The sequence below is a fragment of the Flavobacterium sp. genome, from assembly GCF_004295795.1.
Classification (GTDB): domain Bacteria; phylum Bacteroidota; class Bacteroidia; order Flavobacteriales; family Flavobacteriaceae; genus Flavobacterium.
The window spans coordinates 115,343-171,905 of sequence record NZ_SEBR01000007.1 but is presented as its reverse complement, the minus strand read 5'-3'; the positions used below and the strand labels follow the sequence as shown (position 1 = coordinate 171,905).

The following is a 56,563-nucleotide window of genomic DNA, read 5'->3' as shown; positions in this document are numbered from 1 at the left end:
GCAAAAGCCCAATCGAGTTCGCGCTGTTGGAAATAGATTTTCGCATTTGGAAAGTTGCCAATGAAATTGCCGCTTTCGAAACGTCCCAAACCGTTCACGTGATCTTTGTGGAAGTGCGAAATCAGGATTTTGGTCACTTGTTCGGCAGCGAAATCGTGGTTCTCGAGCAAGCTCAGGATTTTGGGTTTTCCATCTTCTGAAGAAAGTCCGAAACCTGCGTCGAGCAAGATCACGTCTTGAGTCGTGACGACCAAAAAAGCTTGTACGGCCATTCGCAATCCGCCCGGAAAATCGTCGATTCCGTAGAACTCCTTGTTCTTGCTGACCGAAAAATCGCCTTCTTTTAGCACAAAAATCTGCATTCCGGAAACTTATTTGGCGTGAGTCAAAATGTAGGCTTCAAGCGCTTTGAGTTCTTCGCCTGACATGCGTTTGGTGATCGCGAAATTGACTTTCATCGCCGTGTAATTCGCCGGATCGACAATCGGTTCGGCTTCTTCCTTGAGGAATTTCACGATATCGCCGTTCTTTTTCTTGTAGACCGATGCGATTTCCTCGAGCGAAGGCCCGATTATTTTTTGGTCCGGACGATGGCACGAATAGCAATTGCCTTTGGATTCGAAGATCTTCTGTCCGAGCGCTTCCGGCTTGAGGTTTTCTTCGTATTCGAAAGTTTCTTCGGCCGGCGCTTCTTTTATTCCGCAGGAGATGAAGGCCAAAAGTCCGAAAAGGAAAAGATGTTTTTTCATTTGAACGAGAAGTTCTTTGGGATTATTTGTTGAGTAAAATCGCGGCTTCTTTAGCAAAATAGGTCGAAATGATGTCTGCTCCGGCGCGTTTGATCGACGTCAATTGCTCGATCATCACCTTGTCGTGGTCGATCCAGCCTTTCTCGGCCGCGGCTTTCACCATCGCATATTCGCCCGAAACGTTGTAAACCGCAACCGGAACGTGGACCGCATTGCGAACTTCGCGCACGATGTCGAGATACGCGATTCCGGGTTTTACCATGACGATGTCCGCGCCTTCTTCTACGTCCTGAAGCGCTTCTTTTATGGCTTCGGTGCGATTGCAGAAATCCATTTGATACGTCTTTTTGTCTCCAAAACCTGGAGCCGAATCGAGTGCGTCGCGAAACGGTCCGTAATGAGCCGAAGCGTATTTGGCCGCGTAACTCATTATGCCAACGTTGTGGAAATTGTTTTCTTCGAGACCTTTGCGAATCGCCGCGACGCGTCCGTCCATCATATCGCTTGGCGCTACGAAATCAGCTCCGGCTTCGGCGTGGGAAATGCTCATTTTTACCAAGGCTTCTACTGTTGCGTCGTTGAGGATTTGTCCGTTTTCGACGATTCCATCGTGTCCGTAAATTGAGTAAGGATCGAGCGCGACATCCGGCATCACGATCATATCGGGAACCGCGCCTTTTATTGCGCGAATCGCTTCCTGCATAAGTCCGTCCTTGTTCCAGGCTTCTTTTCCTGTGTTGTCTTTTAGATTGTCCGAAACTTTCACGTACAAATTTACGGCCTTGATTCCGAGTTGCCACAATTCCTGGACTTCTTTCACGGTCAAATCGAGCGAACGTCGAAAAATTCCGGGCATTGACGGGATTTCGATTTGCGTGTTCGTGCCTTCGCAGATGAACATCGGAAACATGAAATCATTCGTCGTCAAAATCGTCTCGCGAACTAAAGACCGAATGGAATCGTTGGTGCGAAGTCGTCTGTTTCTGTGAATCGGATACATATCTTATTGCTTTACTTTTTGGAATTTACTTTTGATTTGTTTGGTCCTTTCGACCAGAATTTCGGGAGCGTCGAATCGATATCCGACAAAAACCGTGGCATAAACCATCGAATCGCCAACGGTCACGCCGCTGTTGACTTGCCTGTCAGAATAACTTGCACGAAGGTTCGCCCCGAAAAACCAATTTTCGGAATTGTAACCCGGCGCAAGCAGCAAACTCGAGGTATAAAGCGCCGAGGTCGTCTCGTCGCCTTCGTCGTTGGTGAAATTGATTCCCGCGCCTATCGAGAGCCCGCCGACGAGATTGATGTGTTTTCCGATTACCCAATTGTAATGGTAAGCGGGCGTGAAAGCGATGTCGTAAAACTTGATTCCGCCTTCGATTCCGGGTTCGTTGTTGCCGTCGAGCGAAGAATAATGGTAATTCAGTCCGGCCGAAAAACTGCCCGCGCTTCGCAGTTGTTGCACGTTTTGCAACGCGATGGCGCGATAGGAGAATTTTCGGTTGAAGAAAAAATCAGTGCTTCCGCCAATTCGCGTCGACTCGAGATTTTTGTAATACAGTTTTACCGATGTGCCTTCGGGCTCCAAACTCATGCCTTTTTGGTTGTGGTATTCGAGGCGTTGCATCCATCGGCCAGGAAAGAATTCCAGTCCGAAAGAGGTCATTCTCGAACCTTTGTTGTCGCGGTTGTCGGCAAAAAACTTCGGCGCAAAACCGAAGCTGAACGCCACGATATCGTATTGAAAACCAACGTTCAAAGTCGTTTTGTTGTTTGGGACGATATTCACCTCAACATCTTCATTTTCAGACGAAATGACAAAATCGTTCGACTTGTTCAACACAAAAAGTTGCGTGGAAATCTTGTCCTCGAATTCCCGAAAATAAGGCGCGATCGAATCCTGTTGCGCAAAGCAAGGAGCCGAAAAAATCGCCACGATCGGGAACCAGCTTTTCATATCCAGTCTTTTGGATTTTGGAGAACATTCACGAGTTTTTCCTCTTGGCTTCCGGCATTTGGATGATGGTCGTAAACCCATTGCACGTGAGGCGGCAAACTCATCAGGATCGATTCGATGCGACCGTTGGTTTTGAGGCCGAAAAGCGTGCCTTTGTCGTGGACGAGATTGAACTCGACATAGCGTCCGCGGCGGATTTCCTGCCAATTCCGATGGTTTTCGTCATACGGCAAGTCCTTGCGCTTTTCAACAATCGGAACATAAGATTCAAGAAAACTGTTTCCAACGTCTGATACGAAATCAAACCAATCCTGCATCGAGCGGTTTTCGGTAGTTTTCAGATAGTCGAAAAACAGTCCGCCAATGCCGCGAGCCTCGTGTCTATGCGCGTTCCAGAAATAATCGTCGCACTGTTTCTTGTACTTCTGATAAAATTCGGGATCGTGTTTTTCACAGGCGTTTTTGCACGTTTGGTGAAAGTGGATCGCATCTTCGTCGAACAGATAATACGGCGTCAAATCCTGTCCGCCGCCAAACCACGAATCGATCACATTTCCATCGGAATCGTACATCTCAAAATAACGCCAATTCGCGTGAACGGTAGGAACCATCGGGCTTTTTGGATGCATCACGAGACTTAATCCGCAGGCGAAAAAATCGACTTCGCCCACGTTGAACATCTTTTGCATCGACTCCGGAAGTTTTCCGTGTACGGCCGAAATGTTCACACCGCCTTTTTCAAAAACCTGTCCGTTTTCAAGGATTCGCGTGCGTCCGCCGCCGCCTTCGGGACGTTTCCAATTGTCTTCCCGGAATTTGGCCACGCCGTCGATGTGCTCGAGTTTGGCCGTGATTTGATCCTGGAGATTTTGTATGTATCCGAAAAATTTGTCTTTCATGGCTTATAATCGTGTTTGAGCAGTCCGAAATATTTTATGTCTTCCAAAATGCCGTCGGCGCTTTTGAATTCCTGGCGCAAAATGCCTTCCTCGACGAATCCGTGTTTGGTCGCGATTCTTTGACTGCCAAGGTTCTCGAGTGATGTGCAGATGAAAATCTTGTTCATCCGAAGCTCTAAAAAACTGAATTTCATCACTTCGGAAACCGCTTTCGAAATCACGCCTTTTCCCTCGAAATCGCGATCGACAAAATACGCCAACTCGCATTTCATGATGTTTCGGTCGACATTTTTGATGCTGACGTAACCGATGAGTTTGCTCGTTTCAAGATTCCGGACGTAGAAATGATAACCGCCTCCGTTTTCTTCCTTGTCGATGTTTTCGCCCAAAAACTGTATCGTTTTGTCGAGGTCGAGACAATTGTAGAGCGTTTTGGGAAACGTTTTTCGAATGTGGTTGACGTTGCGTTCGATCAAAGCGAAAAATTCCTCGGGCAAAATGTTTTGCAACCTTTCGATTTTCCAGTTGTCGAACGTTAATTTCATGGCTATTTTTTGATGTAGATATTTTCGCGTCCGAAGCTGTACATGAGTTCGTTTTCGGGATGAACCGGGATGAACGAAAGTTTCTTGACAGTGGCGCTATCGGCTATTTTGATGCGGAAATATTGGTCGAAAACGCGATTGGATTTTGTATCCGACGTAATCGTGTGCAATATCTCGTCTTGTCCGTTTTTCACCAATTCGTACACGCCGACATATTTTTCTCCATCGGCCAAAAGCTCCAATTTGTTTTCGTCTTTGAACGTGTAAACTTTTCCGTTGGCGATCTTTTCCACCGAAAGTTTCTCGCCTTTGTTTCCGCCAAAGCGCTGTTCGGATTCTTTCCATTGCCCGATCAAGGCTTGTTCGCTGGAGTTGCATCCGACCAATAAAAGCAACGCGAAAAATAGGATTGCGGCTTTCATTTTATTGTCCGTATTCTTTCACGGCGTCGATGAACGCTTTGGCGTGATCTACCGGAATATGCGGCAAAATCCCATGTCCGAGATTTACGATATAGTTGTCTTTTCCGAATTCGTCGATCATTTGGTGCACCATTTTCTTGATTGTCGGAATTGGCGACATCAAACGCGACGGATCGAAATTTCCCTGCAAAGTGATTCTTCCACCAGACAGGTAACGAGCGTTTCTCGCCGAACAAGTCCAATCGACACCAAGTGCCGAAGCTTTCGATTTTGCCATGTCGTTCAACGCGAACCAACAGCCTTTCCCGAACACGATCACTTTTGTTTCCGAAGCCAAAGCCTCGACGATCTGGTTGATGTATTGCCACGAAAATTCCTGATAATCGACCGGTGAAAGCATTCCGCCCCACGAATCGAAAACTTGCACGGCGTTTACTCCGGACTTGACTTTTTGCTTGAGATAAGCGATCGTCGTATCGGTGATTTTTTGCAACAAGGCGTGAGCGGCTTCGGGTTGCGAGAAGCAGAAACCTTTGGCCGTGTCGAAACTTTTCGAGCCTTTTCCTTCGACCGCATAACAGAAAATCGTCCAAGGCGAGCCCGCGAATCCTATTAGCGGCACTTCGTCATTCAGCATTTCCTTGGTCAATTTGATCGCGTCGAAAACGTAACCCAAAGTTTCATTGACATCGGGAACGATCACTTGCTCGACATCTTTGGCAGAACGGATCGGATTCGGCAAAAATGGCCCGACGCTTTCCTTCATCAAAACCTCGATTCCCATGGCTTGCGGCACGACGAGAATGTCGCTGAACAAGATCGCGGCGTCAGGTTTCACGATTCTTATTGGTTGTACGGTGATTTCGGCGGCCAATTCCGGCGTCTGGCAACGCGTGAAGAAATCATATTTGTCGCGCAAGGCACGAAATTCGGGCAGGTAACGTCCGGCTTGACGCATCATCCAAACGGGCGGGCGTTGTACGGGTTCGTTGTTCAGGGCTTTTAGGAAAAGGTCGTTTTTGATCATAATAGAAGGTCAACCTGCAAGGTTTTCAAAACCTTGTAGGTTTGTAAATTAGTCTGTAAATTCTTTATACTCGTTGTTTTGTTGATGGACAAATTTGAAGTTATCTAGATTTTCAAATAACGCCAATCCGCCATTTATGTTGACTACATCGGACTTCAGTCTCAAGTATTCTGTATATGAGGCAAATAAAAAGTCACTAATCTCTATTCCCAAATGATTTGTAGGATTTCGATGAATGTAGACAATTAAATTTCTTAAATAATCTTCCGATGTAAGCTCTAATCGTTTGAAATGTTTTTCAAAAAGCGATCCCGAACGATTTGTGTATTTATTAAACGCTTTGGCATAAGCGTTAAAAAAATTCGAGAGCGCTTGCGTAACACGATCTGATTCGTCAATAATTTTTACCGCAAAATGAAAGTGAGTATTCATAAGACAGTATGCAAATACTTCACATTTGTATGAAAGATACTTCTTGAAAAGTTTTAAAAAATAGCTCTTGTTCTCATCATTAGCGAAGATATCCGTCCGGTTGATTCCTCGGTTAAATAAGTGGTAATACTTGTCTTTCTGTAAAACTTCTAAATTCATTTTACGGCTTCTTATCTAAACCCACAAGGTTTTGGAAACCTTGCAGGTTCGCGTAATAGTTAACACACTTCGCGATTGTACTTTCTATTGTGGGTTGATTTGCTATAATTGTAGTAACTGGATTCGAACCAGTGACCCTTTGTATTTCCGCAGCCGTCGTCTGTCCGATACAAAAACAGACCTGATTCGCAAGTTCGTGTTTCGACACAAAACTTTTCACGGCGCTAGGACTGAAAAACAGGATCCCGTTGATTTCAGACTTGATCTCGACCGGCGTCAATTCGGTTTCGTAGACTTCGATCTCGTTCATTTCGACATCGGCTTCCATTAGCGCCATCGGCAATTCGTTCCTGCGGATATTTCCCGAAAAGAACGTAAAACTTTCGGTCGGATATTCTTTGACGATGAGGTTTGCGAGTTCTTGCGCGTTGTCTGCCGATTCCTGAACCGTGAAACCCAATTCATCAAGCAAATCGGCGGTTTTCGAGCCCACGCAAAATACGGGATTTCGGCGAATGTCCTGAATTTCGGGATGCGCAGCCAACGCTTTCGCGGAATTCTGGCTCGTCACGATCAGGTTTTGGTTAATTTCCGTCAAGCGGAACGGCAACTCGGTCACGCGGATGAAATCGGCTTCGACCAATGAAAATTTGGCGTTGAGCAAAAACTGTTTCTGGTTCGATTTCAGTTTTTTGGTGGACAATATTCGTATCGAAGGACTCATTTTTTCATTTCCGATTTGATTCTTGCCATCAAATCTTCGCCTCCGTTCTTGAGGATCGTTTGCGCACAATCGCGTCCGAAAGTCTGGTAATGCGTCGTTTCGGATGTTTTCTCGATCGCGAGTTTTTCCTGTCCGTTCAAAGACAAAAGCGCGCCTTCGAAACGGATTTCGTTTTCGAAAATCTCAGCGAAAGCTCCAATTGGCGCGGTGCATCCGCCTTCGAGCGTTCTCAGGAAATCGCGTTCGATGTGCGTGCAGATTTCGGTTTCAAAATGGTTCAATTTCCCAACGGCTTCGCGGCAAAAATCGTCATTTGCCATTGCGACGATAACCATCGCGCCTTGAGCCGGAGCGGGCAACATCCAATCCAAATCGATGTGATTGTCTGGCTTGACGCCTATTCTGTCCAAACCTGCCGAGGCGAAAATCGCTCCGTTCCAGTCGTTATCGGCCAATTTCTGCAAACGCGTATTGACGTTCCCACGCAAATCGACGACCTGATGATGCGGATATCTGTGCAACCATTGTGCCTGGCGACGCAAACTTCCCGATGCGATCGTGGCGATTTCAGTATAAAAATCCTGATTTCCTTTGTAAACGAGAATGTCTTTTTCAGAAGCGCGCTCCAAAACCGCAGCTTGCACAATCCCGATCGGAAGCGCCGTCGGAACGTCTTTCATCGAGTGAACGGCAATGTCGACCTGCCCGTTTATCATCGCCATGTCTAGCGTTTTGGTGAAAATTCCCGTGATTCCGAGTTCGTATAAAGGTTTGTCGAGAATCAAATCGCCCGTAGCTTTTACCGCGACGATTTCTGTTTCAACACCTAGATCGTTGAGTTTTTTTTCGACCGTATGGGCTTGCCAAAGAGCGAGTTGGCTGTCGCGCGTGCCGATCCTAATGACTTTGTTCATTTTACCGAAGTTTCGATCTTGAAGACTTTTTCGATCCATTCGATGCTTTCGTCCATCGGCGTATTGGTGTCTTTCAAGTGGTTGGCAAAATGTGTCGTGATCTTCTGGATGATGCGGTTCGAGATGATTTCGGCTTGGTGTTCGTTGAATCCGGCGATTTTCCTGCTTTGGAAATCGAGCTCGGAATTCTTGATCTCGTTGAGTTTTTCCTTGAGCGCATTGATTGTCGGGGCGAACTTTCGCTCGTGCGTCCAAGCGGTGAATTCTGCACGGATTTCCTCGATGATCAATTCGGCCGCGGGAATGTGTTTCTTGCGGTTTTCCAAAGTGTCGTCGGTGATTTGCGACAAATGATCCATGTGAATCAACGTGACTTCGGGCAAATCCTGGACGTCGTCTGAAACGTTTTTCGGAATCGACAAATCGAGAATCAAAAGTGGTTTTTTCAGATTCAGAACCGCTTTGTCGATCGTTGGCCTTTGTGCGCCGGTCGCCACTACCAAAATGTCGGCTTTTTGCAATTCCAAATGCAATTCGGAGTAATCTTTTACTATCAAATGCAGTTTGGACGCGAGTTTTTCGGCTTTGTCCTTCGTGCGGTTGATCAGCGTGATATGTTCGTTTTTGGTATGTTTTACGAGATTTTCGCAGGTATTTCTTCCGATTTTTCCTGTTCCGAAAAGCAAAATGTTCTTGTTTTTGATATCAGACACATTTCGCATCATATATTGAACCGACGCAAAAGAAACCGAAGTCGCTCCCGACGAAATCTCGGTCTCGTTCTTGATTCGTTTACTGGCCTGAATCACGGCGTTGGTCAATCTTTCTAGGAAAGCGTTTGTGAGATTGTGCTTTCGCGCGTGAGAAAATCCTGTCTTGAGTTGGCTGATGATTTCGAAATCGCCCAAAATCTGGGAATCCAAACCTGTCCCGACGCGAAACATGTGGTTGATCGCCTCGGCATTTTTGTGTACGTAAGCCACGCGCTGGAATTCATCGACGCTGCCTTGGCTGTTGTCGACCAGTAATTTGATAAGCTGATAGGGATGTTCGGCAAAACCGTAAATCTCGGTACGGTTGCAGGTCGAAGCGACAATCATTCCCGTGACGCCTTCCATGGCTGCTTGGCTCAAGAGTTTGTCCTTCGAACTTTCGTCGAGGCTGAATTTTCCCCTGATCTCGGCATCGGCTTTTTTGTAGCTCAATCCTACGACATAGAAAGTCTGATGCTTCGACGAGTTAGTTGTATGCATGTTTGTCCTCAAAATCTGCAACAAAAGTATTTCAGTGATTCTGATAAAAATAACGCTCAAAGGACTATTTGTGTCGCTGTACGAGATTTTGGGTACAAAAGGTTCGTCCAACGTTATTTTGTGCTAAATTTGCAGCGTTGACGGGCTTTCGGAACGTTCTTATATAGAATCATTCTAAATAAATAACTGCCGATTTCCTAAAATTCTCACATCAAAAAATATCGCTATGGGTTCACAGGAAGTCATTAAGATAGAGGACGATTTTTACCTGATTCGTTTCCAGAACGATGCATCGGAAACATATCGCGCGGAACGTCAGGTTTCCCAAGGTTTGATCCAGTTCCACTACGGATTGAAAGGAAAAGCCAAGTTCATTTTCAACCAAGGCACTTATGCGCTTGATTTGAGGGAAGAAAAGTCGTTGCTGCTTTACAATCCGCAAAAGGAATTGCCGCTGAATCTCGAATTGGCGCCGAATTCCTGGGTAATTTCTGTCGTTATTTCGATCAAGAAATTTCACGCTTTGTTTTCTTCGGAAGCCGAACATATCCCGTTTTTGTCGGCCGGAAACCAAGACAAGAAATACTACAACGAAGCCGATATTTCGCCTTCGATGGCAATCGTGTTGAACCAATTGTTCCATTTCAACCTGCATCCGTCGATCAAGAATCTTTATTACCGAGGAAAAGCGTACGAACTTTTGAGTTTGTATTTCAACCGAACCGAAGATCCGGATGCCGAACAGTGTCCGTTTTTGATCGATGAGGAAAACGTGTTGAAAATCAGGAAAGCGAAAGATATTATCATCGCGAATATGGCCGAACCACCCGGATTGCAAGAGCTCGCAGACCAAATCGGACTCAATCTCAAGAAACTGAAAACGGGTTTCAAACAGATTTACGGAGATTCGGTTTACGCTTTTTTGTTCGATTACAAAATGGAATTCGCGCGAAAGTTGCTCGAGGATGGCACGCACAACGTGAACGAGGCCGGACTCAAAATCGGATATTCTACCGCGAGCCATTTCATTTCGGCTTTCCGCAAGAAATTCGGGACGACTCCGAAGAAATATTTGATGTCGATCAATGTTTCGGCGTGATTGGTCATTAACCTGCAAGGTTTCCAAAACCTTGTAGGTTTAAAATTCAACGTTCAAAATAGTAAGTAAACAAGACTCCAAGGTTTTGAAAATCTTGAAGGTTATAAAACAAATAATTAAATAAGACCTACAAGGTTTTGGAAACCTTGCAGGTCGAGATCCCGAAATATGAAAGGAGTTCTTCTCGTAAACCTCGGCTCGCCCGAATCCCCGACACCAAAAGACGTAAAACCGTATCTCGACGAATTCTTGATGGACAAATACGTGATCGACGTGCCCTTTTTGCTGCGTGCACTTTTGGTTCGCGGCATCATTTTGCGCAAACGTCCCGAAGCTTCGGCTCACGCGTATTCGCAAATTTGGACAGAAGACGGATCACCGCTTATCGTGATCTCGAAAAAATTCCACGAAAAGGTGAAGACCAAGACCGAACTTCCCGTTGCGCTTTCGATGCGTTACGGAAAACCGAATATCGAATCGGGCCTGCAGAAATTGGCAGATCAAGGCGTGACCGACGTTTTGTTGTTTCCGCTTTATCCGCAATATGCGATGGCTTCGACCAAGACGATCGAGGTTTTGGCCGAGGAAATCCGCAAGAAGAAATTCCCGGCGATGACGATTACCGAAGTTCCGGCGTTCTACAATCGTCCGGATTACATCAAAAATCTGTCTGACCTCATCAAGAAAAATCTCGAAAATTTCGAATACGACCATTTGTTGTTTTCGTATCACGGAATTCCCGAAAGACACATCCGCAAAACCGATATCACCAAATCGCATTGCAAGATCGATTCGAAGTGTTGCGTCACGCCTTCGCCTGCGCACAAATTCTGTTACCGCCACCAATGTTATGAAACGACGCGTTTGGTTGTCGAACAACTTGGAATTCCGGCAGATAAATATTCGCTTACGTTCCAATCGCGTTTGGCCGGAGACAAATGGCTCGAGCCTTACACCGATGTCGAAATCAACAAAATGCCGAACGCCGGAATCAAGAAGTTGGCAGTCGTCACGCCTGCATTCGTAGCCGATTGTCTCGAAACCTTGGAGGAAATCGCCATGCGCGCCAACGAGGATTTCAAGACGCACGGAGGCGAGGATTTCCTGGCGATTCCATGTTTGAACGACGGTGAGGAATGGTCGCAAACGGCCGCGAACTGGATAAACGACTGGTCAAAATCGGATAAAATTTTCGCCTGATGCAAGAAACCGCCGAAGATTTCGGGACGGGCGATTTGAAAAAATTGCTGATGCGACAAGCGGTTCCGGCTTCTGTGGGCATTTTGTTTTTGACGGTGAACATGCTCGCCGACACGATTCTCGTCGGGCGTTGGGTCGGATCGATCGCGATTGCCGCATTGACTGTCGTGACGCCGATCATTTTTTTGATGGCTTCCATCGGATTTGCGGTCGGCGCTGGCGGAAGCTCTGTTCTCTCACGGGCTTTGGGCGCGAAAAATCACGGGAAAGCAGAAAAAACGGTCGCTCACCAAATGCTTCTCACGACAATACTGACTTTGATTTTGATGTTCGCCGGCTACTTTTATGCCGATTGGATGCTGAAATTATTCGGAGCACAAGGTGAAATCCTGAAACCCGCGAAAGAATTTTTCTATCCACTTTTGTTCGCCGGTCCGCTTCAGGCTTTGAGCGCGATGGGAAATTCGGTGATGCGTGCCGAAGATCGGGCGCGTTACGCGATGGTTGGAATGATCGCGCCGTCGGTGATGAATCTGGTTTTCGACGTGCTTTTCATCAAGGTTATGGACATGGGCGTTTTCGGAGCCGCACTCGCCACTTCGCTTTCGTTCGCCGCCGGATTCATTTATCTGGTTTGGTATTTTGTCAAAAAGAGTAAAATCAGACTCAACTTTTCGCATTTCGTCCCTGATTTCAAACTTGCCGGAGAAATCGGCGGATTAAGTTTTACTCCATTGGCGCGACAAAGCGTGATCAGTGTTCTGTCGATTTTACTCAACCATCAATTGTTCTCGTTTGGAGGCGACACTTCGGTTGCGGTTTATGGGATCATCAGTCGGATGTTGATGTTCGCGCTTTTTCCGGTGAACGGCATTACCGAAGGTTTCCAGCCGATCGCTGGTTATAATTTCGGCGCCAAAAAGTTCGATCGCGTGCAGAAAATCGTCAAGATTTCATTGGTTTCGGCTTCGACATTGGCCGTGGTGATCTATGTTTTGATCTTGATCTTTGCCGAGGAAATCGTATCGGTTTTCATCGATGATCCGAAAGTCTTGAAACAAACTCCGAATGCTTTGCGCTGGGTTTTTGCCGCTTCGCCCGTGATTGCGATCCAGCTGATTGGTTCGGCTTACTTCCAATCGTCTGGAAAAGCCATCAAATCTTTGCTTCTGACGCTTACCAAACAAGGATTTTTCCTGATTCCGCTTATCCTGATTTTGCCCGATTATTTTGGTATTTTTGGAATATGGGTCGCGTTTCCCATCGCCGATGTCTTATCGGTTCTGGTCACCGGAAGTTTCCTTTTCGCGTCCCTGAAAAAATTGCCCGATGGAAAGTTATAACTACCTCAAATCGCTTCACTTAATCTTCGTGATCACTTGGTTCGCGGGACTTTTCTACATTGTGAGATTGTTCGTTTACCAGATTGAGGCCGCGTCGAAACCATCGCCCGAGAAAGAAATCCTGCAAAAACAGTACAAAATCATGACGTATCGGCTTTGGTATATCATCACTTGGCCGTCTTGCGTTCTGGCGATCCTGTTCGCGATTTCGCTTTTGTATTTGATGCCCGAATGGTTGAACCAACCTTGGATGCACGTCAAATTGGGATTCGTTTTCCTACTGATTCTGTACCAACTGAAATGTCAGCAAATCTTTGGTCAGCTGCAAAGAGACGAGGTGAACTATTCGTCGAATTTCATGCGCTTGTGGAACGAGGGCGCGACGATCATCTTGTTCGCTGTCGTGTTTTTGGTGATTCTCAAAAATGCTTTCAACTGGATTTACGGCGTTGTCGGAATCATGGCTTTTTCGATTCTGATCATGCTCGGATTCCGCTTTTACAAACGCATCCGACACAAAAACAACTCGTAAATGGCCGGACTTTTCAGCATATCGCTCCGAATCAGGATTTTTCTTTCGATGATCGTTTTGATCGTCGTCGCATCGGTTTTGCTGGCCACGATTTCTATTATCCAATTCAAGAACGAGGCCAAGGAATACCATCAGGAAAGACTTGTCAACAAGGAAAATGCGATTACCGAACACATCAATTACGTGCTTTCGACGACGACTTATCCGCTTACGACAAAAAATCTGCCGTTGATTTTCAAAGATCGGATTCACGAACTCAGCGACATCCACAACCTTGAAATCAACATTTACGGACTTAGCGGGAAACTGCTCATTTCGTCCAAATCGTCTTTTTCGATTGATAGCGTTCCGCCTCCGGTTCCGCCTTTGGTGATGAAACTCGTGCAATCTTCGATCGAGAAACGCTACGTGAATATTACCAATATCGACGGCGTAAAAAACCGTTCTTCCTATTCGATCATCAAGGACGACAAGTTCAAGCCGCTTGGAATCCTGAACATTCCGTATGTGGAAGACGACAGTTATTACGAGAACGAACTCCGCAATTTCCTGATCCGGTTGAGCCAGGTTTACGGCTTTACGCTTGTGATAGGATTCGGGCTCGCCTATTTTCTCTCAACTTACATCACCCAAACGCTAAAGACGATTTCCGACCGAATCAACGAGACGAGTTTCCTGCAAAAAAACCAGCGCATCTACCTCAAGGCGAACAGCGCCGAAATCGATTCCCTGATAAAAGCTTACAATTCGATGGTCGACGATCTCGAGAAATCGGCGGTGAAATTGGCGCAATCCGAACGAGAGGAAGCGTGGCGCGAAATGGCCAAACAGGTTGCTCACGAGATCAAGAATCCGCTTACGCCTATGCGTTTGACCGTTCAGAGTTTCCAGCGCAAGTTCGATCCGAACGATCCTGATCTAAAGCAGAAACTCAACGATTACAGCCAGACTTTGATCCAGCAGATCGATACGATGAGCGCTGTCGCGTCGGCCTTTTCGAATTTTGCCTCGATGCCTGCGCAACAGAACGAAACGCTCAATGTGGTTCAGGTCGTCGAATTGGCTTTGGATATTTTCAACGAGGATTTTATCCGATTCGAATCTTCCGAAGACGAGATCATTTCGGTGGTCGACCGGACGCAACTCATCCGGATTATCACCAATCTCGTCAAAAATGCGATCCAGGCGATCCCGGAACACCGCGATCCCAAGCACGTTATGGTCAAGGTGGAGCGAGTTGGCCAAGACGTGGTGATTTCGGTAGAAGACAACGGTTTCGGAATCGAACCATACAACGCGCCCCACATTTTCGAGCCAAAATTCACCACGAAAACCAGCGGAATGGGACTCGGTTTGGGCATCATCAAAAACATCATCGAGAATTATAAGGGAAGTATTACTTTTGAGACCGAACCTGGAAAAGGCACGATTTTCAAGGTGCGACTTCCCATCACGGACTAAAATCCGAAAGAAGCAACAGCAACGATAATCCACATTACTTATGGCATTTGAAAACATATTGGTCGAGAAAAATGACCGCATCGCAACGGTAACGATCAACCGACCGACCAAATTGAACGCACTCAACAAAGCGACGATCAAGGAACTCAACGAAGCATTTACCGATTTGCAGCAAGACGGCGAAATTCGCGCAGTAATCCTAACGGGAAGCGGCGAAAAAGCGTTCGTAGCCGGAGCTGACATATCCGAATTTGCCGATTTCGACGACGAACAAGGCGCGGCATTGGCAGCGACCGGGCACGACATCTTGTTCAACTTCATCGAGAATTTCTCGAAACCCGTGATCGCGGCCGTAAACGGATTCGCGCTTGGAGGCGGACTCGAGTTGGCCATGGCCTGTCATTTCAGGATTGCATCCGACAACGCCAAAATGGGCTTGCCAGAAGTGACTTTAGGCGTGATTCCGGGCTACGGCGGAACGCAGCGTTTGCCGCAACTCGTCGGTAAAGGAAAGGCTATGGAGATGATTTTGTCGGCGGCGATGTTGACTGCCGAAGAAGCGAAAACTTGGGGATTGGTGAACCATGTCGTTCCTCAAGCCGAATTGCTAGGTTTGGCGAACGATCTGGCGCAGAAAATCGTCAAGAACGCACCAATCGCGATCGCAAAGGCAATCGAGTCGGTAAACGCCGGATTCGACAAGGATTCAGACGGATTCACAACCGAGATTCGCGCTTTCGGCTATTGTTTCGGAACCGAGGATTTCAAGGAAGGAACAACTGCCTTTTTGGAAAAACGCAAGCCTGAATTTTTGGGGAAATAAGTTCGGAAAGAATAAAATCGATATAGAAAAGTCCTGTCAAATGGGCTTTTTTTATGCGATCAGGCGACTCTTATTCCGCTCAATTCATCTGCCAATTTGTGCAGGCCGTTTGATATCTGGATCAATCGATCGTCAGACAATGGCGTGAGTTTTTTGGTGTATTGCCTAAACAAGCTTTGATTGATTCCGGCGTATTTTTCTGCAAAAGCCGATTTGTTGATGACCGAAAAATAATCAAAGAATTGTTCCAGATCGACTACGTAATTAATTTCAAAATCATCGATCGAAACTTTGTCGCCCTTTTCGTTCAGATACTCTATTTGATAGAACAACACCTCGTTGATGTTGCTTTTCAATTCGGAAATCGTATCTGCAGCCGTCGCGATTCCAGCCATTTCTTTGGCGTAAGCAGAAAATCCCGTCCCGGTTTTCTCTACGATTATTGTGATCTTTTTCTTTTCCACTTTTTTTCGATTTGCCGATTAGCAGTGATTCGAAAATAATCAATCCTGAATCGAACAATGACAAATATATAACAAAATTGTTATATAACAGATTTGTTATATGTTTTAAAAATTTTAGGATAATCAGCACGAATCTTACACTCGTTCTGTTTCCAGATCGCGCCAGAAGCCGTAATTTTATGGTGACAACGACAACATTATGGACATTACCTACCAACCCAATCTCGGCTTCACGATCAACGAAGCTACTCTCGCTTTTGGTATGAGTCGCGAAGCTATCCGCAAGACGCTCAAGATTTCTTATGAGGAAGACAATTCGACGTTTGACGCCAGTGAATTTTTCGAGGACGAGGACGGCAATTTCGATTTTAGCCTCAATCGCGACATTTATTCCGATTTGACGCAGGAAGGCGACTCGATTTTTATCACTTACGACAAAAATCAGGCTTTTACCGAATTGGAAATCCACGAGGGAATTGCAGTGGCGATCCAGGATTTCAGATTGTTCCAAGACCAACCGATCGCGGAAATCCTGGCTTGGTTCCACCACCAAAATTTTACACTGACTGAAGTCGAGCCCGGAAATTACGCGGTCACCGAACTCAAAATTTCGGTCGCAACGCACGAGGCCATGGGCGGAGACGGAGACGGATTGTCGTATTTCTACGCTTCAAAAGATATTTCGCACCTGATCGATTAGGCTATTTTTCACCTTCCCATTCGGCGTAGAACTGTAACAAAAAACTTTCCATGTAAGCGTGCCTTTCTTGGGCCAATCGCTTTCCGGTTTCGGTGTTCATCTTATCCTTGAGCAGCAGTAATTTCTCGTAAAAATGGTTGATCGTGGGCGATACCGAATGTTTGTATTCTTCCTTCGACATGCCAAGATTGGGCTTGATCTCGGGATCGTAAAGCGGACGATTTTTGAATCCGCCGTAGTTGAAACAACGTGCGATCCCAATGGCGCCAAGTGCGTCCAAACGGTCGGCATCCTGAACGACGTCGAGTTCTTTTGAAGAAAAAGTCTTTTGGAAATTTCCGCCTTTGAACGAAATGTTCTCGATGATATGGATCACGTGGGTAATCGTTTCCTCGTCGGCGTTCTGGCTTTCGAGAAACGATCTTGCGGTTTTGGGTCCGATGGATTCGTCACCGCCGTGGAATTTGCTGTCGGCGATGTCGTGCAACAAAGCTCCGAGTTGAACAACCAAAAGATCGCATTTTTCGGCTTCGGCTATATGCAATGCCGATTTCCAGACGCGCTCGATGTGAAACCAATCGTGTCCGCCTTCCGCGCCTTGCAATTGTTGTTTTACGTAAGCTACCGTGTTGGCAATCAGGCTTTCCATCAGAATCCCAAGCGAGCCGGTTCTACCCACTTGAAAATCTGTGATTCTGCCGGTATGACCAATCTTTCGGAAATCCTGGTCATACGCGCCGGAAGTTTCATCAGGAAATCGCGCGCCTTTTCGGCCTCATCGGTAAGATTTGTGATAGTTCCGATTTCCCAGCGATCAATCAGTTTCTGCAAAATGTCCACGTAATCTGCCGCTGTGTAGACGCCGATCCTTTGTGCAGAATCTGAGAAATGTTCAAATGCCGAACTTATTTTCTCTCCGGATTCACGCAAGAAATGAGCGGGCATCACGATCTTGATTTTCATCATGTGCTGGAAAGCCAACATCATTTCGCTCGGGTCGACCTTGAAGATACGATCGACGAAATCACTGTAAGCATGGTGGTGACGCATTTCGTCTCCGGCAATCATCTTACACATTTTGGAAAGGTCTTTCGCTCCGTACTTTTTGGCGATTTGGGAAACGCGATTGTGGGAAATATAGGTTGCCAATTCCTGAAAACTGGTGTAGACAAAGTTTTTGTAAGGGTCGCGGTCCGTGCCGATGTCGAATCCGTCGCTGATAAGATGTTGCGTCGTCATCTCGATCTCGCGCATGTTGACGCGTCCGGAAAGGTAAAGGTATTTGTTGAGAAGATCACCGTGACGATTCTCCTCAGAAGTCCATTGACGCACCCATTTCGACCAGCCGTTTCTCTCGACCTGACCAACACCGTCAACGTCCATGAGCCATGATTCGTAGGTAGGAAGCGCTTCCTCGGTAATCATGTCGCCGATCAGCACGACCCAAAAATCGTATGGTAATTCTTTTGCCAATTCGCGAAGTTCCTTGATTTTTTCGAAGAAATCATCGTTTCCGGGCTCGGGTAGAAAATCAGACGGCTGCCAGATGGTTTCCACCGGAATCAGATATTGACTGACTAAACTGTCGATATCTTTTTCGAGGAATTGCATGACTTCCAGACGTACGTTTTTCGTTGACATATTCGGTGGTATTTAATATTTGATGGCCGACGTGACGGCTTTTTCGGTGTATTCTATAATTTCCTCGAAGCCGTGGTTCGCTACGGAAATCGGTTCGTGTACCGTGAATTTCAGATGATTTCCAAGTCCTAGCGGAAAGTAACCGAACTTGGCCATTTTCCACGAATTGTTGATCGTAAGCGGCAAAACGTAAGCCGATGGTGTCGCTTTTACCAGTATTTTCAGGCCCGTTTGCGCGAATTCTTTTGGCGCTCCGTTCTTGCTTCTCGTGCCTTCGGGAAAAATTACGGCCGAACGCTTGAACTTTTCGATGTAATCGCCAAGACCTTTGATTGCCGGAAGCGACTGTCTGGCGTCTTTCCTGTCTATCAGAATCGATCCGCCGTGTCTTAGATTGAAGGACACACTTGGGATTCCTTTTCCTAGTTCTTTTTTGGATACGAACTTCGGATGGACCTTTCTCAAAAACCAGACTATGGAAATGATATCGTAAAGGCTTTGATGATTGGCGACGATGATCAGCGGAACATCGGTTGGGATTTTTTCGCGTCCGGTGACCGTGTATCGCGTTCCTATGATCCTCGTGCATCCGATAAGAAACCAATTAAGAACGTCCACACTTTTCTTGTGCGCATTGTATCCGATTTTCAGGCAAATCCATTGAATCGGATGAAAAACCAGCAGACAAAGTCCGAAAAAGAAATAGTAGACGACCGAAATTGGGTACGAAATAATTTTCTCCATGCCATTGGGTAAATCTCGGCAAAAGTAAGTAGAAAATATGGTTTTGTCAGTTGTTGCCGCAAGGTTTTGGGAAAACTTTTGGCAATACCTCCTTTTAACATTTTTTACAGAAAATCTGTAATGGAAAGTGGAAGTTGGCGCTTAATTTCACACTTCCGCGGAACACCAAAAAACAACCCGATATTTTCGCCATCCAATTCATTACAAGCCATTTAAACCATTGGGTTGTTTTTGCTTTTTTGTTGTGGAAAAGTAACGTTTGGGTTGTCAATCACAAAAACGAAAAAAGAGTACATTTACGAAATTTTACTAACGATTTTAGAGCCAGGAAAAATGAGTTCAGAGAAAGATGCCAAACTAAAAGCACTACAATTAACACTAGATAAATTAGATAAAACATACGGCAAGGGAACGGTCATGAAAATGGGCGACAAGGCCGTCGAGGAAGTCGAAGTCATTCCATCGGGATCGCTTGGAATCGACCTTGCGCTTGGTGTAAACGGCTACCCAAGAGGTCGTATCATAGAAATCTACGGGCCGGAATCTTCGGGCAAGACGACACTCACGTTGCACGCGATCGCTGAGGCGCAAAAAGCAGGTGGAATCGCAGCCTTCATCGATGCGGAACACGCTTTCGACAGAAGTTATGCCGAAAAACTCCACGTTGATATAGAAGAACTAATCATCTCTCAACCAGACAACGGAGAACAAGCTTTGGAGATCGCCGAAAACCTGATCCGTTCGGGAGCGATCGACATCGTCGTCATCGACTCGGTTGCCGCACTTACGCCAAAGAGCGAAATTGAAGGCGAGATGGGCGACTCCAAAATGGGATTGCACGCGCGTTTGATGTCGCAGGCTTTGAGAAAACTTACCGCCACGATCAGCAAGACGAACTGCACGGTGTTTTTCATCAACCAGTTGCGTGAGAAAATTGGTGTGATGTTCGGAAATCCCGAGACGACTACGGGTGGAAATGCCTTGAAGTTCTACGCTTCGGTTCGTTTGGACATTCGCCGCTCGTCGCAAATCAAGGACGGAGACAACGTGATAGGAAACCGCACCAAGGTGAAGGTCGTGAAAAACAAAGTCGCTCCACCGTTCAAATTCGCCGAATTCGACATCATGTATGGAGAAGGTGTTTCGAAAGTGGGTGAAATCCTCGATTTGGCTGTTGAATATGAAATCGTAAAAAAATCAGGATCTTGGTTCAGCTACGGCGATACCAAATTAGGACAAGGACGTGACGCCGTGAAAGTGATGATAAAAGACAATCCGGAACTCGCGGACGAGCTTGAAAACAAGATCAAAGTCAAGATCAAGGAACAAAGCAACTGATAAAAGAGCCCAATTCGGGCTTTTTTTATTTTTTTTACTTTTTTGACGCAACCTTTTTAAAACTGCTGCATCTGATGAAAAGATTAGAAAATTTGAGAATGAAAAAGCTGTTCTTTTTCTTATTGGCGATTACCGTCGCGTCTTGTAGTATATCCGATGAGCCAAAATCTCAGGCGTATATGGTGCAAGTAGAAGACGCAACTGTACCGGAAACCATGATTTTGGGACAAATGGCTACGATTCAGGTAAAATATCGCAGACCGACCGACTGTCACATCTTTAACGGATTTTACACGGAGTCTGACAATTTTACACAAACCATTTCGGTCAGATGTATCAAGTTCAACGAAAGCAACTGCATAGATGATTCAAGTGTCGTCTATGATGTGCCGCTCAATTTCATGCCTACCGTTGCCGGAACTTATCATTTCAAGTTCTGGACCGGCGAGGATTCGAACGGATTGCCCACTTTTCTTGAAATTGACTCTGTTGTAGAATAATGTTAAATCTGCCCGATTTTGAGTTTAGAACAGCTCATTAATGATTGCAGGAATAACGACAGGAAAGCGCAAGAGCAACTTTATACACTATTTAAGTCGAAGTTGTTTGCCGTTTGCCTCAAGTATTCCAGAAATTACGCCGAAGCGGAAGACAACTTCCAAGACGGGTTCGTGATCATTTTCAATAAGATCGGACAGTACAATTTTAAAGGTTCTTTTGAAGGTTGGATGAAACGCGTGATGGTAAACAACGTGCTGCAGCAATACAGAAACGTGACTTATCTGGACATGGCCAACAAAGACATAGCCGATGAAGAAGTCGATGTAGAGATCGACGATGACGATATTCCGCTTGATTTTCTAATGAGGATCATCCAGGAACTGCCCGACCGCTACAGACTGGTTTTCAACCTTTACGTAGTCGACGGATATCCACACAAGGAAATAGCTGAAATGCTAGGAATTACCGTGGGAACATCGAAATCGAACCTGGCGCGAGCGAGAATGATTTTGAAAGAGAAAGTTGATAATTACCATACACATAAATTACCCTCTGCGAAATGAGCGAGAGAAAAAACCTCGACCGCCTATTCCAGGAAAAATTCAAGGATTTCGAGGCGGAGCCATCGGAATTGGCGTGGAAGAACATAGAAGCGAGACTTGAGGAGAAAAAACGCCGAAGAGTCATCCCGATCTGGTTTCAATTGACCGGAGTGGCTGCTATTTTCCTGATCGGAACGCTGGTCGTTTGGAACTGGAATGCAAGTCCAGGCAAGAATTTGAATGGAAATCAAGTGGTTACGGCTCCTGAAAACGGAGGCGCGAACAATAATAAATCGGGAGACGGAAATTCGGTTTCTCCTGTCGGAAGCGAAACGTTCGGCGAGCCCGGAAATGCGGTAACCGATAATGGAAATTCAGGCGGAAAGGCTTCGGGAACGACTTCTTCGGACGGAATTTCTTCAGATGGAGCCAATACCGATGCGAGTGCGTCAGACAAAAATCCATCGGAAACAAAATCAGCGAAACGTTCCAAAACAACACGTTCAACCGACTTTGCGATTCCAGACAACGCCGTCACGGAAACCAACGCGAAAACGGTCAAAAACAGAGCGAATGTCAAGTTGAAAAACAGCGCTCAAGACGGGAATACTTCGGGCAGCAATGCTTCTGGGATACGTCAGGAGAATTCGGGAATCGCTTTGTATCCGGAGAAAAACGCCAAAGGCAAAAAGAGAAATTCGGTCGGAAAAAACAAGATCGGCACTTCGGGAAGTGGTCTGAATCCGTCGGAATCGGAGAACATCAGATACGCGTCGGCGGGCGAAAAATCGGCGAAAGCCAAAAACGGAAAATCAAAATCGGCCAATGCTGAAAATTCGGAACAAATTGCCCAAAACGATTCAAAATCCAATAAATCCGACAAGTACAAAAACAACGTAAATATTATTGATAACGAGAAAATTGCTGTAAACGAGAACAACCAATCGGGACAAACCGAGCAACACAACCAAGAGGTAACTGCGAAAACAACGACTTCGACCCAAGCTATCGCCGCGAAAATCGACGATATCAAAAAGGATTCCACCGCTCTTGCTATGGCGGCTAAACCCAATGCACTGGAAGAATTGCTAAACATTGAAAAAGAAAAAAGCAAGTCAGTTACCCAAAACGAACCGAAAATGAATAGGTGGCAAGTCTCACCAAGGGTTGCCCCTATTTATTCGAGTTCAAATTCGAACGGTTCCCCGATTGATTCCCGTTTCGCCGGCAACGAGAAAGATTTCAAGACGCAAATTTCATACGGATTGGGCGTCGGTTATGCACTCAATAAAAGGCTCACGGTTAGAACCGGCGTGAATTCACTCGCTTTCGAATACAATACAAATAATGTCGTGGCCTCGCAATCTACAGTTGGAAGACAGCAATTGCAACACGTGAAACCTACCGTTCAAGGCGCGTTTTTGAGAATCCAGAACAAGAACGAAAGCGCTCCGATCGAGTTTACAAACAGCGGATTGGTCATGAAGGAATTCAGCAGCAGTTTGAGCCAAAAGACAGGTTATCTCGAAGTGCCGCTTGAATTGAGTTACAAATTGCTCGACAAGCGTTTCGGAATCGACGTGATTGGAGGTTTCAGTACTTTATTTTTGAACCAGAACGAGGTTGCGTTGGTTTCAGACGGCAATCAAATGCAGGTTGGCCAGGCGAACAACCTCAACGATATGAGTTTCAGTACGAACATCGGGATTGGAATGCGATACAACATTTTGAAATCGCTACAGTTCAATTTTGAGCCGATGTTCAAATACCAGTTGAACACTTACACGGAATCAGGGAATTTCAAGCCGTATTTTTTCGGTTTGTACACAGGACTGAACTACCGTTTTTGATATTAGTTAGTTGGTTACAATTAAGTTTCGTGTTGTTTCTTTCGGGAAATAACTTCAAAAGAGCGTCTTGGCCGAGATGCTCTTTTTTATTTTGATCGCACCCGAAGCAACTCGTGATAAATCACCTGGCGCGTTTTGTCGCGAAGTTCTTTTATGTCAGATTTGTTGTCGTCCGAAAGTCCAGTAGTAGGAATTTCGTGGTGAAGCGTCGCGCGCATCCTACCCGGACTTCCGCTGAAAAACGCGAACGAAAAACGCTTTTTGTTATCGTGGAAAGTGATCGGAAAAATGGGAATTTGGTGTTCGATCGCCAGCCGGAAAGCGCCGTCCTTGAACGCGTCAAGCAATACGGTTTCGTCATCGGAAACGCCGCCTTCGGGAAAAATACAGATGCTCAAACCTTGTTCCAGTCTCTTTTGTGCGCGTTCGAAAACTTCTTTTCGGCTTTTCGGACTTGTCCTGTCGACCAAAATGCAGGTTCTTTTGTATACGAATCCGAAGACGGGAATTTTTGCAAGTTCCTTTTTTCCGACAAAAACAAACGGATTGCGAACTACGGCCAACATCAGCATAATATCTGTCATGGATGTGTGATTGGCCACGAACATGTAGCTTTTCCCTGGTTCGGGTTCGTCCTCGCGGTTCACCTTGTACCAGAATCCCATTCCGAAAAGGATGAATTTGCCCCAAATGCGAGCCATCACGAAGAAATATGGATACCATTTTTCCTTGCTGATCGCCACCAGTAAAAACGGCGAAAGTGCAATAATCGGAATGGCCATCAGGAAATAAAACCAGACGCGCCACAAAATCCAGAAAGCGTATTTGAAGATTTTCATATTTCCAAAAATAGTCAAACGCGGTTACATTTGGCAAAAGGCGTAAATTTGCGCAAAATCACACGAAATGGCCAAAATTCTTACAGGAGTACAAAGCACCGGAACTCCGCATTTGGGCAACCTTTTGGGCGCGATTCTTCCGGCGATCGAATTGTCCAACAAACCTGAAAACGAGTCTTTTTTGTTTATTGCCGATCTGCATTCGGCCACGCAAATCAAAGACGGGGAAACCTTGAGAAACAATACTTACAGCACGGCCGCGGCTTGGCTTGCCTGCGGACTGAACATCGAGAAAGTGATTTTCTACAGACAAAGCGATGTTCCGCAAACCGCCGAGTTGTCTTGGTATTTGAGTTGTTTTTTCCCGTTTCAGCGTCTCACTTTGGCGCATTCGTTCAAGGATAAATCCGATAGATTGTCTGACGTGAATGCCGGACTTTTCACATATCCGATGTTGATGGCTGCGGACATTTTGCTTTATGACGCCGAATTCGTTCCCGTCGGAAAAGACCAATTGCAACACATCGAGATCACTCGCGACGTCGCTTCACGCTTCAACAGCCAAATGGGTGAGACTTTCGTGTTGCCCGAGCCATTCACGCACGAAGACACCAAGTTGGTTCCGGGCACGAACGGCGGGAAAATGAGCAAATCGGCCAACAACATCATCAATATTTTCCTTGACGACAAAGCCTTGCGCAAACAAGTCATGTCGATCGAAACCGACAGCACGCCTTTGGAAGCCCCCAAAAATCCCGAAACCTGCAAGATTTTCGCGATTTACCAGTTGATGGCTTCCGAAGCTCAAATCGCCGGATTGCGCGAGAAATACAAAAATCCGAATGGCGATTTCGGTTACGGCCACGCCAAGCAAATCCTGTTCGAACTGATCGTCGAAAAGTTTCAGGACATTCGCGAGAAATACAACCGCTATATTAATGATCGCGCGGAAGTCGACAGATTGCTCAAGATCGGTTCGGAACGCGCCTCTGTGATTGCCAATGGTGTTCTGACACGTGTGCGCCACAAACTCGGGTACGAATAATCACACAGCTTCAAAAAGCTTTCCGGGCAACGGTTTTATCACGCCTTTGAGTTCCATCGTAAGCAACATCGATGACAATCTCGAAATCGGGATGCTGTTTTCGATCGCGATCGTGTCGAGCAATTCGCGTCTGTCGCACAAATAGTCGTAAATGCGTTTTTCTTCGTCCGACAAGGAAACGAACAGCTGCTTTTGAACGGGTTTTGGCTTCGGCTGCAAATCCCAATTCATGATATAGACCAAATCTGCCGCGCTCGTCATTAGATGGGCGCGCTGCGTTTTGATAAGTTGGTTGCAACCTTGGCTGACGGAATCTGTCGTGCGACCCGGAACGGCAAAAACCTCGCGGTTGTAGTCGTTGGCGAGATTTGCCGTGATCAATGATCCGCCTTTTTCGGCCGATTCTACAATGATCGTGGCTTCGGACATTCCGGCGACGATGCGGTTTCTCTTGACAAAATTCTCCGGAGCAGGAAACGCATCCGACCAAAATTCTGACAAAAAACCGCCATTTTCATTTATAGGTTTGAGAAACTTTTTGTGGGCTTTCGGATACGTCTGATTGAGCCCATTGCCCAAAACCGCGATTGTCTGCAAACCGTTCTCGATTGCCGCCTGATGCGCGATGATGTCGATTCCGTAGGCGAATCCGCTTACGATTATCGGATTCAGAGGCGAGAGTTCAGACAGCAATCTGTGCGTGAAATCATTGCCGTAAGCCGTGGCTTTGCGCGTTCCGACAATGCTGATGATCTTCCTGTTTTTGAGGTCGATGTTTCCCGTCGAGAAAAGCAGTAACGGCGCATCGTAACAATGTTTGAGGCGATCCGGATAATCGTCTTCGAGAAACGTCGTTACCTTGATATTCGATTTTTGGATAAAATCGGCTTCGGCTTTAGCTTTCTCGAAAATCGACTTATCTTTGAAGCCCGCAAGCAACTTTGGACTCAGGCCGATTTCTCTGAATTTTTTGGCATCGGCACAAAAGATTTCTTCGACCGAATTGAAGTTGGAAAACAGTTTTTTGGCGATAACGTCGCCCACGCCTTCTACTCTTTGCAAGGCTAAAATGGATACTAATTCTTCGTGGCGCATAGTAAATGATTGAAGCTGAAATGTATAAATTTTCGGTTGGATTGTTAATAAAAATTGTGGATAAAATTTTGACAGCGGCTCGCATTGCATAATTTTGTTTCTATGAAGATTGAACACTACATTTCCCAGCTTTTGTACCGATATCAATGCGTTACGGTTCCGGGATTCGGCGCTTTTTTGACCGAATACCAGTCTGCGCAACTGCATGAGTCGTCCAGTGCGTTCTATCCGCCGAAAAAGTTGGTTGTGTTCAATTCGCACTTGAAAAACAACGACGGTCTTTTGGCCAACCATATCGCTTTCGCGGAGAAATATTCCTATGAAATGGCCGTGGCCGCGATTCACAACGAAGTTTCCATCTGGAAAAATATTCTGGAGGTAAACGGACGCTTCACGTTGAAGAACATCGGAGAGTTGTCTTTGAACAGCGAGAAAAACATTGTTTTTTATCCGTCGGACAATTTGAATTACCTGACCGAAGCTTTCGGACTAAGCTCTTTCGTGTCTCCTGCCGTAAAGCGCGAAACCTACAAAAAAGAGGTCGAGATTCTCGAGGAAAAAGCACCAATCGCGTTCACGCCCGAAGCCAAACAGCGCCGACCATATTTGCGTTATGCAGCGGTTTTTGTCTTGGCCATGGGACTTGCAGGATTCGGAGGTTCGAAACTTTACGACGCACAAATCGAGCGCCAAACGCAACTTGTGGAAACCGAAGTACAAAAGCAAGTCCAGGACAAAATTCAGGAAGCCACTTTCTTTATAGACGTTCCTTTGCCGGCGGTGACTTTGGCCGTAAAAGAAGAGAAAATGCGCTATCATGTCGTGGCCGGAGTTTTCAGAAGTCCGGAGAATGCTGACAAAGCTTGCGCGCAATTGAAAGGATTGGGTTATAAGTCGAAGCGCATTCCGCAAAACCGCCACGGACTTTATCCGGTTTTATATGGAAGTTTTTCCTCAAAAGCCGAAGCCGTGAGCGAAATGAATTCGATAAGACAGAAAACCGACCCTCAGGCTTGGTTGATGATCAAAGACTTTTAACATTTATCCCGACGCGTTCGGGATTTTTTGTGGCCTTGCTTTACCTTTGCCAAAAAAAGACATGTTACCAAAACATCCATCTGAATCACTTACGACCTTAACCGACTTGGTTTTGCCGAGCGAGACCAATCCATTGAACAACCTATTCGGAGGCGAATTGCTCGCCCGAATGGACAGAGCTGCGAGTATTACCGCTCGCCGTCACTCGCGTCGGGTTTGCGTTACGGCTTCGGTGAACCACGTGGCTTTCAATCGCTCGATTCCTTTAGGAAGCGTTGTCACGATTGAGTCGAAGGTTTCGAGAAGTTTCAAGAGTTCGATGGAAATCTTTATCGATGTTTGGATCGAGGATCGCGAATCTGGCGTCCGGACAAAGGCGAACGAGGCGATTTATACATTTGTAGCCGTCGACGATACAGGTCGTCCGGTTGAAGTGGCACCCATTTTACCCGAAACAGAATTGGAAAAAGAGCGATATGACGCAGCTTTGAGACGCAAACAACTCAGTTTGGTCCTGGCTGGAAAAATGAAACCGCACGAAGCTACCGAGTTGAAAGCTTTGTTTGAAGGTTAATTTTCGTCGGATACAAATTCGAATCTGGCTGCATCTGAAAGTATTCCTGTCAAATTCTCGAAACCTTCATTTAACGATTTTTACAGAAAATCTGTAATCAAGTCGTTTCAAAATTTTGTAGGGATAAACATTGGCCCCTTCCCTGAAGGTAATTTCGGGATTTTTGGAATACGCCGTTTACAGAAAATCTGTAGTTTTTGTTAAATGTAGGTCCTGTAGGAAATAGGATTTCTAAAAACGAAAAACCTCAGAGGTTTTGAAGCCTTGAGGTTTGTGGTCGGATACAAATTCGAATCTGGCCGCATCTGAAAATATTCCTGTCAAATTCACGAAACCTTCATTTAACGATTTTTACAGAAAATCTGTAATCAAGTCGTTTCAAAATTTTGTAGGGATAAACATTGGCCCCTTCCCTGAAGGTAATTTCGGGATTTTTGGAATCGGCCGTTTACAGAAAATCTGTAGTTTTTGTTAAATGTAGGTAACTGTAAGAAATCATATTCCATCTAAAAACAACAAACCTCAGAGGCCTAAAAACCTTTGAGGTTTGTTATCAAAGACAAATCTGTCCAATCAAAAATTTATTGATTTCAAGACCTTAGATTTCCTGTGAAAACTACATTCCCGACAACCAAGTCTGCGGATTGTTGTAAACCGTATTCTGTTTTATCAGGAATTTCAGCGTAGTTTTGCCTGTGTCGCCGTTGGTTCTGATTTTGCCCAATGTCTGTTTGATCTTGACCTTGTCGCCTTTATCGACATTTACTGAACTCAGGTTCTGATAGATCGTAAAATAATCTCCGTGCTGGATGATTACGGCCTTGTTCACTGGCGAAATCACGATTACGCTTATCACTTCTCCTCCAAAAACCGCTCTCGCGCTTGCACCATCGTCGGTGGTGATTTCGACTCCGCTGTTGTGAACCGTCAGTGAGCGGTAAAGTGGGTGCTGTTGATCGCCATATCCGAGGCTGACAACGCCGCGTTCTACCGGCCATGGCAAACTTCCTTTGTTTGATCTGAAATTGTCGGCGACGACTTTTGCTTCTGGTGTCAGGACGATTTTACTTGGCGCCTCGGCCACTTTCGCTTTTACTGCAGACGCTTTCGACGGACTGGATTTCGCAGCCGCCAATGCCGCTTTCCGGTTGGCTTCCTCGATCGCTTTTTGGATCAGGCGGTCAATTTTGCGGTCTATGTTTCGGCTTTCTTGTTGGTATTTCTTGATTTCGGCGACAATCTTTTTCTTGTCTTTTTGGATGGAACCCATAAGAACTTCCTGCTCCTGTTTCTCTTTGACCAACTCTTTTCGCTCGTTCTCGTTTTCCCGCAGCAACTTTTGCTTTTCGGCTTTTTGGGCTTCGATGTGCGTGTTGTAAGTGACCAATTCAGTCGTCTTTTCGCTGATTTCCTCGCCTTGTGCCTTGCGATAACTCGCATATTGCTTCATGTATTGGGCGCGTTTGTAGGCTTGAAGAAAGTTTGCGGACGACAGAATGAACATCGCACGACTTCGCACCGAACGACTCTTGTACGATTTTATGATCATCGCCGCATAATCTTCCTTGATCACGACGAGTTCCTTCTTGAGTTTGTTGATCTTGAGTTGCGTCAAATACAGATCGTCGTTCAAAAGACGGGTTTGTTTTTCGGTCGTGTGGATGAGTTTTTCCTTGAGCTTGATTTTCTCTTTTTGGATGTCGATCTGGCTGTTGATGGACTTTTCCTGAGAACGCATCGCATCGAGTTTTTCCTGTTTCTCGGCAATCTCGCGTTGGATCTGCGCCTTGCGTTTCTCCAGTTTCTGTTGTTCCGATTGGGAAAATGCCGTCACCGAAAACAGTAAAAAGAAAAGAATGGCTAATTGTTTGGTCATGGTGTCTTTTTGTGCGATTAGTCGAGGTTGACGCGCTCGTAACCTTCGGGAACGCTGTATGGAAATTGGAGATTTTCGTTGAAAGTCGCTCCGTTGTATTCGATGCTGATGTTTGTTTTTCCTTTTGGCTGAATGGCTTCAAGCAAGATTTTTGCCGGAAGATTCGCTTGGGCAAATTTGTTGAAACCCGGATAATTCACCTCGAGGCTGCGATTTTGCTGTGGTTGGTTCACGTTCTCTTTCTTTATCAAATACGATCCGGGCTCGAAGTAATACGCTTTTTGTGTTTTCGGATTAGAATTGTCGGTCAGTTTCACGAGATTTCCTTCGACCGAACTTTTGTATTTTCCCTTGTTCAGATCGTCCAAAACACGTCCGATGAGCAAATTCTGCACTTTGTCATAGTCGAGAGAAGTTCCGAGCCAACGACTTAAAGCTTCGTAATTTCCTTCGAAGAAAGTACCGTTGATTTTCTCGTAATACTTGACTTCGTTTGGCGTAATCAACGCTTTTGCCATCGTGATTCCCAAGAATCTTATGCTCACGAAAATCTGTTTGTCTTTTTCGATCCTGATGTCGGCGCTCACGTTTTGCGTCTGATCGTCGTCTTTGTATCGGGCCGAAGCCTTGATGGCCAAGGTCTTGAAGTCCTTCGCATCGGAATAATGTCCGGAAATCACTTTTGCAAGTTCTGTATCTTCGGGCGTTGCCGGCGTTTTCGTTGGTGTGACGGCTGTCGTGGGTTGCGCGGTTTTGCATCCGACAACTAAAACGGCGCTCAAAATCAGGGCGTAAATTCTCATTTCTTCTTCTCTATCAGTTTTTCGGCCTTAATGAAATGCTCTTCTTTTTTCTTTTGGTCGCCCAGGCCGTTGAAGGCTTCCCCAAGCTGGATGTGGAAATTGGCTTCCAGCTGCTTGTCGTCCACTACATAATCCAGGCCAGTTTCGAGTAAATCCTTGGCTTTCTTGAATTTTTTCTGCTGATTGTAGGCCAATCCGGCATAAAAATAAAATTGTGGCTGAAGCGGATACGATTCCACCAAACCTTCGGCTCTTTCACCAAGCGAGACATAATCAGGCTTGTTGAGGTAAGCGTCGAGCACCAACATGATCGCTTCCATGTCGCCTGGTTCTGATTTCAGATGTTGCTCGTAATATTTGATGGCTTGCTCCCATTGCTTTTTCGAATGATAGAACTTCCCGATTTCTTTGGCAACCTTGACTTCCTTATCGTTCTCGAAGTAGGCGATCGCCTTTTGCAGATCGGCATCGAATTCAGGTTTGTCTTTGGCGAACAACAGAAATTCGTTCATGACGCGATGGCGGATCTTGTTGTCGATTTTTTTGCTGGCCAAAATCTGGTTCATCGATTTTACGGCTTTTGTTCCGTCGGCTTTCGTCAGATGATATTTGAACAGACTGATTTGCGCCCAATCGGAACCTGGAACAGCTTTCTCGAGTTTTTGTGCGATCTCGAGCGCTTTTGCATCCTGATTCGAATCCCAATACAAGAACATCAAAGTCACGTAATTCGATTCGTCTTTTGGATTGCCTTTGATCTTGTCAAGCAGATTCGAGATTTCCGAACCCTGAAACTTTGGATCTTTCATGATCGCCGACTTGTAATTGTCGCGCAAATCGTTCGTTCCGACGGTTTCGTTGAGTTCGTTTATCAAGACCAAAGCCTTGTCGAACTGTTGCGTGTTCATGTATAGCGAAGTCAGATCTTCCTTGTATTCGCTCTTGAATTCGATGAGTTTCCTGACGATGACGATCGCTTGGTTGTAGTCTTTTGTTTCGTAACAGACATCGTACATTCCGACCCAAGCCCATTTGTTCTTCGGATCGATCTTAGTGACTTGTTCGAAACTGTCGTACGCTTTCTTGTAGTCTTTTTGAGCTAGATAATTCTTGCCGAGCTCAAAGAAAACCACGGGATTGTTAGGCTCGAGTTTTTGGCATTTCTGCAAAGCGCTGATTGCCTTGTCGTAATTCTCGATGCCTTTTTGCTTGAGCGATTCGTAGAAGTTATTGCGGAATTCATTCGCCTCCATAGCCACGTCTTCCGGCTCTTGGATTTGGGCCGAAAGTTGGGTCTGGAGGCAAAGTCCGAGTAAGATTATGTAGGCGAATCGCTTCATGTTTTATTCCAAAACGGAGTAATCTCCGATGCTTATGCTTGTGAAATTCCCGTCAAAACTCGCGTGGTTGCCAATCATGGCGTTGTCGAGGTTAGCGTTCTTGATGTGCGCGTGCGTTTGGACAAGACTGTTTTTGATCGTGCTGTCTGTCACGTGAGTCGATTTTCCCAACGAAACGTTCGGGCCGACGGTCGAGTTGATCAGGATCACGTCTTTGTCGATGAAACACGGCGGAATGATTGTCGAGTTCTCGATTTTTGCTTCGTCGCTTACCAAATTCTCTCCGTCTTTGTGCAAAAATCCCAACAGACGTGAATTGGTTTCGACCGTTACGTTCTTGTTTCCACAGTCCATCCATTCGTCGACTTTTCCCGGCACGAAGCGCAAACCTTTCAGTTTCATGTTTTCGAGGCCGTCGGTGAGTTGGTATTCGCCTCCTTTTGTGATGTCGTTGTCAAGCAGATATTGCAATTCCGAACGCAGTGTTTCTCCCGACTTGAAATAGTAGATTCCGATGATGGCCAAGTCTGACACAAAGTCTTTTGGCTTTTCGACGAAATCTGTGATGCTGTCTCCGTCGAGCTTTACGACTCCGAACGCGCTTGGATCCTCGACTTGCTTTACCCAGATTACGCTGTCGGCGGTTGTATCTAACGTGAAATCGGCACGGAATAGTGTATCGGCGTAAGCCACGACGATCGGTCCGCTCATTGATTCTTTGGCCGACATGATCGCGTGAGCCGTTCCCAGCGGTTGTTCCTGGTAATAGATCGTGCCTTTCGCTCCCAATTTTTCGGCGATCGCGACGAGATCTGTCTCGACTTGTGTCCCGAAATCTTTGTGGATGATGAACGCGATTTCCTCGATTTCCTGATTGATCACGCCCGCGATGTCTTCGACCAAACGGTGCACGATTGGTTTTCCGGCGATTGGAATCAACGGTTTTGGGATTGTGAGCGTATGTGGGCGAAGGCGTGAACCGCGTCCTGCCATTGGTACAATTATTTTCATTTTTATATAAAACTTCGTTATTCGTTATTCGCTATTCGTTATTCGCTATTCGTTATTCGTTATTCGTTATTCGTTATTCGTTATTAAACTAATTTCTTTTTAGATGTCTCAATACTTTTTACAAAAATTGCGATTAGTTCATTTGCTTCGACTTGCGTTTCTATGAGCTTATTTTCTTTTAGTAAACACAAATTCGCCCTCTCCAATATTTTAAGGCAGGAAAATGTTTCTCTTAATTCTTTTAGAACAATCGACATTTTGTGTATGAAATCATTTCTTGATTCGGCACTTTGTGCTTCGCTATAATTCAGTGATGGCGCTGTTCCTTATCGGATAATTTGCCCCGACAAATGATTGCCGGGTTTTGAATTTTCAATCCCTTTTGATATCTCAATAACCATTACGGCAAAATCAATTAATCTTTCGTGTAAATCAAATTTTTTCATGGCGTGTACAAATTTTAAGGCGTAGATATTGAATTTTGAATAACGATTAACGAACAACGAATTTTGAATTACAAAGTTCCAGTACTCCCAAAACCGCCCGCACCACGAGCAGTTTCACCAAGGCTCTCAACCTCGACCCACTCAGCGCGTTCGTGCTTAGCGATTACTAGTTGAGCAATCCTGTCACCATTGTTGACAGTAAATTCCTCGTTAGATAAATTTACCAAAATTACACCTATTTCGCCTCTGTAATCAGCGTCTATCGTGCCTGGAGAATTCAAGACGGTAACGCCGTTCTTGAAAGCCAAACCTGAGCGCGGACGCACTTGCGCTTCGTATCCGATTGGTAATTCGATGAACAATCCTGTCTTGACGATCGTGCGCTCTAAAGGTGCTAACGAGATTGGTTCCGATAGTACGGCTCGCACGTCCATTCCTGCTGAGGCGATTGTTGCGTATTCAGGGAGTTCGGTTCCGGAGTTGTTGATAATGTTTATTTTCATGTTGTCTCGATTCTTGTTGTTTGCCGATTTAGCCCCGATGCAAGCGGTTAGCCTTTTGCAGGAAAACGCTTGCTTTTGCCGAATTGCGACAGCGACCGAAGGAAGCTCGTCTCAAGGCGTTGCAAATGCAGCGTTTTGCCAGAAAGCTAAAAGCGGGCAGCGGGTTCCAGCTTCATATTTCCATTTTTTTCGTTCTCGATTTGCGCTTTAAGATCCTTTCTAAAGTTTCGCGCTCGCTGTAATAGACAAAACCTGTGAAAATGAGCAAAAGCGGTATGTTGACGAAATAATTTTCCCGGAAAACGTAAAATGCGATAAATGAAAATCCTATCGAAAGCCCGAGATAAACCAGGATTTTTTTCATGTCGTATGGGATTTCGTAATGCTTTTGGCCCATCGTGTACGAAATGATCATCATCGTTCCATAGGCGGCGATCGTGGCAATGGCCGAACCCATGTAACCGTCTCCCGATTTTTTTTGGAAAATGGGAATCAGGAAGAAGTTAAGCGCCAAGGTGACGATCGCTCCAACGATGGAAATGTAAGCGCCGATGTGCGTTTTGTCAATCAATTTGTACCAAACCGACAAGTTCGTGTAAATGCCCAAAAAGAAGTTCGCCACGATGATCAGCGGCACGACTTTCATCGCTTCCCAATAATCGGGGTTGCTCAACAGGAAAATCTTGAGAACGTCGGCGAAGATTACCACCGACAGCAAAATGAGCGATCCGAAAATCACGAAATATTTGGTGATGACCGCGTAGGTTTGCCTGGCGTTGTCGTTTCCGGCGTGGCTAAAAAAGAACGGTTCGATTCCCAAACGGAAAGCCGTCGCGTACAAAGTCATGAAAAGCGCTAGTTTGTAGCAGGCCGAATAAACGCCCGCCTGATCTTTTCCGACGCCGGCGGGAAGAATTTTCTCAAGTAGGATTTTGTCGAAATGCTCGTTTACGGCGAATGCGATTCCGGCGAAGAAAATCGGAAGGCCGTATTGCATCATTCGCTTCCAAAGCTTTGGGTCGATGTGCCAATTGATCTTGAAATAATCAGGTGAAAGTACCACGAACGTGAGGAAACTCGCGATCAGGTTCGACATAAAAATGTATCCGACCTCGAAATTCTCGACATACAAACTGCTTATGAAACTGTCGGGATTGCGATCGGCAAAACCCGGAAGCCACAAAAGGCAAACGAGGTTCAAACCCATGTTGACCACGACATTTCCGATCTTGATTGCTGCGTAACGCATCGGCCTTTGTTCGGCTCTAAGTTTCGAGAATGGGATTACGACAAGCGCGTCCAAAACCAAAATCCAGATGGCGTAAGTGATGTAAGACGCGTCGACGTTCACGCCATCGGCAATGCTGTTTCGCAGCAAAAGTGCGAGTCCGAGGAAAATCAAGGAAGACCAAAAAATCGAGATTGTCGAAGTCGAGACGACGTTCGATTTGTCTTTTTCGGAATTGTAGAAGCGGAAAAAACCGGTTTCAAAACCGTACGAGAGCGCAACGTTGAGGAAAACCATCCACGCCATTACGATGCTCACTTCGCCGTATTCGCCTTTGGGCAATTTGTCGGTGTACAATTTCACCAACAGAAAACTCAGCATTCGCGGTAAAACCGTGGCTAGTCCGTAAATCGCAGTCTGTTTGAAAAGGCTTTTGTACACGTAAAGGTGAAATTTCGCTAATAGACAAAAATAGCCATTTCGCGCGGGAAAGTCGAAGTCTTAAGCGCCCGTTATCACCATTTTAATTAACATTTAAGACCTTTTGAGGTGGTTTTTGATGCTTTTTTGCAGGATTTCCTGTTGGGCGCGAAAAATGAATTGGAACCAGGCAATTGTCAGCGGGAAAATGCCGGACGTAATCCCTGCCATTTTTTCGCCGGTCGCCGCCGAAAGGACCAGAATCACGAGCCAAATCAGAAACAGAACCACGATTTCACCTCGCATGCCGCTGTGCATTTTCACCTGGATTTTGTCGGATGGATTGCGTTTGATTCTCACTGTTGTCGCTATCTCGGCTACAACCTCAAATCAGTGCGTTACGGCATAGATTTTTCCGACTTCCATTTTCCAAAAATAAAAAAGCCGAACAAATGTCCGGCTCTTTCACGTGTGTGTTTTTTGTTTATCCTTTCAAAGCTTCGGCTCCACCGACGATTTCGAGGATTTCTCCGGTAATCGCAGCTTGACGCGCTTTGTTGTAGGTCAATTTCAATTGGTTGCGCAAATCTGTGGCATTGTCGGTTGCTTTGTGCATGGCCGTCATACGCGCTCCGTGTTCGGCTGCCAAAGAGTCGCGGACTGCTTTGTAAACCTGTGTGCGCAACATTTTTGGGATCAAGGTCATGATGATCTCTTCTTTCGACGGCTCGAAAATGTAGTCTACGGTTTGCTTGTTGTCTGTCGTGGTTGGCGGAACCAACGGCAAAAACTGCTCTTCCTTGACGACTTGAGTGGCCGCGTTCTTGAATTGGTTATACACCAAAACGATCTTGTCGTACTTTTCTTCGTGGAAAAGACGTACCAAATCGTCGGCGATCACCGCGACATTGTCGAAAGTCAAAGCATCGAAAACACCGTTGTTGTTGGTGATCACGTTGCCTGTCTTGCGGATGATGTCATTTCCTTTTTTACCGATCGTGACAAAATCAACCTTTTTTCCTGCGTATTGCTTTTCGGCCAAACGCTTGCTTTCCTTGATGACGCTCGAGTTGAATGCGCCCGCAAGTCCGCGGTTTGACGTGATGGCCACGATAAGCACGTTTTTCACTTCGCGTTGGATCGTGAATTCGCCGCCCAGATCGCCTTCTAGCGTCGAGGAAAGGTTTTGGAGCAACTCCGTAAGTTTTTCAGAATACGGACGCATGGCAGTGATGGCGTCCTGGGCCTTTTTCAATTTGGCCGCAGAAACCATCTTCATCGCCGAGGTGATTTGCATCGTCGATGAAACAGATGTGATCCGGTTGCGTATTTCCTTTAGGTTTGCCATTTTTTAGTATTGAGTAGAGCGTTGTGAGTCTTGAGATTTTAGAAAAGAGACAAACTCAATTCCAGAATCTCATTACTCAAGACTGTTTTCAATTAATTGTATTTCGCTGAAATCTCTTTCGCCGCGGCTTCGATAACGCCTGTGATCTCGTCGGTGAATTTACCGGCTTTCAAAGCGTCAAGCGTATCGCGGTGTTTTGCGTTCAAGTACTCAAGAAAGTCTTTTTCGAATTCCTTCACCTTGTTCACAGGAACGTTTCTCAACAAGTTTTTCGATCCGGCGTAGATGATCGCAACCTGATCTTCAACCGTGAACGGCGAGTTCAAACCTTGCTTGAGGATTTCTACGTTGCGACGACCTTTCTCGATTACGTTCAATGTAACCGCGTCAAGGTCAGATCCGAATTTCGCGAAAGCTTCCAATTCACGGAATTGTGCCTGGTCAAGTTTTAGCGTACCGGCAACTTTCTTCATCGACTTGATCTGTGCGTTACCTCCAACACGTGATACCGAAATACCAACGTTGATCGCCGGACGTACACCAGAGTTGAACAAGTCAGATTCCAAGAAGATCTGTCCGTCAGTAATCGAGATTACGTTTGTCGGGATGTAGGCCGAAACGTCACCTGCTTGTGTTTCGATGATTGGAAGTGCGGTAAGCGATCCGCCACCTTTCACGATCGGTTTCAAGGAATCCGGAAGGTCGTTCATGTCTTTTGCGATGTTGTCATCTGCAATCACCTTACAAGCTCTCTCCAACAAACGGCTGTGAAGATAGAAAACGTCTCCAGGATAAGCCTCACGTCCCGGTGGACGACGAAGCAAAAGGGAAACCTCGCGGTAAGCGACAGCCTGTTTCGACAAATCATCATAAACGATCAAAGCCGGACGGCCTGTGTCGCGGAAATATTCGCCAATCGCAGCACCTGCCATTGGAGCGTAAACTTGCATTGGCGCAGGATCGGATGCGTTTGCAGCAACGATTACCGTGTAAGCCATTGCGCCTTTTTCTTCCAACGTTTTTGCGATTCCGGCAACTGTCGAAGCTTTTTGTCCGATAGCAACATAGATACAAAATACAGGTTTTCCTGCGTCGTAGAATTCTTTTTGGTTGAGGATCGTATCCAAACAAACCGATGATTTACCCGTTTGACGGTCACCAATCACAAGCTCGCGCTGTCCACGTCCTACCGGAATCATCGCGTCAATCGCTTTGATACCTGTCTGAAGCGGTTCAGTTACGGGCTGACGGAAGATTACTCCCGGAGCTTTGCGCTCAAGTGGCATCTCGTAAAGATCGCCTCCGATCGGGCCTTTTCCGTCGATTGGAAAACCTAGCGTATTCACGACGCGTCCAACCATTTGCTCACCAACTTTCAATGAAGCGATGCGCTGTGTTCTTTTTACTTGTGAACCTTCTCTGATTCCTGTCGATGGGCCGAGCAATACGACACCAACGTTATCTTCTTCCAAGTTCAAAACGATACCTTCAAGGCCGTTGTCGAACTCTACCAATTCACCATATTGTACGTTTGACAAACCGTAAACGCGGGCGATACCGTCACCGACGTTCAAAACGGTTCCCACTTCTTCAAGCGTAGCTCCCGATTCGAAAGCCGAAAGCTGTTTCTTCAAAATCGCTGAAATTTCAGCCGGTTTAATTTCCGCCATAACTTTTTATTTATCTACCTATTTTTATGTTTACTCCGGAAGGTCTGGATTCTTCCTTGATAATAACCGTATTGTTTCCGTTGAATCGATCTTCAACTTTTTCATCGTACTTCATGCAGAATGTACGTACTTTCTCCTCGTTCAACGCACAGTCGACCAATGTATTCGATTTGAGCAGTTTCTCGACCAACAATTTTTTCGTGAAAGAGTAACTCTCGCTCGTAAGTTGCTGATTCGATTCCACAAAAATCACCTTGCAATAACGGACGCCGTTCTGCTCCATATATTTCAGGATGATGATGTCTGTTCCTTCAAGTGTCATGTAAGTCACATTGTTGGCATTCGACTCATATTTCATACAAGCGACTCCGTCAATGGAAACAGTTGCCGTTTTCTTGTCGAAATCTATTTTTTGAGCCGATGCAAAAGCAACCGACAGCAAACAAACCAAAGTAAAAATTGCGTTTCTCATCAGTTTGCCAATTCGCGTTTAAGAACTTTTAATCTGTTGGCAACCGAAGCGTTGTATTGCTTGTCGCCCACGCGAAGGATAAAACCTCCAATGATTTCCGGATCGACGATATTCTCGATAACCAGTTTTTTGTTCGTGAACTCTAGCGCTTTCGACAAAACTCTCGCTTCCATATCCTTGTCGAGTTCGACGGCAGTCGTGACCGTAGCCACTTCCACTCCGTTCATGTCTTCGAACAATCGGCTGTATTCGATCGCAATCGCTTCCAAAATCTCGAAACGCTTGTTCTCTTTCAACAATCGGAACAAACCTTTTGTGATATTTTGTGCCGAGTCGAAAACTTCGGTAACCGCTTTTTCCTTCACCTCGTTGCTGATAATTGCAGCCTCGACGAATTCTTTAAGCTCGGCATTCGCACCGATGTTTTCGGCTATGTGCAACATGTCGTTGTTCACTTCCGAAGCCACTCCGCTTGAGTGCGCCATATCTAAAATCGCTTTCGCGTAACGGATAGCAGCTCTAGACATATTAGTTCAGTTTAGCGTCGGCCAACAATTTGTCGACCAATTTCATTTGTGAATCTTTGTTCGAAAGTTCGTCTTTCAACAACTTTTCGGCGATCTCCAAAGAAAGCGATGAGACCTGGGCTTTGATGTCGGCCATGGCTGCATTTTTCTCTGCGTTGATCGCTGCTTTTGCCTGCTCGATCAATTTTGCGCTTTCGGCAGATGCTTCCGCTTTGGCGTCGGCAATCATTTTCTCTTTGATCTCGCGAGCTTCTTTCATCATAGCATCGCGCTCCTGACGAGCCAATTGCAAAGCTTCCTCGTTTTTAGACTGAAGCGCAACCATTTCCTGACGTGCCGTTTCTGCAGCTTTCAAGGCATTGTTAATGCTTTCCTCGCGAGTTTTTACCGCTCCAAGAATCGGTTTCCAAGCGAATTTCTTCAAAAGAATGAAGAAGATGACGAAGATTAGGGTCGTCCAGAATATTAAACTTTCGGGTGCTGTGAAATTCATATGATATAAATTTTGTGCTTTTGTTGTAATAAAGGCCGACTACGAACCAACCGTTCGCAGTCTGGCCTCGATTTTAATTATTTTGCGATCAACGCAACAACCACTGCGAAAAGTGCAACACCTTCGATAAGTGCCGCAGCAATAATCATAGCGGTCTGGATTTTTCCAGCAGCTTCTGGCTGACGAGCCATACCGTCCATTGCAGATCCACCGATCTTTCCAATTCCGATTCCAGCTCCGATTACTGCCAAACCTGCTCCAATTCCAGCTAATACCATAATGATAAATTTATATAGTTAATAATTAAAAAACTCTTAGTGATGGTCGTGTTCCTCAACCGCTTGTCCTATGAACAAAGCTGTCAACAACGTGAACACGTACGCTTGCAAAGCCGCAACCAAAAGCTCCAAGACGCTCATGAACAACACGAACGCTCCCGAAATTGGCGCAACTGCCAACGATCGGAAAATGAAGATCAGGGAAATAAGGCTCAAGATGATGATGTGACCCGCAGTAATGTTCGCGAACAAACGGATCATCAACGCGAATGGTTTTGTCAACATACCGATGATCTCTACCGGAACCATGATCGGGTAAAGCGCTTTCGGAACCGGCGGCGTCAAAATGTGACCCCAATAATATTTGTTTCCGCTGAACGACGTTACGATGAACGTGATCAAAGCCATGACGAACGTGAAGAAAATACTTCCTGTAAGGTTCGAGCTGAACGGGAAGAAAGGAATCAATCCGATAAGGTTGTTGATCCAGATAAAGAAAAACACCGTCAACAAATAAGGCATGTATCGCTCGTATTTTTTAAGACCGATGTTCGGAATTGCAATGTCATCGCGAACGAAAGTAACCAAAGGCTCAAGAAATCCGGCCAATCCGGTTGGCGCCATCGTATTCTTTTTGTAAGATTTCCCAACGACCGAGAAAAGTATGAAAAGTACGATTACCGAAAGGAAAAGCGAAAATACGTTCTTGGTGATAGAAAAGTCAAGCGGACGGATATCGAAGTTGAAAGCGCTAACGTCTTCTTTCGCGGTCGTCTCATATTGGTCGGCGTAGTAGATCACTTCGTTGAAACGCACGAACTTCTGTCCGTTTTTCTCTACAACGTGGTGTCCGGTGTTGTCGTGGTGGAATTCTTCCGAAGAAAAAACCGCTAATCCGTCGTTCGTCCAAAGAATGACAGGAAGATAGAATGAAACCGGATGTCCGTTCCAATCAAAAATGTGAAACTCATGCGAATCGCCAATGTGGGAATTGATCAACTCGCTTGCGTTGAATTCTTTTTCTTCGGCTGCCTCATGCGAGCCTGCGTGCGCGTTTACTTCCTCGTGGGCAGTGGCTTCGTGAGTCGGTTCGGCGTGCTCTTGTGCAAATGCGGAAACAGACATGGTCAACAAGCTGACGGCGAGTAAAGAACGAAAACGTTTTAATAGAATCATGGAAATTTGAATTCTGCGTTTCTAAAATTTTTTGCAAAAGTACAACTATAATCTGCAATAGAAAACATCAGATGAAAAAAAGTCAGAACGTTGATATTCTGCCTGTTTATGAGGCTATTTGGAAGGTTCAGACTTTAACATACGCACGGCGAAAAGCACTTCGGCCGTCAAAAACACGAAATAAGGTATGAAAAAGGCCGCGATGTCTCCTACGTAGTTCATTTCGTCCGAGAAAATCAAAGGCGACAAAAACACGACCGAAAGCGCCATTTTCACCAAGCCCGCGCCCACGAAAGCGAAACCCGTCGATTGGTAGGCATATTTGTGGACGAGCGAGACCATGAAGCACAAAAAGGAAGAGGCGGCGAAGTGGAAAGCATACGTTTTCCAAGCTGGAAAAAACAAGTGGGAAGACGCTTCGGCAAACAAATTTTCCTGGATAAAATTTCCGGCAACGGCAATCCCGAAAAACACGATCCAATAGATCAGGAAAGTTCGGTTCATTTTTTATTGAGGTTGTTGACTTGTCGGATGACGTTGTAAAGGGCGATCGCCACCGAAAGCAACGAAAAGATGATCAGGTAAAGATTCTCGCTGCCCGTTTTTTCATCGAGCCACATCCCGAACCAGCAAAACGCGAAAATGATCGCGCCCATCTGAAACGGAATTCCCATAAGGGCAAGCCATTTATTGCTCTTTTTCGGATTCTGGTCGCTGCTCATGAACGGGAAGATTTTTGGTTTGCGGACGCATTTCGCAAGAAGCGCTGAAAGCCGCTCCGGGTTCAACCGAAAGCTTGGCGCAAATTACGTGTCCAAGAATTTTGGCTTTTGCTTTTACATTGAGCATTTCGGCCACTTGGATTTTTCCCTCGAATTGGCCTTCTATGTCAGCATTTTTGCAAACGATGTCGCCCAAAACCGCTCCGGCCGGACCAATCACGATCTTGCCACTGCATTGCAGATTGCCCACGAGTTTTCCGTCGAGGCGCAGGTCGGCTTGGGAAATGATGTCGCCCTTGATCGCCGTTCCCTCGACGATCCTGTTGGTTTTTCCCAAGAGGTCGGTGTAGGATTTAGGGCTTTTGTCGAACATTATTTTCTTGGTGTAGATTGCGATTTCGGACTGGTCGTATTTTGCTGCGGCATTCCCGGCGGCATGTTTCCGGCTCTGGGATCGTCTGAATCCTGAGGCGGACGACCGATCGAAGGCGGTTGCGTACCTTGCGTCTGGCTTTGTGCCGGACGCGCTTTAGGAACACGCGCGCCACGAGGCGTTTGCGTTTTCGGGCCGTCCTGAACCGGTTTCACTACCGGAGCGGCGCGTTTTTCGGCAGGTTTGTGCGGATCGGCCAAATATTCCTCGAGGTTTTTCTTCATTTGGAGCACGGCGTAATTCTCGTTCGAGATCACGATCGCGACATCCGGAAGTTTGTATTCCTTGAATTCTTTGAGTACCGATGCGATTCCTTCGGCTCCTTGTTCGGTCTTGATTCCGTGCACGACGACGAAATTCATGTCCATCGTAAAAATGTCGAGCGATTGCGTCAATTGGTCGGCGGTTCTTTCCGAGATGAACTTCTTGAGTTTTTCCTGAAGCGTCTTTATGTTCTTGGCGTTAGGATCTGGCGCGCGATAGATGATTTTCCAGCTTTTTGGCGGCACGTCGTTGAACTGGCGCGCTTCCATCATTACGATATCGCGTCCGAGCATGACTTCGGCTTCTTTTCCTTCGGCTTGATTCGGATACGTCAATGCCACATAATTCAGGGCTTTCTTGTATTCTTCGACACCTTGCAATTTCCCGATGTTCATCGCCTTCAGCATCTCGAATTTCGGAAGCGAAGACTCGCCCGTGTATTTGTCGACGGCATCTTCCAACTTCGGAACCAAATTCCTGTAATCGCCTTCCTTGTATTCCTTGTAAAGCTGATTGAACGCGACTTCAGGCGCTTGAGCCGCTTCGCCGGTTTGCGAATTCTTGAGGATTTGGGCGTAACGCGAATCTGGATATTGGCTGATGATGTCGGCTTTCATCGCTTCGGCTTTTGGCTTGTCGATGATTTCGTAAACCTTGTACAAATTGTACATCGCAGGCAAAATCAGACGTTCTTCCGGATTGCTTACGAGCAGTTTCTCGAGTTTGTCTGCCGAACGCTCGTACTCCTTGAATTTTTCCTTGTAAATGACGCCAAGTTGGTAATATGCGAAGTTTCTTTCCTTGGACAAACTGTCGATCACGACTTTTGAAGTCGGAAGTTGGCTGATGTAGAAATCTGTGGTGTAACGCGCCTCGGCCTGTTCTTCGGCAAGTTTTTTGGCCTTGATCTCTTCCGGAGTCAACTCTTCCTCGGGTTTTTCCTCCTCGGCTTGACCGCCAGACTTGTTGAAACGCCAATTGTCCTGATACGCCCGATTTCCCCAGTTCTTGCGGAATTCCGATTTACCGAAAGCGACAGTCGTAGGATTGTAGAAATAGAAATCGCCGGGTTTGCCGCTCTTTGGGCCAAATGTCGAAGGCGAGGCGTTCGCATCGGCTTCCTTGACCGGAGCCGCCGAACTTTTGGAAACGTTTCGAATCGACTGATCGGCCGAAGCCACGTCGCCAGCGCGGGATTGCGCCAAAACCTCGGCTTTCTCCTTTTCCTTCTCAGCCATTACTCTCGCGGCTTCGTCGGCTTTCTTGAGTTTGTCGATGTATTTTTGGTAATACGCGATTTGCTGCTCTTTCGGCATCGAATAAATGCTGATGATACTGTCGTTCGTCGTGGCAATTCCTTCGTACTTGATCACGTCTTCGAGGTTCGTGCGCTTTTTCTCGATGAGTCGGAATTCGCGCGTTCTCGGTTTCAGGTGGACCAACGTACTGTCGTAGTAAAATCCTGCGGTGACATATTTGGCCTGGTTGAAATAGATTTCGGCCATGTTTCTGTAGTTCGATGCGTTCAGGTAAGCATCGGTAGGTTGTGCGTCAAGCGATTTGTTGTAATATTTGAGCGCCTGTTTCGGCTTGTCGCTCTTGTCGTAAAACACCGCCAATTGGTGGTTTAGCCAATCGAGATACGGGCGGTTTTCGCGATCCTTGAGCAAATCCTTGTAATTCTCGACGAACTGCAAAGTGTCGCCTTTCTTGTAATCGAATTGAGCCGATTGGTGTCCGATGGCCTGAATCCTGTAAACCCAAGGCGAGCTGCGTTTCATGTCGATCACACGCTGAAAGTACGTCCAGGCGCTGTCGTTTTGTTTGGCTTGTTCGAAAAGTTGTCCGATGATGAAATTGTAGCGCGCTTCCTCGTCGTCGATTCTCGTATTTTTCAACGCGATTTTGAGTCTATTGACGGCGCTGTCTCTTTGTTGCGTGTTGATGAAAGCCTGAGCCAAAGTCGCGTTCGCCTCCGAATAGACTTGCCTGTCGAGTTTTACTTTCGGATCAGCCAGCAATTTGGACAGATTCGTGATTGCCAAACCGTCGTTTTCCAGACGCATATTGGTTTTTTCCCTCCAAACTTTCGCCTCGTAGATCTTGCTGCTCTTTGGGTACTTGTACAAAACGTAATTGAAAGCTTCCAAAGCCGGAACGTAACGCTTGTCGTAATAGCGCGATTTCCCAAGCAAGATGTGCGCTTCGTCGATTTGGTAATTGACTTCGGTTCCGCCGATGTTCATCGAGTGTTTCTGGATGGCTTTTGTGGCCTTTTCCTCGGCACGCTGGAAATTCGGGTTTTTCTGTTGCTCTTTCGGACCTGTCGGTTGGCCGCCCAAAGTTGGCGCCTCGAGATCAGGTTGCATCCTTTCTACCGGAAGCACTTCCCAAAAATCATCTCCGTAAAGCGTCCGGAGGTCTTTCATTCCGGCTTCGAGCGCGAGATCGCCATTGTACAAAATGTTGTATTTGGTACTCATCGCATGCGAATTGCGCGCGAGGAAAGTATCGCGTTTGGTGGAACAAGCCACGACCAAGGCGATAAGGCCGAAAATCGATAAGATTCGGAATATATTGGTTTTCAAGACGGTCACCGTTTTATGCATAAACTGCCAAATGGCGTTTTTAGTATATTGCTACTGTATAAACGGGTAAAAATACGGTTTTTTGGCAATTGGCAATTTTGGTTGGCGTTAAGAACGGATTTTATTTTTTGCCAGACTTTGGAATTCAGATGCCAAGCGCACGCAAAGCCTTTCAGACCGCGAAAAATTCCTCGAGTTCTCTCAAAGTCTCGGGCGAAGTCCTGATGTCTTTCACGACTTCGCCTTTCTGCAAAGCGACAATCCTGTCACAAACTTCGACGGTGTGCGCCAAATCGTGGCTTGATACCAAAATCGTAACGGACGGATCATCAGCCAATTCGCGGATGATTTTCTTGAGACGGTTGACGGTAGTCGGATCGAGGTTTGCGAAAGGTTCGTCGAGAATGATCACTTCGGGTTTTCCGATCAAAGTGGCGATGATCCCGACTTTTTTCATGTTTCCTTTGGACAGATCTCGCAAATATTTCTTGCTGTTGAGAATTTCGCCGTTGAAAAATTCCTCGTGTCTGGCCAAAAGCGCATCGACATCGGCTTTGTTCTGTTTTCTCAGATCGCCAATGAAATAGAAATATTCTTCGGCTGTCAAATATCCGATAAGGAAACTTTCGTCGAGAAATGCCGACGTATGAGGTTTCCATGCTTCGCTGGCATTTACCGCGATATTTTTGCTCAAAACTTGTCCCGTCGTAGGTTCGATAAGGTCGAGCAACAGACTGAAAAATGTCGTTTTTCCGGCGCCGTTGTTTCCTACGAGGCCAAAACTCTCACCCGCCGGAATCTTTAAATCAGTGATGTTGAGAACGGAAACGCCGTTATATTGTTTGGAAAGTTCTGTGACTTTGATCATGTCGTTGCTTTTTTGATGATTAGTTGTTGCTTTTGTAAGCGGCGATCGTCTTGTATTTTTCAGATTTGTAGATGCGCTCGATCAGCGAGAAAACCTTATTGCGGAAAGCGAACCCGATAACGCCTGCGCCAGCGACCAAAGCATAACCCAATTCCGGACCGACCGTGTAATAACCCAAACCGTAAAGCAAAGGCGGAACGGCCAATTTCGGGATCGTGATCAAAAGCGTCTTTACATTGAAAGCTTGCTTGTCACCGAAAGCGCGTTTTCCCGAAGTAAGATCGATCGGCGTTTTCACGAATGCGCCTCCAAGCAAAACCAAGTGCGAATTCACTCCGATGTTGTAAACCGCCGCGGCCAAAATCACGAGATAAACCTGCAGTCCGAAAACAAGATAGAACGAGGCAATGATCGAAGAAACTACCGTTGCGATCACCATAAGCCACCATTTCGAAGCGAGATATTCTCGGTATTTGATATTTTGGCTCATCATTAGCGGATAATAAGCGCTATCCCAGCTTGGCACGAATTGTCCAAAGGTGAACAGAAATCCTCCGGTGACGAAAATTCCGGCGAAGACTTGCCAAAACGGACCACTGTAAACTTCGATGGCGTTGGTGAAAAACAACAATCCGTAGAAAATGAAAAGGCAACTCATCAGGACCGTGGTTCGAGAGCGTTTGTTCCTTTTCAAAAGTCTGATGTCGTTCTTCAGGAAAGTTCCCATTTCGCCAAATTGGTCGAGCCACGTGAAATCTTCGGTTTTGGCGATTGTTTTTTTAAGGGCGAGTCCCGTGTCGAGATAAAGTCGGTTTCTGTAATATCGGAACACGAAATAATAGAGTGCGGCCAGGAAAACCAACGCTGCGAGAAATACTATCGGCGTTTGGTAAAATCCATTGAAAACGATGCTTGTGTAAGCGGTGATGTCGAACCAACCGTAATACCAACTTGCCGCAGCCAGGATGACCACGGCGACAACCGGATAAAAAACCGCATCCTTATTATTGATCAAAAGGTTGATGAAATTGTCGGCCAACAAAATAGCGACGATCGAAAAATGCCACAAAAGCACGTTCAAAGGCGAATGTCCGTTGACCAACAAAGCGATCGTGAACGGAATCAGCCAAAACAAATGGATCACATTGAAAAACGAGATCACGCTTTTTCCGATGGCAAAATGCACGACGACATTTCGCTTGATGGGCAAAATCAACAGCGGTTTGATGTTAACAACCGGCATTTTCTGCATGAAAAATCTTATGAACAAATCGAAGAAAACGTAGAAAATCAGGTATTTGTTTACGGTCTCAAGCGGATTGATACCTTGGTCGTTCAGAATCGGATACATCGCAAAACCAAGCATGCAGAACATTCCGGCATAAAAAGTAGCGACGATTCCCAAGATTATCTTGATGGCCAGATTCGCTCCCAAAGCGGCCGATCTGAAAAAAGCCTTGGTTTCGAGCATGAAAAAATGTCTGAACATGATTTGATTTTTTGATTGGAGCCGAAATTTACGGAAATGTTACAGGAAATTTGAATTTGCACGCACAATCTCGACAAATGGCTTGAAGACGTGTTGTTTTTTGTAATTTCGCAAAAATTTTCAAAATGTCGACCTCGTTCTATAAACTCAACATAAAGGAAGTCAAAAGGGAAACACCCGAAGCCATTTCGGTCGCGTTCCGAATTCCCGATCAGCTTCGCGATTACTACAACTTCATCGCCGGACAATACCTGACTCTGAAATTGACTTTGGACGGGGAAGAAATCCGTCGCGCTTATTCGATTTGTTCCGCTCCCGGAAGCGACGAGTTGAGAATCGCGATAAAAAGCGTGAAATCTGGGGTATTCTCTGTTTTTGCGAACAAACAATTGCGCGAAGGCGACACGATGGAAGTCGGTTTGCCCGAAGGAACCTTCACCTTTGAACCGAATCCGGAAAGGAGAAAGAACTATGCGGCGTTTGCAGCCGGAAGTGGAATTACGCCAGTGATGGCAATCATCCAAAGCGTGTTGATCCACGAACCGAATTCGACTTTCGTGTTGGTTTACGGAAACAAAACGCCCGAACAAACGATATTCTACAACAAAATCCACGAATTGGAACAACAGTTCACCGGACGGTTTTTCGTACATTTCGTATTCAGCCAAACCAAAGTCGACAACCATCTTTTTGGAAGAATCGAGAAATCGACCGTGAATTACATAATGAACAACAAGTTCAAGGACATGGAGTTCGATAAATTCTGGTTATGCGGACCTGAGGAAATGATCACGCTCGTGAGTACTGTTCTCAAGGAACACAACGTCAAGGAAAAAGACATCCGTTTTGAGCTTTTCGTACCTCCGAAAACCAAAGCGCAATTGGAAGCACCCGTGGAAGGACATACCAAAATAACGGTTCTCGTCGATAACGAAGAAACGACCTTCGAAATGTCGAAGAAACAAACCTTGCTCGAAGCGGCTTTGAAGCAAGGAATCGACGCGCCCTATTCGTGCCAGGGCGGAATTTGCAGCAGTTGCATGGCCCGCGTCACGAAAGGATCGGCGCAAATGGTCAAGAACGCGATCCTAACCGATGGCGAAATTGCTCAAGGTCTAGTACTTACGTGCCAAGCGCATCCGACTTCCGAAGAAATCGTCGTTGATTTCGACGACATATAACCAAATCGCTTACATTTTTATCGGAGTTTAACGAAAATTGCTGTAATTCATCGACTTTAACGTTAAAGCAGTTGCGTATTTTTTAGCTTTTTCTACATTTAGAAAGATTTTTTTGTTCCAAAAAACTAAATCTGCTGAAAACTATGAAAAAACTTCTACTACTGGGAGCGCTCGCTCTTGGCATGTCCGCTCATTCCCAAGTCGGAATCGGTACGACGGCTCCAAGTTCAAGTGCCATGCTTGACGTTACTTCTACCACATCTGGAATGCTCGTGCCCCGCATGACGCTTGTCCAAAGAAACACAATCGGCACGCCGGCAACCGGATTGCTTATTTATCAGACAGATAACTCGCCCGGATTTTACTACTTTGACGGAGCGACTTGGGTTGGAATCAGCGGCGGAACGCGATGGACGTTGACCGGAAATGCCGCGACAGCGCCAGCCACGAACTTCATCGGCACAACCGACGCCCAGGATTTCGTAACCCGAACCAACAACACAGAGCGAGTTCGCGTTACCAGCGCAGGTCGCGTTGGCGTTGGAATTGCTGCTCCAAACGCGAGTTCGGCTTTTGACATCACTTCGACCACGGGCGGTATGTTGATTCCGCGAATGACGCTGACGCAAAGGAACGTGATCGCGACTCCGGCCACGGGATTGTTCATTTATCAAACTGACAACACACCCGGTTTTTACTACTTCGACGGAACGGTTTGGGTAGGACTCGCCAACGGAATCAAGTGGAATCTGACAGGAAACGCCGGAACGGTCGCCGGTACAAACTTCATCGGAACAACTGACGCGATAGATTTTTCGGCCAGAACGAACAACGTAGAACGTTTGAGAATCACTAGCGCCGGAAAAATCGGCGTGGGAACGGCAACTCCAAACGCTAGCTCGCTTCTCGATTTGACCTCGACTACTGCGGGTGTTTTGGTTCCGAGAATGAACATCGCACAAAGAAACGCGATCGGCACGCCAGCGACAGGACTTTTGATCTACCAAACTGACAGCACGCCAGGATTTTATTATTTCGACGGGACGGCCTGGGTTGGAATCATAGGCGGAATCAAATGGAATCTTACCGGAAATGCCGGAACGGTCGCCGGGACGAACTTCATCGGAACGACCGATGCCATCGATCTCACGACCCGCACGAACAATACCGAACGAATGAGAGTAACTTCTGCCGGAAACGTCGGGATAGGAACGGCGGCGCCGACTTCAAGACTTCATGTGACTTCTGCGTTGCAGGGACAATCGTCAATTTTGGGAGTCAACACAAATACCGTTGCAGGAACGATTTCGTATGGCGTGAGAGGCGAATCGGCGTCAACTGTTCTTGGTTCGGCCGGCGTTTACGGAGCATCGACAAACAGCGGAAACAACGAGCTCGGAGTCGTTGGCGATTACAGTCTTTGGGGCGCGGGCGTTTTCGGCCTCGGATGGAATTCCACTTTCGCCAACATGCCGACACTTAGGGATTTTGGAGTATTCGGAACTTGTACTTTCACAACAGGAACGGGAGTTTACGCATACGATGGATCAAATTCAGTCGGATCTTACGCGTTTTACGGCACCGGGAAATATGCAGTTACGGGCACGAAATCTGCATCGGTTCCAACCACAAAAGGCAACCAATTGTTGTATTGCACCGAAAGTCCGGAAATCTGGTTTGAGGATTTGGGCGGAGCAAAACTCGTCAACGGATCGGTTCACATCGATTTGGATCCGATGTACATCGAAACGATTTTCGTAGACAACGACAAGAACAAAATGCGCATTTTCATCCAGGAAGAAGGCGAAAGCAACGGACTTATCGTGATAAAAGACGCCGACAACAAAGGCTTCACTGTGAAAGAGAAAAACGGCGGAACATCAAATATCGACTTTTCATACAGAATCATGGGAAAACGCAGATTCTACCAAAACCAACGCTTCGGAGTCGATTCGCAGCAACCGTTCGGGGATAATCTGGCCAACGCGAAAGATGCGCCACTAATTCCGACCGATCCACAGGAAATGAAACGAATCGTCGATCAGGCAACGGCCACCAAAATGGCACAAGCCAAAAAATAACTAGAAGTTTTTCACCATTTTGATGTTGGCGCGGTCGTAAAGGCCAGATTCGAGTTCGGTCTCGACAAAACCGAATTTGCGATAAAGGTGGATCGCGGGCGACAAAATGATATTGGAATACAGAAAGAGCTTGGAAATCCCGAGCTCTTTTGCTTTTGTAAAACTGTGTTTGATAAGCATTTGACCTATTCCGAAACCTTGAAAATCTTCTGAAACCGCCATTTTCCCAAGCTCGAAGTCACCGTTTAGTTTTTTGAGAAGCGAAACCGTCGCCACGATTTGTCCGTCGATGCGAACAACCCAAACGAATCCGCCTTTTTCGATGATTTGACCTCTCGGGTCAGCAAGCGATCTTTCGTCTCCGGCTTCGACCTTGAAGTACTTTTCGAGCCATTCGTAATTGAGGTTCTTGACGTGAGTCTGATGTTCGTCGGAAAACTCCAAAAGTTCAATCCTGTCGCCTTTGGTGTCAGGTTCCGAAATCACCAAAAACGTCAGGTCTTCTTCGGATTCATTTTTGATTTTATGCCAGACTTTCTTCGGAATGTGCAAACTTTCGTTAGCCGGAACCACAACGATTTCGCCTTCGATCTCGAAAGTCGCCTCGCCCGACAAAACGTAAAAAACCTGCTGGCTTTTCGCGTGATAATGTAGGATTTCAGACGCTCCGGACGGCATTTTTTCTGAAATGACCGACAAAGTATCAGATTTCAGCAACTGCCACCCGTCGCAATTTTCGCCCCATTTGTAATGTTCGGAATTGGCGGTCGACTTTTTCATCTCAAAACGGAATTTATCTTTTCAACTACAACTTTCGGAGCAATCGTGCGCATCGCATCTTGGTAACCTTCGACGACTTTGTTTCCGTAAACCGATGTCGGCAAAAGCGGAAATCGCTCTCGGTCAGACAAAAGTTGGTGCGATTCGGGTTGGTTGAAAGGCGCAAAACCGGCGTAAGGATGCGTCGCGCCCCAAAGCGTAACGGTCGGCACGCCAAACATCGCCGCGATATGCGCGTTTCCGGAATCCATGCTCAACATCAAATCGAGATTCTGGATCAGATTCAGTTCTTGCTTCAACTTCAATTTTCCGGCTACGACAATCGTGTTTTCGGCGTCGGATGCAAACGACTCGAGCACTTCGGTTTCTTGAGCTCCGGCCCCGAAAAGAAAAATCCTGTAGTTTGGATTTTGGCTCAAAGCCGATGCGATTTCTCCCATCAAGTCTTGCGGATATTGCTTTCCCTGATGTTTCGCAAAAGGCGCAATCCCGATCCATTTTTGGGATTTTTCACCTGAAACAGTTTTTACTTCAGAAGACAATTCGGCTGTTTGAGGAAATTCCGGATGGGATAAATCGAGCGCGAAACCCAGCTCGCGAAAAACATCGGCGTAGCGTTCGAACGTAGATTTGAGTGGTTTTAGAATCTTGTTTTCATGGCGCGTTAACGCTTTTTTCTCGTCTCGGCCTTTGTCGATTTTCGCTACTGGTTTTCCGCTTACGACAAAAAACGAACGCACGATTTTCGATCGCAACACGTTGTGTAAGTCCGCGAAAGCGTCGACGTTTTTGCGCTTTAGATCGGAATACAATCTGGCGAGTCCGAAGATGCCTTTGTGTCTTTTGTCCAAATCGATCGCGAAAAATTCCACATTCGGGATTCCATCGAAAAAAGGAGCGAAAAACGGACGCGAAACCAAAGTGATTTTTACGCCCGGAAACTGCTTCACGAAAGCGCGCAAAACAGGAACCGTCATCGCGACGTCGCCCATGGCGCTCAGTCGGATGACGGCTATGTGAGTGATTGGCGTGGCCAAGGTGTTACTTTTTATTCTGGTACAAAACCGGATTCAATTCCTCGTCGTTGTACATTTTCATCTGTTTGTAAACCTTCATGAACTTGTCGCCATTTTGGATATCGGTCAACAAATCGTCTATCGCCGTTGACAAGTCTGTGCGCTGTTCGAGCAAAGTGTTGAGTTTGATCTGACACGCGTCGCGGTGCGCTTGGGTTGCCTCGGCACGCGTCGCTTCTTCGTTCATGTGGTAGATTTTCAAAGCCAGGATCGACAATCTATCAAAAGCCCAAGCCGGACTTTCAGAGTTGATCTTGGCGTTTGGTTTGACTTGGACATCGGCGTATTTCTGGAGAAAATAACTGTCGATATATTCGACCATATCGGTTCTTTCCTGGTTCGAGGCGTCGATTCTGCGCTTCAAGGCCAAAGCCGCCACAGGATCGATTTGCGGATCGCGGATGATGTCCTCAAAATGCCATTGCACGGTGTCGATCCAATTCTTGAAATACAACAAATGCTCGAATTGGTCTTTTGAATACGGATTGGCAATCGGTTGGTCGACATTGTCGAATTTGTGATAGTCGTTGATGCTTTGCTCAAAAACCGAATAAGCTAATTTTGCGAACATAAGGTTGGATTAAAACACAAAGATATACCTTTACCTTCCAAACCTCAAAGGTTTTGAAAACCTTTGAGGTTTTAAGCAAAAGCCTTCAAAAAACCACCGCATGCACATTCGCTACCTTTCCGAGAATCACAGTATTTTGAGTCATTTTTTGCGTCAGATCAGAGACGTTGAAGTCCAAAAAGACAGCATGCGATTCCGTCGCAACATCGAAAGGATCGGCGAAATCATGGCTTACGAAATCTCGAAAGAACTCGATTACAGTCCGATTCAAATCAAGACGCCGCTTGGTGTCAAAAATACTTCCGAAATCGAAAACGACATTGTTTTGTGCTCGATTTTACGCGCCGGATTACCGCTTCACAACGGTTTCATGAACTATTTCGACGACGCCCAAAACGGGTTCATTTCGGCTTACCGACACCATTTCAACAACGACGACGAATTTGAGATCAAGGTCGAATACAAGGCAATGCCTTCGATTCAGGGCAAAACGTTGATAATCGTCGATCCGATGTTGGCCACAGGACAATCATTGGCGGCCGTGATCGAGGTTTTACTGAAGTCGGAAACACCGGACAATGTTCACATCGCGGCTGTAATCGCGGCTCCGGAAGGCGTCGACTTCATCGAAAAAATCCTGCCCGACAACTTTTATTTGTGGATTGCGGCCCAGGACGACCGCTTGAACGAAAAGAATTATATCGTTCCGGGTTTGGGCGACGCCGGCGATTTGGCTTACGGGCCGAAGTTGTAGTTAAGAAAGTCTATCCGAAAGTCGTTCGCACAAATCCTCGATGTCGCCGTAGCGCGCGATCTGGGCAACCCAATTTGTCGGAATGGCTTCGAAACCGTAGAGCAAACCTGCGATTCCGCCTGTAATTGCGGCTGTCGTATCAGTGTCGTCTCCTAAATTCACGGCTTTGAGAACCGCTTCTTTATAACTTTCGGTGGTCAGCAAACACCAAATGCTAGATTCCAGAGAATGCAATACGTAACCGCTTCCGGACATGGAATCTGAATCTGATTTGGAAATGTCCTCGTTCAAAAGTCGCTTTAAAAACGCTATTTCCTTCGGATTGATCTCGAGTGTTTCCAAAAATGTCGAAACCGACTTCTGAAGTTCGAAATAAGCCTCGAATTTGTCTTTTCCGACAAAAATCAGACGCATGAATTCGAGGTAGTAAAAACACGCGATGATTGATCGAATGTGGCCGTGAGTGATGGACGAAACTTGCCTTACACACTCAAAACGCTCCACGATATCGAGATCTTTGGTATAGAAAAACAAAGGCGAAATGCGCATCAGCGAACCATTTCCATTGTCGAGTTCTTCAAAACCTCCGGCCAAGACAGGCGGCGTTCCGGCGGCAATTCGGTCGATTGCGTATGAAGTTGCGATTCCGATGTCGAAAACTTGACCGCGAGGCGTCCAAAAATTCCCGCGTTTCCATTTCACGAAATTGTCGGCGATGGTTTGCATGTTGAAATCTTGCGTCAAGGCCTCGGCCAAACAGAAAGTCATCGAGGAATCGTCAGAAAAAGTGCCCGGCGGCAAATTGTAAGTACCGTAACCAATCATGTCAGTCACCGGATTCAACGCGATCGCCTGACGACTTTTGAATTCGACGGGAACGCCAAGCGCATCGGCGACAGCCACGCCAAAAAGCACACTTCTAATTGGTTCGAGCAAGTTTTTCATACACGCAATTTCGGGATTTACTGCTCAACAAGTTGCCAATTCGTGCCGTATTTTGCGACGATTCGCAAGATTTCTTTTTTGGAGGTTGGAATTTTTGTCGTGTCTTTTCCTACAATGAATTTGGCTTGCATTTGGTATGGATAATTCTCGATTTCCAAAGTCCTGACGTTTTTGAGGTCGAAATCGTTCCAAACATAATCGGTCAGAGACATTTCGGTAAAACCGCAACAGGCTTCGAAACCTTGGACGATTTTGCGTTTTTTGTCCAGCGTAGGATTTCCGATTTGTTCGAAATCCTTGATATGACGAAACGTTTTCGCGTCCGACAAATACAACTGGAAAGTCATGATTCCGGTGCCATTCGAGATTTCATGGCGAATCCCGATGTCGTTTTTTCCGTCGAAATTGAAGTCTTCGATAAATGGCTCGATTTCGGAAACGCGATTAAATTCCGCATTTTTTTGCTCGAAAATTTTAGTCCATTTCGTGTTTTGGAGTTCGTAAACTGACACTTCCGAGATTGAATCAAGGCGTATCACAAGCGCGGTCCGGATCCAAAAACCTTCCGATTTTAATGAAGCCTTTTTCAGAATCCTCGACGTAATGCTCACTTCGGATTTGCCGGAAAAGTTTGTCCTGGAAATATTTTTCGGCTGACGATTTCTTCGCTTTCGCGGATTTTTCCGACGGTTTCGAACATCCGAAAAGCAAACAAAATCCGAGGAGAAACAACAACGATTTACGGGGTTTCACGGTTTCAGAAATTGGATTAAAGCTGCAAAAAGAAACAGACGACCGCGACCAAAGCAGTCAATCCGGCCATCAATTCGCGGTTGAGCTGGCTGCTTGTCGTCTCGACGATCGTGGACGCCATAATGGCCAAAGGCGCGAGCGTGTAAATCAGGACATCGTTGCTTTTGAAAGGCGAAACGATAAAAATCGCAAGCCCGATGAAAAAAGCCAAAATCACCTTTTTGTAAGAAGATTGCAAGATCAACGGACGTTGTGAAAGTGTCGTCGCCGTGAGAAAAAAATAGTAAACCACGACGGGCGCGTACATTGCCAAAGCCAGATTCTGCTTGGTGTCGGTGAAATAATCGATGCTGAAATCCATCGGAATGTTCGCTGCCACGAAGTCGATTCTGGATTCGTCCAAAACCAAAGCGAACAGGAAGAAAACCACGATCGAAGCCACGAACGCGATCAATGGCAAAATCCAGTTTCGGTAATCCCGGGAAACGTGGAAAACGATGGAAACGAAAACCAAAACGATGAAAAGTACGCTCCAGAAATGAAACATCGCCGCG

General features: G+C 46.1%; 62 protein-coding genes (2 of these 62 cut by a window edge). 17 read left to right on the top strand and 45 right to left on the bottom strand.

What is annotated here, in order from left to right; all coding sequences use genetic code 11:
* The 12 genes in view from EOO49_RS08395 to hemA are tightly spaced (at most 48 nt apart) and all read right to left on the bottom strand, a layout consistent with a single transcriptional unit that may run on beyond the window.
* Positions 1-362, bottom strand: the 5' portion of a protein-coding gene (locus EOO49_RS08395) for an MBL fold metallo-hydrolase (RefSeq protein WP_290844596.1). The gene continues 358 nt to the left of window position 1, outside the view; 362 of the gene's 720 nt are visible here — the first part of the coding sequence; its start codon is at positions 360-362; its stop codon lies beyond the left edge, outside the window.
* A 9-nt stretch (positions 363-371) separates the two neighbouring features.
* A complete protein-coding gene (locus tag EOO49_RS08390; RefSeq protein ID WP_290844594.1) occupies positions 372-749 on the bottom strand; it encodes a c-type cytochrome in 378 nt (125 codons plus the stop codon).
* 22 nt (positions 750-771) lie between these two features.
* Positions 772-1,749 carry a porphobilinogen synthase gene (hemB, locus tag EOO49_RS08385; protein ID WP_290844592.1) on the bottom strand — a complete coding sequence of 326 codons (978 nt, stop codon included), beginning with the start codon at positions 1,747-1,749 and terminating at the stop codon, positions 772-774.
* Positions 1,750-1,752: 3 nt separating this feature from the next.
* Complete coding sequence (locus tag EOO49_RS08380) at positions 1,753-2,709, bottom strand: DUF4421 family protein (protein WP_290844590.1); 957 nt, start codon at positions 2,707-2,709, stop codon at positions 1,753-1,755.
* Complete coding sequence (hemF, locus tag EOO49_RS08375) at positions 2,706-3,608, bottom strand: oxygen-dependent coproporphyrinogen oxidase (protein ID WP_290844588.1); 903 nt, start codon at positions 3,606-3,608, stop codon at positions 2,706-2,708. The genes EOO49_RS08380 and hemF overlap by 4 nt, the downstream gene beginning before the upstream one ends.
* A complete protein-coding gene (locus EOO49_RS08370; RefSeq protein WP_290844586.1) occupies positions 3,605-4,153 on the bottom strand; it encodes a GNAT family N-acetyltransferase in 549 nt (182 codons plus the stop codon). The genes hemF and EOO49_RS08370 overlap by 4 nt, the downstream gene beginning before the upstream one ends.
* A gap of 2 nt (positions 4,154-4,155) precedes the next feature.
* The gene (locus EOO49_RS08365) at positions 4,156-4,575 is read right to left on the bottom strand and encodes a hypothetical protein (RefSeq protein WP_290844584.1); all 420 of its coding nucleotides are present in this window, start codon (positions 4,573-4,575) and stop codon (positions 4,156-4,158) included.
* Position 4,576: 1 nt separating this feature from the next.
* Positions 4,577-5,602: a uroporphyrinogen decarboxylase gene (gene hemE / locus EOO49_RS08360; protein ID WP_290844582.1), complete on the bottom strand. Its 1,026-nt coding sequence runs from the start codon at positions 5,600-5,602 to the stop codon at positions 4,577-4,579.
* Between the two features lie 48 nt (positions 5,603-5,650).
* Positions 5,651-6,193 (bottom strand): transposase, encoded by a 543-nt coding sequence (locus EOO49_RS08355; protein WP_290844581.1) that lies wholly within the window; start codon positions 6,191-6,193, stop codon positions 5,651-5,653.
* A 1-nt stretch (position 6,194) separates the two neighbouring features.
* Positions 6,195-6,917, bottom strand: a complete 723-nt coding sequence (locus tag EOO49_RS08350) for a uroporphyrinogen-III synthase (RefSeq protein WP_290844579.1) — start codon at positions 6,915-6,917, stop codon at positions 6,195-6,197.
* Entirely contained in the window at positions 6,914-7,831 is a 918-nt protein-coding gene (gene hemC / locus EOO49_RS08345; protein ID WP_290844577.1) for a hydroxymethylbilane synthase, read from the bottom strand. The genes EOO49_RS08350 and hemC overlap by 4 nt, the downstream gene beginning before the upstream one ends.
* Positions 7,828-9,084 carry a glutamyl-tRNA reductase gene (hemA, locus tag EOO49_RS08340; protein WP_290844575.1) on the bottom strand — a complete coding sequence of 419 codons (1,257 nt, stop codon included), beginning with the start codon at positions 9,082-9,084 and terminating at the stop codon, positions 7,828-7,830. The genes hemC and hemA overlap by 4 nt, the downstream gene beginning before the upstream one ends.
* A 226-nt stretch (positions 9,085-9,310) precedes the next feature.
* On the opposite strand from hemA, the gene EOO49_RS08335 reads away from it, so the two are divergent.
* The 6 genes from EOO49_RS08335 (at position 9,311) to EOO49_RS08310 (ending at position 15,542) form a co-directional block, all read left to right on the top strand.
* Positions 9,311-10,183: an AraC family transcriptional regulator gene (locus tag EOO49_RS08335; protein WP_290844573.1), complete on the top strand. Its 873-nt coding sequence runs from the start codon at positions 9,311-9,313 to the stop codon at positions 10,181-10,183.
* 168 nt (positions 10,184-10,351) lie between these two features.
* Positions 10,352-11,383 (top strand): ferrochelatase, encoded by a 1,032-nt coding sequence (gene hemH, locus EOO49_RS08330; RefSeq protein WP_290844571.1) that lies wholly within the window; start codon positions 10,352-10,354, stop codon positions 11,381-11,383.
* Positions 11,383-12,726 (top strand): MATE family efflux transporter, encoded by a 1,344-nt coding sequence (locus tag EOO49_RS08325; RefSeq protein WP_290844570.1) that lies wholly within the window; start codon positions 11,383-11,385, stop codon positions 12,724-12,726. The genes hemH and EOO49_RS08325 overlap by 1 nt, the downstream gene beginning before the upstream one ends.
* Entirely contained in the window at positions 12,713-13,258 is a 546-nt protein-coding gene (locus tag EOO49_RS08320; RefSeq protein WP_290844568.1) for a CopD family protein, read from the top strand. Before EOO49_RS08325 ends, EOO49_RS08320 begins: the two co-directional genes overlap by 14 nt.
* 48 nt (positions 13,259-13,306) lie before the next feature.
* Positions 13,307-14,719 carry an ATP-binding protein gene (locus EOO49_RS08315; RefSeq protein ID WP_290844619.1) on the top strand — a complete coding sequence of 471 codons (1,413 nt, stop codon included), beginning with the start codon at positions 13,307-13,309 and terminating at the stop codon, positions 14,717-14,719.
* Positions 14,720-14,759: 40 nt separating this feature from the next.
* On the top strand, positions 14,760-15,542 hold the full coding sequence (locus EOO49_RS08310; protein WP_290844566.1) for an enoyl-CoA hydratase-related protein: 783 nt from the start codon (positions 14,760-14,762) through the stop codon (positions 15,540-15,542).
* A gap of 59 nt (positions 15,543-15,601) precedes the next feature.
* On the opposite strand, the gene EOO49_RS08305 is transcribed toward EOO49_RS08310, so the two are convergent.
* Complete coding sequence (locus tag EOO49_RS08305) at positions 15,602-16,006, bottom strand: hypothetical protein (RefSeq protein ID WP_290844564.1); 405 nt, start codon at positions 16,004-16,006, stop codon at positions 15,602-15,604.
* A gap of 199 nt (positions 16,007-16,205) precedes the next feature.
* On the opposite strand from EOO49_RS08305, the gene EOO49_RS08300 reads away from it, so the two are divergent.
* Positions 16,206-16,706, top strand: coding sequence for a hypothetical protein (locus EOO49_RS08300; RefSeq protein WP_290844562.1), 501 nt, complete (start codon positions 16,206-16,208; stop codon positions 16,704-16,706).
* Between the two features lies 1 nt (position 16,707).
* On the opposite strand, the gene EOO49_RS08295 is transcribed toward EOO49_RS08300, so the two are convergent.
* Genes EOO49_RS08295 through EOO49_RS08285 form a run of 3 tightly spaced genes read right to left on the bottom strand, consistent with a single transcriptional unit; the run spans position 16,708 to position 19,091 of the window.
* Entirely contained in the window at positions 16,708-17,355 is a 648-nt protein-coding gene (locus EOO49_RS08295; RefSeq protein WP_290844617.1) for an HD domain-containing protein, read from the bottom strand.
* Complete coding sequence (locus tag EOO49_RS08290; RefSeq protein WP_290844560.1) at positions 17,355-18,347, bottom strand: acyl-ACP desaturase; 993 nt, start codon at positions 18,345-18,347, stop codon at positions 17,355-17,357. The genes EOO49_RS08295 and EOO49_RS08290 overlap by 1 nt, the downstream gene beginning before the upstream one ends.
* 12 nt (positions 18,348-18,359) lie before the next feature.
* Complete coding sequence (locus tag EOO49_RS08285; protein ID WP_290844558.1) at positions 18,360-19,091, bottom strand: 1-acyl-sn-glycerol-3-phosphate acyltransferase; 732 nt, start codon at positions 19,089-19,091, stop codon at positions 18,360-18,362.
* Positions 19,092-19,424: 333 nt separating this feature from the next.
* On the opposite strand from EOO49_RS08285, the gene recA reads away from it, so the two are divergent.
* The 4 genes from recA (at position 19,425) to EOO49_RS08265 (ending at position 23,322) form a co-directional block, all read left to right on the top strand.
* Entirely contained in the window at positions 19,425-20,429 is a 1,005-nt protein-coding gene (recA, locus tag EOO49_RS08280; RefSeq protein ID WP_290844556.1) for a recombinase RecA, read from the top strand.
* 74 nt (positions 20,430-20,503) lie between these two features.
* On the top strand, positions 20,504-20,929 hold the full coding sequence (locus tag EOO49_RS08275; protein ID WP_290844555.1) for a hypothetical protein: 426 nt from the start codon (positions 20,504-20,506) through the stop codon (positions 20,927-20,929).
* Between the two features lie 18 nt (positions 20,930-20,947).
* Positions 20,948-21,493 (top strand): sigma-70 family RNA polymerase sigma factor, encoded by a 546-nt coding sequence (locus EOO49_RS08270; protein ID WP_290844553.1) that lies wholly within the window; start codon positions 20,948-20,950, stop codon positions 21,491-21,493.
* Positions 21,490-23,322 (top strand): hypothetical protein, encoded by a 1,833-nt coding sequence (locus EOO49_RS08265; RefSeq protein WP_290844550.1) that lies wholly within the window; start codon positions 21,490-21,492, stop codon positions 23,320-23,322. Before EOO49_RS08270 ends, EOO49_RS08265 begins: the two co-directional genes overlap by 4 nt.
* An 86-nt stretch (positions 23,323-23,408) precedes the next feature.
* Here the strand turns inward: EOO49_RS08265 and EOO49_RS08260 are convergent, their stop codons facing one another.
* Positions 23,409-24,161, bottom strand: a complete 753-nt coding sequence (locus EOO49_RS08260) for a 1-acyl-sn-glycerol-3-phosphate acyltransferase (protein ID WP_290844548.1) — start codon at positions 24,159-24,161, stop codon at positions 23,409-23,411.
* A gap of 67 nt (positions 24,162-24,228) precedes the next feature.
* Here EOO49_RS08260 and trpS point away from each other — a divergent pair, with 67 nt between their 5' ends.
* Positions 24,229-25,206 (top strand): tryptophan--tRNA ligase, encoded by a 978-nt coding sequence (gene trpS / locus EOO49_RS08255; protein WP_290844546.1) that lies wholly within the window; start codon positions 24,229-24,231, stop codon positions 25,204-25,206.
* On the opposite strand, the gene dprA is transcribed toward trpS, so the two are convergent.
* Positions 25,207-26,301, bottom strand: a complete 1,095-nt coding sequence (gene dprA, locus EOO49_RS08250) for a DNA-processing protein DprA (RefSeq protein ID WP_290844544.1) — start codon at positions 26,299-26,301, stop codon at positions 25,207-25,209.
* Positions 26,302-26,403: 102 nt separating this feature from the next.
* On the opposite strand from dprA, the gene EOO49_RS08245 reads away from it, so the two are divergent.
* A complete protein-coding gene (locus tag EOO49_RS08245) occupies positions 26,404-27,339 on the top strand; it encodes an SPOR domain-containing protein (protein WP_290844542.1) in 936 nt (311 codons plus the stop codon).
* A 61-nt stretch (positions 27,340-27,400) separates the two neighbouring features.
* Positions 27,401-27,913, top strand: coding sequence for an acyl-CoA thioesterase (locus EOO49_RS08240; protein ID WP_290844540.1), 513 nt, complete (start codon positions 27,401-27,403; stop codon positions 27,911-27,913).
* Positions 27,914-28,529: 616 nt separating this feature from the next.
* Here the strand turns inward: EOO49_RS08240 and EOO49_RS08235 are convergent.
* The 21 genes from EOO49_RS08235 to EOO49_RS08135 all read right to left on the bottom strand — a co-directional run bounded on the left by EOO49_RS08235 (position 28,530) and on the right by EOO49_RS08135 (position 47,868).
* On the bottom strand, positions 28,530-29,789 hold the full coding sequence (locus EOO49_RS08235) for a peptidoglycan DD-metalloendopeptidase family protein (protein WP_290844538.1): 1,260 nt from the start codon (positions 29,787-29,789) through the stop codon (positions 28,530-28,532).
* 17 nt (positions 29,790-29,806) lie between these two features.
* Positions 29,807-30,592 carry a DUF4292 domain-containing protein gene (locus tag EOO49_RS08230; protein WP_290844536.1) on the bottom strand — a complete coding sequence of 262 codons (786 nt, stop codon included), beginning with the start codon at positions 30,590-30,592 and terminating at the stop codon, positions 29,807-29,809.
* On the bottom strand, positions 30,589-31,932 hold the full coding sequence (locus EOO49_RS08225) for a tetratricopeptide repeat protein (RefSeq protein WP_290844534.1): 1,344 nt from the start codon (positions 31,930-31,932) through the stop codon (positions 30,589-30,591). Before EOO49_RS08225 ends, EOO49_RS08230 begins: the two co-directional genes overlap by 4 nt.
* 3 nt (positions 31,933-31,935) lie before the next feature.
* Complete coding sequence (locus EOO49_RS08220; protein WP_290844532.1) at positions 31,936-32,943, bottom strand: sugar nucleotidyltransferase; 1,008 nt, start codon at positions 32,941-32,943, stop codon at positions 31,936-31,938.
* An 83-nt stretch (positions 32,944-33,026) separates the two neighbouring features.
* Positions 33,027-33,254 (bottom strand): four helix bundle protein, encoded by a 228-nt coding sequence (locus tag EOO49_RS08215; protein ID WP_290844615.1) that lies wholly within the window; start codon positions 33,252-33,254, stop codon positions 33,027-33,029.
* 203 nt (positions 33,255-33,457) lie between these two features.
* Positions 33,458-33,892 carry a dUTP diphosphatase gene (gene dut / locus EOO49_RS08210; protein ID WP_290844530.1) on the bottom strand — a complete coding sequence of 145 codons (435 nt, stop codon included), beginning with the start codon at positions 33,890-33,892 and terminating at the stop codon, positions 33,458-33,460.
* A 172-nt stretch (positions 33,893-34,064) separates the two neighbouring features.
* Positions 34,065-35,561, bottom strand: coding sequence for an oligosaccharide flippase family protein (locus tag EOO49_RS08205; protein WP_290844528.1), 1,497 nt, complete (start codon positions 35,559-35,561; stop codon positions 34,065-34,067).
* Positions 35,562-35,654: 93 nt separating this feature from the next.
* Positions 35,655-35,900, bottom strand: coding sequence for a hypothetical protein (locus EOO49_RS08200; protein ID WP_290844526.1), 246 nt, complete (start codon positions 35,898-35,900; stop codon positions 35,655-35,657).
* A gap of 124 nt (positions 35,901-36,024) precedes the next feature.
* Positions 36,025-36,888 (bottom strand): ATP synthase F1 subunit gamma, encoded by an 864-nt coding sequence (gene atpG / locus EOO49_RS08195; RefSeq protein ID WP_290844524.1) that lies wholly within the window; start codon positions 36,886-36,888, stop codon positions 36,025-36,027.
* A gap of 92 nt (positions 36,889-36,980) precedes the next feature.
* Entirely contained in the window at positions 36,981-38,558 is a 1,578-nt protein-coding gene (gene atpA / locus EOO49_RS08190) for a F0F1 ATP synthase subunit alpha (RefSeq protein WP_290844522.1), read from the bottom strand.
* 10 nt (positions 38,559-38,568) lie between these two features.
* Complete coding sequence (locus EOO49_RS08185) at positions 38,569-39,030, bottom strand: hypothetical protein (protein ID WP_290844520.1); 462 nt, start codon at positions 39,028-39,030, stop codon at positions 38,569-38,571.
* On the bottom strand, positions 39,030-39,557 hold the full coding sequence (gene atpH, locus EOO49_RS08180) for an ATP synthase F1 subunit delta (RefSeq protein ID WP_290844518.1): 528 nt from the start codon (positions 39,555-39,557) through the stop codon (positions 39,030-39,032). Before atpH ends, EOO49_RS08185 begins: the two co-directional genes overlap by 1 nt.
* A 1-nt stretch (position 39,558) precedes the next feature.
* Complete coding sequence (locus EOO49_RS08175) at positions 39,559-40,050, bottom strand: F0F1 ATP synthase subunit B (protein ID WP_290844516.1); 492 nt, start codon at positions 40,048-40,050, stop codon at positions 39,559-39,561.
* 77 nt (positions 40,051-40,127) lie between these two features.
* Positions 40,128-40,328: an ATP synthase F0 subunit C gene (atpE, locus tag EOO49_RS08170; protein WP_290844513.1), complete on the bottom strand. Its 201-nt coding sequence runs from the start codon at positions 40,326-40,328 to the stop codon at positions 40,128-40,130.
* A gap of 36 nt (positions 40,329-40,364) precedes the next feature.
* Positions 40,365-41,504 (bottom strand): F0F1 ATP synthase subunit A, encoded by a 1,140-nt coding sequence (gene atpB, locus EOO49_RS08165; RefSeq protein WP_290844511.1) that lies wholly within the window; start codon positions 41,502-41,504, stop codon positions 40,365-40,367.
* Positions 41,505-41,618: 114 nt separating this feature from the next.
* Positions 41,619-42,008, bottom strand: coding sequence for a DUF6168 family protein (locus tag EOO49_RS08160; protein ID WP_290844509.1), 390 nt, complete (start codon positions 42,006-42,008; stop codon positions 41,619-41,621).
* Positions 42,005-42,226 (bottom strand): AtpZ/AtpI family protein, encoded by a 222-nt coding sequence (locus EOO49_RS08155; protein WP_290844507.1) that lies wholly within the window; start codon positions 42,224-42,226, stop codon positions 42,005-42,007. The genes EOO49_RS08160 and EOO49_RS08155 overlap by 4 nt, the downstream gene beginning before the upstream one ends.
* Complete coding sequence (locus EOO49_RS08150; protein WP_290844505.1) at positions 42,192-42,599, bottom strand: polymer-forming cytoskeletal protein; 408 nt, start codon at positions 42,597-42,599, stop codon at positions 42,192-42,194. The genes EOO49_RS08155 and EOO49_RS08150 overlap by 35 nt, the downstream gene beginning before the upstream one ends.
* Entirely contained in the window at positions 42,599-45,511 is a 2,913-nt protein-coding gene (locus EOO49_RS08145) for a proline-rich domain-containing protein (protein WP_290844502.1), read from the bottom strand. Before EOO49_RS08145 ends, EOO49_RS08150 begins: the two co-directional genes overlap by 1 nt.
* Positions 45,512-45,683: 172 nt before the next feature.
* Complete coding sequence (locus EOO49_RS08140; protein WP_290844500.1) at positions 45,684-46,379, bottom strand: ABC transporter ATP-binding protein; 696 nt, start codon at positions 46,377-46,379, stop codon at positions 45,684-45,686.
* A gap of 19 nt (positions 46,380-46,398) precedes the next feature.
* A complete protein-coding gene (locus EOO49_RS08135; protein WP_290844498.1) occupies positions 46,399-47,868 on the bottom strand; it encodes a DUF5687 family protein in 1,470 nt (489 codons plus the stop codon).
* A 125-nt stretch (positions 47,869-47,993) separates the two neighbouring features.
* On the opposite strand from EOO49_RS08135, the gene EOO49_RS08130 reads away from it, so the two are divergent.
* Positions 47,994-49,049, top strand: a complete 1,056-nt coding sequence (locus tag EOO49_RS08130) for a 2Fe-2S iron-sulfur cluster-binding protein (RefSeq protein ID WP_290844496.1) — start codon at positions 47,994-47,996, stop codon at positions 49,047-49,049.
* A gap of 143 nt (positions 49,050-49,192) precedes the next feature.
* Positions 49,193-51,130 (top strand): hypothetical protein, encoded by a 1,938-nt coding sequence (locus EOO49_RS08125; RefSeq protein ID WP_290844494.1) that lies wholly within the window; start codon positions 49,193-49,195, stop codon positions 51,128-51,130.
* Here EOO49_RS08125 and EOO49_RS08120 read toward each other — a convergent pair whose 3' ends face one another.
* From EOO49_RS08120 to EOO49_RS08110, 3 genes are read right to left on the bottom strand one after another with little or no spacing between them, the layout of a single operon-like run.
* A complete protein-coding gene (locus tag EOO49_RS08120) occupies positions 51,131-51,910 on the bottom strand; it encodes a GNAT family N-acetyltransferase (RefSeq protein ID WP_290844493.1) in 780 nt (259 codons plus the stop codon).
* A complete protein-coding gene (locus EOO49_RS08115) occupies positions 51,907-52,947 on the bottom strand; it encodes a glycosyltransferase family 9 protein (protein WP_366927235.1) in 1,041 nt (346 codons plus the stop codon). The genes EOO49_RS08120 and EOO49_RS08115 overlap by 4 nt, the downstream gene beginning before the upstream one ends.
* Positions 52,948-52,951: 4 nt before the next feature.
* Complete coding sequence (locus EOO49_RS08110) at positions 52,952-53,557, bottom strand: DUF4254 domain-containing protein (RefSeq protein ID WP_290844490.1); 606 nt, start codon at positions 53,555-53,557, stop codon at positions 52,952-52,954.
* A gap of 100 nt (positions 53,558-53,657) precedes the next feature.
* On the opposite strand from EOO49_RS08110, the gene upp reads away from it, so the two are divergent.
* A complete protein-coding gene (upp, locus tag EOO49_RS08105) occupies positions 53,658-54,311 on the top strand; it encodes a uracil phosphoribosyltransferase (RefSeq protein ID WP_290844489.1) in 654 nt (217 codons plus the stop codon).
* Here upp and EOO49_RS08100 read toward each other — a convergent pair whose 3' ends face one another.
* From EOO49_RS08100 to EOO49_RS08090, 3 genes are all read right to left on the bottom strand, one after another.
* Positions 54,312-55,256, bottom strand: a complete 945-nt coding sequence (locus tag EOO49_RS08100) for an ADP-ribosylglycohydrolase family protein (protein WP_290844488.1) — start codon at positions 55,254-55,256, stop codon at positions 54,312-54,314.
* Between the two features lie 17 nt (positions 55,257-55,273).
* Positions 55,274-55,768 (bottom strand): hypothetical protein, encoded by a 495-nt coding sequence (locus tag EOO49_RS08095; protein ID WP_290844487.1) that lies wholly within the window; start codon positions 55,766-55,768, stop codon positions 55,274-55,276.
* Positions 55,769-56,025: 257 nt separating this feature from the next.
* Positions 56,026-56,563, bottom strand: partial view of a hypothetical protein gene (locus EOO49_RS08090; protein ID WP_290844485.1) — the 3' portion only. It continues 392 nt past the right edge of the window; 538 of the gene's 930 nt are visible here — the last part of the coding sequence; its start codon lies beyond the right edge, outside the window — the gene reads right to left on this strand; its stop codon occupies positions 56,026-56,028.

Bases quoted from the DNA above. Each gene is read 5' to 3' on its own strand.
- EOO49_RS08120 (WP_290844493.1), bottom strand. From the start codon at position 51,910: ATGAAAAAGTCGACCGCCAATTCCGAACATTACAAATGGGGCGAAAAT.
- hemH (WP_290844571.1), top strand. From the start codon at position 10,352: ATGAAAGGAGTTCTTCTCGTAAACCTCGGCTCGCCCGAATCCCCGACA.
- EOO49_RS08245 (WP_290844542.1), top strand. From the start codon at position 26,404: ATGAAGATTGAACACTACATTTCCCAGCTTTTGTACCGATATCAATGC.
- hemE (WP_290844582.1), bottom strand. From the start codon at position 5,602: ATGATCAAAAACGACCTTTTCCTAAAAGCCCTGAACAACGAACCCGTA.
- EOO49_RS08295 (WP_290844617.1), bottom strand. From the start codon at position 17,355: ATGGAAAGCCTGATTGCCAACACGGTAGCTTACGTAAAACAACAATTG.
- EOO49_RS08335 (WP_290844573.1), top strand. From the start codon at position 9,311: ATGGGTTCACAGGAAGTCATTAAGATAGAGGACGATTTTTACCTGATT.
- EOO49_RS08220 (WP_290844532.1), bottom strand. From the start codon at position 32,943: ATGAAAATAATTGTACCAATGGCAGGACGCGGTTCACGCCTTCGCCCA.
- EOO49_RS08260 (WP_290844548.1), bottom strand. From the start codon at position 24,161: ATGAAAATCTTCAAATACGCTTTCTGGATTTTGTGGCGCGTCTGGTTT.
- EOO49_RS08130 (WP_290844496.1), top strand. From the start codon at position 47,994: ATGTCGACCTCGTTCTATAAACTCAACATAAAGGAAGTCAAAAGGGAA.
- EOO49_RS08290 (WP_290844560.1), bottom strand. From the start codon at position 18,347: ATGTCAACGAAAAACGTACGTCTGGAAGTCATGCAATTCCTCGAAAAA.
- EOO49_RS08110 (WP_290844490.1), bottom strand. From the start codon at position 53,557: ATGTTCGCAAAATTAGCTTATTCGGTTTTTGAGCAAAGCATCAACGAC.
- EOO49_RS08380 (WP_290844590.1), bottom strand. From the start codon at position 2,709: ATGAAAAGCTGGTTCCCGATCGTGGCGATTTTTTCGGCTCCTTGCTTT.
- EOO49_RS08310 (WP_290844566.1), top strand. From the start codon at position 14,760: ATGGCATTTGAAAACATATTGGTCGAGAAAAATGACCGCATCGCAACG.
- EOO49_RS08365 (WP_290844584.1), bottom strand. From the start codon at position 4,575: ATGAAAGCCGCAATCCTATTTTTCGCGTTGCTTTTATTGGTCGGATGC.
- hemB (WP_290844592.1), bottom strand. From the start codon at position 1,749: ATGTATCCGATTCACAGAAACAGACGACTTCGCACCAACGATTCCATT.
- EOO49_RS08125 (WP_290844494.1), top strand. From the start codon at position 49,193: ATGAAAAAACTTCTACTACTGGGAGCGCTCGCTCTTGGCATGTCCGCT.
- upp (WP_290844489.1), top strand. From the start codon at position 53,658: ATGCACATTCGCTACCTTTCCGAGAATCACAGTATTTTGAGTCATTTT.
- dut (WP_290844530.1), bottom strand. From the start codon at position 33,892: ATGAAAATAAACATTATCAACAACTCCGGAACCGAACTCCCTGAATAC.
- hemC (WP_290844577.1), bottom strand. From the start codon at position 7,831: ATGAACAAAGTCATTAGGATCGGCACGCGCGACAGCCAACTCGCTCTT.
- atpB (WP_290844511.1), bottom strand. From the start codon at position 41,504: ATGATTCTATTAAAACGTTTTCGTTCTTTACTCGCCGTCAGCTTGTTG.
- atpG (WP_290844524.1), bottom strand. From the start codon at position 36,888: ATGGCAAACCTAAAGGAAATACGCAACCGGATCACATCTGTTTCATCG.
- EOO49_RS08240 (WP_290844540.1), top strand. From the start codon at position 27,401: ATGTTACCAAAACATCCATCTGAATCACTTACGACCTTAACCGACTTG.
- EOO49_RS08140 (WP_290844500.1), bottom strand. From the start codon at position 46,379: ATGATCAAAGTCACAGAACTTTCCAAACAATATAACGGCGTTTCCGTT.
- EOO49_RS08175 (WP_290844516.1), bottom strand. From the start codon at position 40,050: ATGAATTTCACAGCACCCGAAAGTTTAATATTCTGGACGACCCTAATC.
- EOO49_RS08320 (WP_290844568.1), top strand. From the start codon at position 12,713: ATGGAAAGTTATAACTACCTCAAATCGCTTCACTTAATCTTCGTGATC.
- EOO49_RS08265 (WP_290844550.1), top strand. From the start codon at position 21,490: ATGAGCGAGAGAAAAAACCTCGACCGCCTATTCCAGGAAAAATTCAAG.
- EOO49_RS08355 (WP_290844581.1), bottom strand. From the start codon at position 6,193: ATGAATTTAGAAGTTTTACAGAAAGACAAGTATTACCACTTATTTAAC.
- EOO49_RS08150 (WP_290844505.1), bottom strand. From the start codon at position 42,599: ATGTTCGACAAAAGCCCTAAATCCTACACCGACCTCTTGGGAAAAACC.
- EOO49_RS08350 (WP_290844579.1), bottom strand. From the start codon at position 6,917: ATGAGTCCTTCGATACGAATATTGTCCACCAAAAAACTGAAATCGAAC.
- EOO49_RS08135 (WP_290844498.1), bottom strand. From the start codon at position 47,868: ATGTTCAGACATTTTTTCATGCTCGAAACCAAGGCTTTTTTCAGATCG.
- atpE (WP_290844513.1), bottom strand. From the start codon at position 40,328: ATGGTATTAGCTGGAATTGGAGCAGGTTTGGCAGTAATCGGAGCTGGA.
- EOO49_RS08155 (WP_290844507.1), bottom strand. From the start codon at position 42,226: ATGAGCAGCGACCAGAATCCGAAAAAGAGCAATAAATGGCTTGCCCTT.
- EOO49_RS08235 (WP_290844538.1), bottom strand. From the start codon at position 29,789: ATGACCAAACAATTAGCCATTCTTTTCTTTTTACTGTTTTCGGTGACG.
- EOO49_RS08225 (WP_290844534.1), bottom strand. From the start codon at position 31,932: ATGAAGCGATTCGCCTACATAATCTTACTCGGACTTTGCCTCCAGACC.
- hemA (WP_290844575.1), bottom strand. From the start codon at position 9,084: ATGCATACAACTAACTCGTCGAAGCATCAGACTTTCTATGTCGTAGGA.
- EOO49_RS08230 (WP_290844536.1), bottom strand. From the start codon at position 30,592: ATGAGAATTTACGCCCTGATTTTGAGCGCCGTTTTAGTTGTCGGATGC.
- EOO49_RS08300 (WP_290844562.1), top strand. From the start codon at position 16,206: ATGGACATTACCTACCAACCCAATCTCGGCTTCACGATCAACGAAGCT.
- EOO49_RS08185 (WP_290844520.1), bottom strand. From the start codon at position 39,030: ATGAGAAACGCAATTTTTACTTTGGTTTGTTTGCTGTCGGTTGCTTTT.
- dprA (WP_290844544.1), bottom strand. From the start codon at position 26,301: ATGCGCCACGAAGAATTAGTATCCATTTTAGCCTTGCAAAGAGTAGAA.
- EOO49_RS08160 (WP_290844509.1), bottom strand. From the start codon at position 42,008: ATGAACCGAACTTTCCTGATCTATTGGATCGTGTTTTTCGGGATTGCC.
- EOO49_RS08370 (WP_290844586.1), bottom strand. From the start codon at position 4,153: ATGAAATTAACGTTCGACAACTGGAAAATCGAAAGGTTGCAAAACATT.
- EOO49_RS08315 (WP_290844619.1), top strand. From the start codon at position 13,307: ATGATCGTTTTGATCGTCGTCGCATCGGTTTTGCTGGCCACGATTTCT.
- EOO49_RS08325 (WP_290844570.1), top strand. From the start codon at position 11,383: ATGCAAGAAACCGCCGAAGATTTCGGGACGGGCGATTTGAAAAAATTG.
- EOO49_RS08275 (WP_290844555.1), top strand. From the start codon at position 20,504: ATGAAAAGATTAGAAAATTTGAGAATGAAAAAGCTGTTCTTTTTCTTA.
- EOO49_RS08285 (WP_290844558.1), bottom strand. From the start codon at position 19,091: ATGGAGAAAATTATTTCGTACCCAATTTCGGTCGTCTACTATTTCTTT.
- EOO49_RS08100 (WP_290844488.1), bottom strand. From the start codon at position 55,256: ATGAAAAACTTGCTCGAACCAATTAGAAGTGTGCTTTTTGGCGTGGCT.
- atpA (WP_290844522.1), bottom strand. From the start codon at position 38,558: ATGGCGGAAATTAAACCGGCTGAAATTTCAGCGATTTTGAAGAAACAG.
- trpS (WP_290844546.1), top strand. From the start codon at position 24,229: ATGGCCAAAATTCTTACAGGAGTACAAAGCACCGGAACTCCGCATTTG.
- recA (WP_290844556.1), top strand. From the start codon at position 19,425: ATGAGTTCAGAGAAAGATGCCAAACTAAAAGCACTACAATTAACACTA.
- hemF (WP_290844588.1), bottom strand. From the start codon at position 3,608: ATGAAAGACAAATTTTTCGGATACATACAAAATCTCCAGGATCAAATC.
- EOO49_RS08390 (WP_290844594.1), bottom strand. From the start codon at position 749: ATGAAAAAACATCTTTTCCTTTTCGGACTTTTGGCCTTCATCTCCTGC.
- atpH (WP_290844518.1), bottom strand. From the start codon at position 39,557: ATGTCTAGAGCTGCTATCCGTTACGCGAAAGCGATTTTAGATATGGCG.